This window comes from Nocardia suismassiliense (assembly GCF_900269665.1).
Taxonomy (GTDB): domain Bacteria; phylum Actinomycetota; class Actinomycetes; order Mycobacteriales; family Mycobacteriaceae; genus Nocardia; species Nocardia suismassiliense.
Genome location: NZ_LT985361.1, coordinates 7,444,624 through 7,502,294 on the forward strand (window position 1 = coordinate 7,444,624; position 57,671 = coordinate 7,502,294).

Below are 57,671 nucleotides of genomic sequence, written 5' to 3' on the forward strand. Positions count from 1 at the left end.
GGCAACAACAGCTTCGCTGGTCAGGTCATCGGCGACGCGGGTGTGCAGCGGCCGACCGCGCAGCGCGGCGCCTCGTTCGATGTCACCCCGGACCAGTTCGCCACCAAGGTGGAAGGCGACCTGATCTACGTGCTCCTCGCCGGTGAAGAGGGCAAGAAGCGCGGCGAGACGGTTATGCGCACCGAGGAGTGGAAAGACCTCGGCGCCGCGACCGACAAGCGCGTGTTCGCCGTCGAGGACACCGTCTGGCACGGCAACGGCCTCACCGCCGCCCGCGCCCTGCTCGCCGATCTGAGCGGCACGCTCAACGGCTTCGTCACCGACTGAGCCTGTGTAGCTCCGCAGTACCCCCTGGGGTGAAAATTTCCCCACCCTGGGAGGTACCTCGACCAGCGCTTGGGTTGCTGTCGAAGTGTCGCCTCGTAGACGAGATTTAGAGGTACGCAAGAGAACCTCTTCACCGAGACTTCGAGGAACAAACACCATGCATACGCTGACCGAATCGCTCGACAACATCCGCCTGCTGCCGCTCGCGCGGCCCGTCGCCGAGGTCGATCCGAACGCGGTCGTGGTGTCCACCGGCGACTGCGCGCTCACCTACGCCGAGCTGGACAGCTGGTCGAACCGGCTGGCTCGGCTGCTGCTCGGAATCGGCGCCGCGGCCAACACCCGGATCGCGATCGCGATCACCGATGAGATCGAGTCCGTGGTCGCCGAGCGGGCCATCGTCAAGATCGGCGCCACCCCCGCGCCGATCACCGACGACGGTTCGTTCGCGCTGGGTACCGCCCTCGGTGTGACGACCAAGTCGCAGCGCGGCGAGCTCACCGACGCGATCTCCTGGCTGGTGCTGGACGACCGCTCGACGTTGCAGCGCTACCTCGCGGGCTCCGATGCACCGCTGACCGCGGGCGAGTTCGCACTGCCGAAGTCGGCCTGAATTCCCCAGGCGCGCCCCGACGATGTCCGTTCGGGACGCGCCTGTCGGCATGTTCTGACCTCATGTCGGCAAACGCCATCGGTGCACACGTCATCGGTTCAGAATGAATCTTGTCGCGAGCTGTGCGGCAAGTACTACCACTACCGCGGTGGCTCAGCGGCGGTCACTCCGCGGCAGCTGCGGGCGGTAAAAACGTAGGACTATTCATGCAACAGCCTCTCCCCTCGCCCACCGAATCCGGCAGCGCTCTGCCTATGGACGCCCGCGCTCTGCCTATGGACGCCTTCGAGCTGTCCGCAGCCCAGCGCGGCATCTGGTTCGCCCAGCACATCGCCGGCGACACGCCGATCTCGATCGCCCAGTACGTCGAGTTGAGCGGACCGATCGACCTGGACCTGCTCGCCGATGCGGCGCGCCAGGCGGGCCGCGAATTCGGCACGGGGTATCTGCGGCTCGTCGAGGTCGACGGCCATCCGTACCAGTTCGTGGACACCACCCTCGACGACACCCTGGACACCCTGGATCTGCGCGGTGAGCACGATCCGGTGGCCGCCGCGCACGCGTGGATGCGGGCCGAATACGACGCTCCGCTCGACCTGACCCGCGACCGGCTGGTGCGCGTCGTCATGCTGCGGGTCGCCGACGACCGCTGGTACTGGTACTCCCGGATCCATCACATCGTGCTGGACGGCATGGGCGCGCTGACCATGGTGCAGCGCACCGGGGAGCTCTACAACGCGGCGGTGGCGGGCAAGGAGCCGCCCCCCGCGAAGGCCGAGGATCTGCGCCGGATCGTCGAGGCCGATGCCGCGTACCGCAGTTCTGATCGGTTCGGCACCGACCGCGAGTACTGGCTCGAGCACCTGGGCGGGATGGCCGATCCGGTGAGTCTCGCCGGTCGCACCGCCGCCGTCGACGCGCACCCGAGTCGCGTCGCGGGTGCGCTGCCTGCGGAGACCACCGCGCTGCTCGACGACGTCGCGAAGGCGGCCTCCTCCGGTGTCGCGCCGACGGTGGTCGCGGCGTTCGGGGCTTACCTCGCGGCGATGACCGGTGCGCCCGAAGTTGTGCTGAGCCTTCCTGTTTCGGCGCGTACCACGGCGGTCCTGCGCCGGTCCGGCGGCATGATCGCCAATGTCGTTCCGCTGCGGCTGACCATGACGCCGACCACCACGGTCGGTGACGTCATTCGAGCAGCCCAGGGCGAGCTGACGGGTGCCCTGCGGCGGCAGCGTTACCGCCAAGAGGACATCTTCCGCGATCTGGGCTGGCCGATGGACGAGACCGCGTCGTTCGGGCCCTCGGTGAATTTGATGATGGTGGACACCAGGATTCAGCTCGGCGCGGTCACCGGCCGCCTGCACGTGCTGACCTCCGGGTTGATCGATGATCTGTTCGTCAATGTGTATCCGGGCGTGGGCGGCGAGAGCACCCACATCGATTTCCAGGCCAACGGAAACCTGTACAGCGACGCGGAATTGGCGGCGCACCATCGCCGGTTCCTGCTGTTCCTGCACGAATTCCTCGCTGCGGGTACGGAAGCCGCACTGTCGACGGTGCCGGTGGTGTCCGACGACGAGCGGGCCGAGCTGGCGCCTGCCCGCGGGCCCGCAGGAGTCACGCCTCGCACGCTGCCGGACATCCTCGCGGCCGGTGCGGCACTCGATCCCGATGCGGTGGCGATCCGAGCCGGGGCTACCGCGTTGACCTACCGTCAGGTCGACGAGTACACGAACCAGTTGGCCAGGGTACTCATCGCGAACGGCGCCGGACCGGAACGCGCCGTGGCGATCTCGATCCCCCGCTCGGCCGAGTCGGTGCTGGCGATGATCGCGGTGGCCAAGACCGGCGCGGCGTTCGTGCCGATCGATCCGACCTATCCCGCCGACCGGATCGAGCACATGGTCGGCGACAGCGGTGTGGTCGCCGGGGTGACCGCCGCGGCCGCCCGGAAGTCGTTGCCGGAGCGGGTGACCTGGCTGATCCTCGATGACGAGGCGACCACGCGCAGCGTGCGTGAGCAGGACACGACCGCCGTCACCGCCGCCATGCACCTCGATCAGGTCGCGTACATCATCTACACCTCGGGATCGACCGGTTTGCCCAAGGGCGTGCTGGTTTCGCATCGCGGATTGGCCAACCTCGCGACCGGTTCCGGAGCCGGGTTCGGCGTGACCGCCGATTCCGTGGTGGCGCATGCGGTTTCGCCGAGCTTCGACATTTCGGTCGAGGAGATCCTGGTGACGCTGGCCTGCGGCGCCACCCTGGCCGTCGTGCCGCCCGCCGCGTACGCGGGCGAGGAGATGGCCGAAGTGCTGCGCGCCCATCGCGTCACCCATCTCAATGTCACACCGACGGTCGTGGGCTCGCTCGATCCGGCGACCCTGCCGCAGCTGCGCACCGTGATCGTCGGCGGCGATGCGTGCCCGCCCGAACTGGTGATCAAGTGGTCCGGTCGCACCCTCCTGAACGGGTACGGCCCCACCGAAACCACGGTGACCGCGACGTTGAGCGAGGGACTCGTCCCTGCCGCACCGGTCACCATCGGCAGCCTGGTGCGCGGTGTCGCCGCCGTGGTGCTCGACCCGTGGTTGCGGCCGGTGCCGCCCGGCACCATCGGTGAGCTGTATCTGGCCGGTGCCGGACTCGCGCGGGGCTACCACCGGCGCAATGGGCTCACCGCGGAGCGTTTCGTGGCGAACCCCTACGAACCTGGGGCGCGCATGTACCGCACCGGCGACCTGGTGCGCTGGAGCGACCGCGGCGGCCGGCTCGAGCTGGAGTACCAGGGGCGCAGCGACTTCCAGGTGAAGGTCCGCGGCTTTCGCATCGAGCTCGGGGAGATCGATGCCGCGCTGGAACGGCATCCGGAGGTCGACTTCGCGATCACGGTCGGAGCCGAAACGGGATCCGGTGCCACCGCGCTCGTTTCGTATGTCCTGCCGAAGCCCGGGGCTGAGGTACATCCCGAGGCACTGAAAGCTGCTGCCGGAGAGACACTTCCGGCCTATATGGTGCCTGCGGTGGTGATGGTGCTCGACAGCATCCCGCTCACACCGCTCGGCAAGGTGGACCGCAAGGCGCTGCCCACACCGGATTTCGGGGCGCGGGCGATCGTCAGCCGCGCGCCGTCCACCCCGCGCGAAGCGGCGTTGGCCGCGCTGTTCGCCGAGGTGCTCGGGCTGGAGTCGGTCGGCGTCGACGAGAGCTTCTTCGCGCTCGGTGGGGACAGCATCGTGTCCATCCAGCTGGTGTCGCGGGCCAAAGCCGCGGGTATCGGGCTCAGTGCGCGGGATGTGTTCGAGCGCAAGACCGTTGCCGCGCTGGCCGCCGTCGCCACCGAGGTGAAGGCACAGGTGGTGCACGAGCTGCCCGGTGGCGGGGTCGGCGCGGTCGCGCTCACGCCGATCGTGCACGCCATGCTTGACCAGGGCGACAGCTGGCGGCGATTCGCTCAGGCGGTGCTCGTCGGACTGCCCGCCGGCTTCGAGCGGGCTCGACTCGTCACGGCGGTGCAGGCGCTGCTCGACCAGCACGATCTGCTGCGTTCGTCGCTGCGGCACACCGCGGGGCGCTGGGAATGGGTGGTGGCCGAGCGTGGTTCGGTGGCTGCCGAATCTTTGGTGGATGTCGTCACGGCCGGACCGGAGACCGAGGAAACCTACGAGCGCGAATTGCAGCGCGCCGCCGATCTGCTCGATCCCGCCGCAGGGGTGGTCGCCCGCATCGTGCTGATCGAGCACAACGATGCGGAACCCGTGCTTTGGCTGGTGCTGCACCACCTGGTGACCGATGGTGTCTCCTGGCGCATCCTGCTGCCCGATCTCGCCACCGCCGCGCTGGGTGGCACCCTCGCACCGGTCGGTACCTCGTTCCGCCGCTGGGCGCACGGTCAGGCGGCACAGGCGGGCGAACGGGCCGCCGAATTGCCGCTCTGGCAACGCATCCTGTCGACCCCCGATCCGGCGCTCGGTGCGGACATTTTGGACCCGGCCGTCGATGTCGTCGCGACCATGGCGCACCGGCAGACCGTCATCACGCCCGATATCGCGCACACCGTGCTCAGCACCGCTCCCGATCGATTCCATTGCAGCGCAGACGATGTGCTGCTCGCCGCGCTCGCCATGGCGATCGGGCGGTGGCGCGAGCGGACCGCGACGCTGTTCACCTTGGAAGGGCACGGCCGGACCGAGGCGATCCTGCCCGGTGCCGATGTCGCGCGCACGGTGGGCTGGTTCACCAGCGTGTATCCGGTGGCCGTCGACCTGACCGGGATCGATCTCGCCGACGCGTTCACCGGTGGCGCCGCGGCGGGCACCGCCATCAAGACCACCAAGGAACAGCTGCGGGCGGTGCCGGACAAGGGTGTCGGCTTCGGCATGCTGCGCTACCTCACCGCCGACACCGCCGCGGTCCTCGCCGACGGGTCCACGCCGCAGATCAGCTTCAACTACCTGGGCCGGGCGACCACCGGCGCCGACACCGGACCGTGGCTGCCGCAACGCTTTGCGGCCACCCAGGACGATCGGGCGCCGCTGGCCGCCGTCGTCGATATCAACGCGGTACTCACCGACACCGGCCTGGAAGTGACCTGGGCGTACGCATCTCGGCTGCTCGACGCAGCCGACGTCGACCGGCTCGCCGAGCGCTGGACCGAGGCGCTGCGAGCGCTCGCCGCGCATGCCGTGTCCGCGGGCTCGGGCGGCCGCACACCGTCGGACTTCGAGCTCGTCCCGGTGACGCAGTCGCAGATCGACACCTGGGAACGCGACTACCCGCATCTCACCGACGTGTGGCCGCTCTCGCCGCTGCAATACGGCCTGCTGTTCCACGCGCTCTACGACTCCGATACCGCCGACGGTTACACGGTGCAGTCGCTGCTCACCCTGGCGGGCACCGTCGACGCGGCCCGGTTGCGCACCGCCGCACAGGCTTTGGTGGCCCGGCACGAGAACTTGCGGGTCGCCTACGTGGAAACCGACGACGGTCCACGTCAGCTCGTCCTGTCCGACGCCGAAATACAATGGCAGGAAGTAGATCTGGCCGACATCGACGATGCCGAGCTGCGGCAGCGCGAACTCGACCGGGTGATCGCCCTGGACGCCCGTACCCGCTTCGAGCTGACCCGGCCGCCGCTGGTGCGCTTCACGCTGATCCGCACCGCCGCCGACGCCTACCGGTTCGTGCTCACCAATCACCATCTGGTGCTGGACGGTTGGTCGACGCCGCTGCTGGTGCGCGAGCTGCTCGCGCTGTACGTCACCTCGGGCGACGCGTCGGCGCTGCCACCGGCGCACTCCTATCGCGAATTCCTGTCCTGGCTGGACGAGCGGGACGACGCCGAATCGATTGCGGCGTGGCGGGAATCGCTGGCCGGCATCGATACCCCCACCCGCGCGGTGCCGACCTTGGCGGGCATCGAATCGACCGAGACCGGCATGCTGTCCACCGAGCTGTCGGCCGACACCGTCGCTCGATTGGAGGCGACCGCTCGCGAATCCGGTGCCACGGTCAACACGCTCGTGCAGGCGAGCTGGGCGATGCTGCTCGCCATGCGCACCGGCCGCACCGATGTGGTGTTCGGCGGCACGGTCTCCGGGCGGCCACCGGAGCTCACCGGTGTCGAGGAGATGGTCGGCCTGTTCATCAATACCTTGCCGGTGCGGGTGCGCCTCGATCCGGCGGAGAAGGTGGTCGACCTGCTCGCCCGCCTGCAAGCGGAGCAGGCGCGGCTGATGGATCATCAGCATGTCGGACTGGCCGCCATTCATCAGGCCGTCGGTCTCGCCGAATTGTTCGACACCCTCACCGTTTTCGAGTCCTACCCGATCGACCGGGAGGCGCTCTCGCAGGCGCTGGACATCGCGGGCATGCGGGTGCTCGACGTCGAAGGCACCGACGCGACGCCATACCCGTTGAACCTCATGGTCATCCCGCTGCGCGGCGCGCACGGTCACGACACCTTGCGCGTCAGCCTGAAATTTATGGCCGATCAGCTCGCTGCCGCGGACGCGCAACCGCTGCTGGATCGTTTCGTCCGGTTGCTCACCCAACTCGCCGACAACCCGCGCGCCCTGGTCTCGCAGGTGCAGTACTGCGACGACGCCGAACGTGCCGCGCTGCTGCCGGTGCGGGGACCGGAGTCGCTGCCCGTGCGCACGCTGCCCGACATCCTCGCCGCCGGTGCGGCCATCGACGGCGATGCCATCGCGGTCAGCGCGGGCGAGCTCACCATGTCCTACGGGGAGCTCGATGCCTGGTCGAACCGGTTCGCGCGGTTGCTGCTGAGCCGGGGCGTCGGGCGGGAGGTGTTCGTCGTGCTCGCCCTCACCCGCTCGCTGGAGTCGGTGGTCGCGGTGTGGGCGCTGGCCAAGTCGGGCGCGGCGTTCGCGCCGCTGGACCCGCACTATCCGGTCGAGCGGATCGAGCACATGCTCACCGACTCGAAGGCGCCCATCGGCGTGACGGTCACCGCGACCGGTGAGACGCTGCCGGGCAGCATCGACTGGCTGCTGCTCGATGACCTCAACACCATCCGCCGGGTGATGACGGTGTCCGCCGATCCCATCACCGACGAGGAGCGCGGCGGCCCGATCGATGTCGATCAGACCGCGTATTTGATCTATACCTCCGGTTCCACCGGCAAGCCAAAAGCCGTGCTGCTCAGCCATCGCGGTATCGCGAATCTGGTTGCCACCCAGCGGGACTCGCTGGCGTTGGATCCGACGGCGAGCGCGTTGCAGGTGGCGTCGCCGAGCTTCGACGCCTCAGTGTTCGAACTGCTGACCGCGCACGGCTCGGGTGGCAGGTTGGTCGTCTCCCCGCCGGATGTCTATGGCGGCAGCGAACTCGAACAACTGCTGCGTACCGAACGGGTCACCCACGCGGTGATCACGCCGTCCGCGCTGGCCACCATGGACCCGACCGATCTCGACCACCTGCGAGTGCTCTCGGTCGCCGGAGAGGCGGCCACGCCCGAGCTCATCGAACGCTGGTCCGTCGGGCGGCGAATGGTGAACCTGTACGGTCCGACGGAGTTCAGCATCTGGGCCACCGGACCGGCGGAACTCGTTGCGGGCGAGCCGATCACCATCGGCGGGCCGATCCGCGGCGCGGCGAACATGGTGCTCGACACCTGGTTGCGGCCGGTGCCCGTGGGGGTCGCCGGCGAGCTCTACCTCGCCGGACCGGCCCTTGCTCGCGGCTACTTCAACCGGTTCGAGATGACCGCGAGTCGCTTCGTCGCCGATCCGTTCGGCGAGCCGGGTGAGCGCATGTACCGGACCGGCGACATGGTGCGCTGGGTGATCGGTCGCGACGGCGGCTACGAGCTGGAGTACCTGGGGCGCAGCGACTTCCAGGTCAAGATTCGCGGGTTGCGCATCGAGCTCGGTGAGATCGACGCGGTGCTCTCACGTGACGAGCAGGTCGAGTACGCGGTGACGATCGGCCGGGCCGGGCCTGCGGGGGCGACCGTGCTGGTGTCGTATGTGCTGCCCGCCGAGGGCGTCGAACTGGATACCGAACGACTGCGCGTCCAGGTGGCCGCCGAGCTGCCCGGGTACATGGTGCCCGGCTATCTCGTCGTGCTGGACTCGATTCCGCTGACGCCGGTCGGCAAGCTGGATCGCAAAGCTCTTCCCGTGCCGGACTTCTCGGATACCAACCGGCCCTACCTCGCACCACGCACGCCGGTCGAGCAGGCAGTCGCCGAGGTGTTCGGTGATGTGCTCGGCCGCGAGCAGGTCAGTGTCGACCAATCCTTCTTCGAGCTCGGCGGCAACTCGCTCAGCGCGACCAAGGTTGTCGCCCGGGTCAATTCGGCGCTGGGATCGACGATCGCGCTGCGTGACCTGTTCGACGCGCCCACCGTCGCCCAGCTGTCCGGGCGCGTGGTCCCGGCGACCGATGGCAAGCCCGGCCGCTTCGCGCTCGCGCCGCGGATCCGGCCGGACCGCATCCCGTTGTCCCCTGCGCAGCAGCGCATGTGGGTGCTCAACCGGCTCGATCCGACCTCGTCGGCGTACAACATCGCAGTCGCGCTGCGGCTGACCGGTGCGCTCGACGTGGACGCTATGCGGTTGGCCCTCGCCGACGTCGTCGACCGGCACGAAAGCCTGCGCACGATCTACCCCGCCGACTCCGACGGGCCCCGCCAGGTGGTGATGAGCGCCGAGATGGCCTCGCCTGCAATGGTGTTGGTCGATAGCGAAGACGGTGCGCCACTGCGCGCCCGAATCAACACGTTGGCGGGCAACGGATTCGACATCGCCAAGGAGCCGCCGCTGCGTGTCGGGTTGTTCCGCATCGTCACGGCGGACGCGGGGAGTGCGACTTCCGACCGGATCTCCGCCAGCGCGTTCGCACCGGTGGCGTCGAGTCTTTCCGCAGGCGGCACTCCGGTCACGTCCGGGCCCTCAGCAGACGCCCCACCGGTGACGTCCAGCCCGTCGGCGGGCGCCTCACCCGTGACGTCCAGCCCATCTGCAGGCGTTCCTCCGATGGCGTCCAGCCCTTCCGCGGGCGGGTCACCCGTCACCTCCAGCCCTACCGCGGGCGGCTCCCCCGTGGCATCCAGCCCATCGGCGGGCACCCCGCCGGGATCGTCCGGCCACTCGATGGCCACAGCGCCGGTGGTGGCAGGCGACTCCCCCCGCACGAATACCCCTGACGTGCACATCGTCGTCCTCGTGGTGCACCACATCAGTGCGGATGGCGCGTCCATGGCGCCGCTGGCGGCCGATATGGTTGCCGCGTATTCGGAGCGGGTCAGTGGTGCCGAGACGACCAGGGTTCCGCTGGGCGTGCAGTATGCCGATTTCGCGCTGTGGCATCGCGAGCTGCTCGGTAGCGAGTCGGATCCGGACTCGATGGCGGCGCGGCAGGTTCAGTTCTGGAACGACACGCTCACGGGGGCGCCGGATGTTCTGGAGTTGCCCAGCGATCGGCCGCGACCTGCGGTGCAGACCATGCGCAGCGCCGACGTCGAGTTCACCATCGATGCCGAATTGCACCGTGCCCTGGTCGAATTCGCGGCGGCGCACAATGTCAGCCTGTTCATGGTCGTGCATGCGGCGCTCGCGGTGCTGCTGGCGCGGCTCGGCGGCACCGACGATGTGGTGATCGGCACGCCGGTCGCCGGGCGCGGGGAACAAGCGCTGGACGAGCTGGTCGGGATGTTCGTCAATACCCTGGCGCTGCGCACGCCGGTCGACCCGGGCGCCGGTTTCGGTGACTTCCTGACCGCGGTGCGCGCCGTGGATCTGGATGCGTTCGCCAATGCCGATGTGCCGTTCGAACGGCTTGTGCAGGTGTTGAATCCGACCCGGTCGACGGCGCACCATCCCCTGTTCCAGGTGTCGCTGACGTTGCAGAACTTCATAGAGCCGGTGCTGGAGCTGCCCGGATTGCGGTTCGAGGTAGAGGACTTCGACCGGCGTACTTCACAATTCGATCTGACCCTCGACCTGCGCGAGCGTTTCGGCGAGACGGGCCCGGCCGGACTGTCCGGTGTACTGACCTACGCGACGGACCTGTTCGACGAGGCAACGGTAGCGGCGTTCGCCACTCGATGGCGGCGCGTACTGGCGACTGTGCTGGCCGAGCCGGACACGCGGGTCGCCGATATCGACATCCTCGACGACACCGAACGTGCCACCCTCGTGCCGGTGTGTGGCCCCGAGAGTGCCGGGACGACAACGCTTCCCGAGCTGCTCGCGCGGACAATGGACCAGTACCTGGACCGGCCCGCCGTGGTCGCCGCCGGACACACCACGACCTACCGGGAGCTCGACGCCCACACCAACCGGCTGGCCCGCCTGCTGCTGGACGCCGGCGTCGGCACGGAATCCGTGGTCGCCCTCGGCCTTCCCCGTTCGGCCGAACTGCTGACCGGCATGTGGGCGGCCGCGAAGGTCGGCGCGGCCTTCTTGCCGGTCGACCCGAAGCATCCGGTGGAACGCATCGACCACATGCTCACCGATTCTCAGGCCCGCGTGGGCCTCACGGTAGCCGCCTACCGACCGCTGCTGCCGGACAGCACGCACTGGCTGGTGCTGGACGACGTGGACCTGGTCGGGCGCTGGTGCCGGGCGAGTGCGAGTCCGCTGGGCGACGGCGAACTGCAGAGCCCGATCCGGCCGGACAACCCGGCGTGGATGATCTACACCTCCGGTTCGACGGGAACACCGAAGGGTGTCTCGGTGTCGCACCGCGGCATCGCCGACTTGGTTGTCGCGCAACGCGAGTCGCTCGGACTCGACGAGCACTCCCGGGTATTGCAGGTGGCTTCACCGAGTTTCGACGCCTCGGTATTCGAGGCGCTCATGGCGTTCGGCTCGGGTGGCGCCTCGGTGGTTGCTCCGCCGGAGGTATTCGGTGGCAGCGCGCTCGCCGAACTGATTGCGGCGGAGCAGGTCACTCACATGGTGATCACACCGTCGGCGCTGGCCACCCTCGATCCCGGCGAGGTATCGAGTGTGCGGGTGCTCGCGGTGGCGGGTGAGGCAGTCGGCGCCGAGCTGGTCGAGCGTTGGGCCGCCGATCGCACCATGATCAACCTGTACGGTCCGACCGAATTCACCATCTGGGCAACGGGTTCCGTGCCGCTGATAGTCGGCGAGCCGGTGTCCATCGGCACGCCGGTGCGCGGGGCCGCCGCCCTCGTCCTGGACGACCGGCTGCGTCCGGTGCCGGTCGGTGTCGCGGGTGAGCTGTACCTGGCCGGGCCCGCCCTGGCCCGCGGTTACCACGCTCGACCCGGCTTGACGGCGGGCCGGTTCATCGCCGATCCGTTCGGCGAAGCGGGCGAGCGGATGTACCGCACCGGTGACCTGGTGCGTTGGACGCGGACCACCGCCGGCCTGGCCCTGGAGTACCTCGGCCGCACCGACTTCCAAGTCAAGGTGCGTGGTCAGCGCATCGAACTCGGCGAGATCGACGCCGTGCTCGGCAGGGTCGACGGTGTCGATTTCGCCCTAACCCTCGGTGTTCCCGGCCCGACCGGGGCGACCGCGCTTGCTGCTTATCTGGTGCGGACGCCGGACGTCGAGCTCGATCTCGCGCGGGTCCGTGCGGTCGCCGCCGATACTCTGCCCGCCTACATGGTTCCGTCCGCCTTCGTTGTGCTGGATGCCATTCCGCTCACCGCGGTCGGCAAGCTCGACCGAAAGGCGCTGCCTGCTCCGGAATTCACCGCCGACCGCACCGAGTACCGTGCGCCGTCCACCCCGACCGAGGAGACCCTGTCCGGGATCTTCGCCGAGCTGCTCGGACTCGACAAGGTCGGCGCCGACGACTCGTTCTTCGCGCTCGGTGGCGACAGTATTCTCGCCATCCAACTGGTCTCGCGCGCAAAGCAACACGGCGTGCACTGCACACCGCTGCAGGTGTTCGAGCACCGGACCGTGGCCGCACTGGCCGCGGCCGCCGATGCCGCCGGCGCGGTGGTCGTGCTGGAAGAGCTGCCCAGCGGCGGCGTCGGCGAGCTGCCTTTGACGCCGATCGTGCACTACATGCTCGAACGGGGTGGCGACTACCGTCGCTTCGCGCAGACGGCGGTGCTGGACCTGCCGGTCGGCATCGATCGAGCCCAGATCGTCGCCACGCTGGCGGCCGTGGTCGACCGGCACGACATGCTGCGCGCCCGACTTTCCCCGGACGAGCACGGTGCGCCGTGCCTGCGGGTCGGCGAAGTCGGTTCGGTCGAGGTGGACGCGCTCGTGCACCGCATCGAGTTCGACGCCGCCGCCGACTCGGTCGAGCTGCGTGAATACGCGGTGACCGAGCTGGATGCCGCGATGAACCGGCTCGATCCGGCTGACGGTGTTGTGCTGCAGTTCATTTGGCTCGACCCGGTAGGTGATGGTGGAACCCACACGCGCGCCGGACGTTTGATCGTCGTGGCGCACCATCTCGTCATCGACGGGGTCTCCTGGCGTATCCTGGTGCCGGACCTGGTCGCCGCATGGGCGCAAGTGTCGGTCGGCAACACCCCGGTCCTCGCCGAGACCGGCACGTCGATGCGGCGGTGGGCGCATGCCCTGGTCGTCGAGGCACACACGGACAAGCGGGTTTCGGAGCTCGGTTACTGGCAGGACGTCATCACCGGGTCCGATCCGCTGATCGGTTCCCGTCCACTGGACCCGGCCGTCGACGAGGCGCACACGTTGCGCATGCTCGACCGCGAGGTCTCCCCGGAGGTCACCAACGCACTGCTCACCACACTGCCCGGATTGTTCCAGGGTGGGGTGAACGACGCGTTGCTCGCCACGTTGGCGATTGCGCTGGTGCGCTGGCGGTCTCGTGCCGCCGGAACCGCCGAGGCATTGCTGCGGCTCGAAGGGCACGGCAGGCAAGAGGAGGTGATCCCCGGCGCCGATCTGTCCCGCACGATCGGCTGGTTCACCAGCATCTACCCCGTCCGGTTGAACCTCGACGGCATCGACCTCGATGACGCGCTCGCCGGTGGTGCGGCGATGGGCACGGCTATCCGCGCCGTGAAGCATCAGCTGCTTGCGGTGCCGGACAAGGGCATCGGCTTCGGTCTGCTGCGCTACCTGAATCCGGCGACGGCCGAACAACTTCCGGCCGGACTGCCGGGCCAGGTCAGCTTCAACTACCTCGGCCGGTACTCCACCGGTGACATCCCCGCCGGGCTCGAAGGACTCGGCTGGCTGCCCACCGACGAGCTCGGCGATCTGCATGCCACCGAACACCCCACTGTGCCACTGCAATCGGCGATCGACGTGAACGCCGTAGTGGTCGGTGACCGGTTGCAGGCGAGCTTCGGCTTCCCGGCAGAGCTCTTGTCACAGGACGAGGTCGCGGAGCTGGCCGATTTGTGGGTCGAGACGCTGCGTGCCGCCGCCGAATTCGCGCAGTCCCCGGCCGCACGCACCGCAGCGGACGACGAGACCGCCGCCATTGCCGCGCAAGCTGCCGCGCAGATCGCCACGGCGGCACCCACCGGACTCGGACTGGACGTTGTGCTGCCGATCCGCCCCGACGGCACCGAACCCGCGCTCTTCTGTATCCACCCGTCCTCCGGGATGTCGTGGACTTACCTGGGATTGGCCGAGGCCTTGCGGCCGGGCAGGCCGATCTACGGCCTGCAAGCTCCCGATCTCGGCGGCCACGAACCACCGGCCCGCTCGATCGAGGAGTTTGCCGACCGGTACGTGCGTGAGATCCGCGCCATCCAACCGAGCGGCCCGTACCACCTGCTCGGCTGGTCGTTCGGCGGACTCATCGCACATGCGATCGCCACCAAGCTGCAACAAGCGGGCGAGACCGTCGGCGTCGTCGCCCTGCTGGACGCCGACACCGCCGATATCGACGGCGACAGCATCGAACGGCTCAGCGCGGGCGCGTTCGTCAACTCCTTCGGCTCGGTCTTCGGCATCGACGACGTCCCCGCCGACGCGACGGCACAGGAGGCCGCCGACCTGATTCGGGAACGGCTGGGCGGTGTTTCGCTCATCGACGCGGACACCATCGAACGGATGGCCGCGTCCTACAACGCGTCGGCGCGGACCCGCACCGGCTATCGACGACCGGTATTCGACGGCGACATCGTGTATTTCAGCGCGACCGTCGATACCTCGGACATCTTCGGTCCGGACGGCTGGCGGCCGTACGTGACCGGTGAGATCAGCAACCACGACGTCGAGGTCACCCACGACGAACTGACCGCACCGCACGTGCTGCCGATCATCGCGCGCGTGCTCGACGAACATCTGGGAGGCCGAGGATGAATTCCGAACAAGGAGTCGTCGTCGAAGGAATCGAGAAGTCCTTCGGCGCCGTAAAAGCTTTGCGTGGCGTCGATTTCGTCGCCGAGCCGGGCGAGGTGCTCGGCATCCTCGGCCCGAACGGCGCCGGGAAGACGACGATGGTGAACATCCTGTCGACGCTCATCGCCCCGGATCGGGGACGCGCGGTGGTCGCCGGGCACGACGTGGTCGCCGACCCGGCGGCGGTGCGCCGGTCCATCATGCTGACCGGGCAGTACGCCGCGCTCGACGACATGCTCAGCGGTTACGAGAATCTGGTGATGTTCGGCAGGCTGATGGGTTTGCGCAAGCGCGCCGCCCGGGCCAGGGCGGTCGAGCTGCTCGCCGAGTTCGATCTGGTGGGCGCGGCGGGCCGCCGGGTCGGCACGTACTCGGGCGGCATGCGGCGGCGTATCGACATCGCGTGCGGTCTCGTCGTCCGCCCGGATGTGGTGTTCCTGGACGAGCCGACCACCGGACTGGATCCGCGCAGCAGGCAAGGGGTTTGGGATCTGGTGACCAGTTTCAAGAAAGCGGGCATCACCACGCTGCTCACCACGCAGTACCTGGAGGAAGCGGACGCGCTCAGCGACCGGATCATCGTGATCGACCACGGTGTGGTGATCGCGCAGGGCACCGCCGACGAGCTGAAGTCCAGGACCGGCGGAAGTTACTGCGAGGTGGTGCCGCTGGACCTGAAGGATCTGCCGGTCATCGCCGATGCGCTCGGTTCGCTGCTGCCGGAAGACATTCGGGCGGCGATGACGCCGGACTCGGACCGGATCGCGATCCCGGCACCGGACGGCGCGAAGACTCTCGCTGAAGCCTTGCGCCGCCTCGACGGCGCAGATGTCGAACTGGTCGATATCGCGCTGCGCAGGCCGTCGCTCGATGATGTGTTCCTCCAGCTGACCGGTCATCTGGCCTCCGCTGACGGAGCCGATGCCGACCTGAAAGCTGTTGATGCGGAGCGGGTCTCGTGACCGCGGGCACCTGGCTGACGCAGGCCCGAGCCACGCCGGTGCGGGCACAGCAGTGGTGGGTGCTGACGACGCGACTGATCGTGCCGTCGGTGAAGACCGGTGAGGTGCTCGCCTCGATCCTGGCGCCCGCGGCCTTCACGGCCAGCTTCTACATTCCACTGAAAACCGTGATGACCTTCGCGGGCACCGGATTCAGCAGCTATGCCCAGTTCATGATGCCCATCGTGGTGTTGCAGGCCGCCGCGTTCACCGCCATCTCGGCCGCGTTCCGGGCGGCCACCGACTCGGTCGCGGGGCTCAATCGGCGCTTCGGGTCCATGCCGGTCGGGCCGCTGGTACCCGTCGCCGCGCGCATGTCCGGCAATCTCTTTCGGCTGGCGATCGCGCTGGTCACGGCGGTTATCTGCGGGCATGTGATCGGCTTCCGGTTCCGTCTCGACACCGTGCACACCCTCGGCTTCCTGCTGTTCGCGATGCTCGTCGGGCTCGCACTGATGCTCGGTGCCGATGTGATCGGCACGGTGTCGCGCAGTCCGGAAGCGACAACCCAGGCGTTGGTATTGCCGCCGTTGATCTTCGGCATGCTCTCGACGGGTTTGGCTCCGGCCCACCAGTTTCCGGCGTGGGTGCAGCCGTTCGTACGCAACCAGCCGGTGTCCCAATTCGCGATCGGGTTGCGCGCACTGGCCGGTGACACGGTAGGCAACGCCGGCCAGGTGACCTGGTCGTTGATGGGGCCGCCACTGGCATGGGCGATCGCCATTCTCGCCCTGTGCATTCCGCTGACCATCCGACTGAGTTCGAGGAGGGCGTGATGGCGCTGCTGGCTCAACCCACCGCAGATACCCGCACCGGTTCGGAGGTGTCGGTTGTGTCCTTGGTGCAGCACACCATGATTCAAACCCAGCGGCTGCTGTTGCGCTGGACGCGCAATCCGATCACGCTGCTGGAAACCCTGATCATCCCGTGCCTACTGCTGATCATGCTGGAGACCGTCATCGGCGGCCAGATCCGTAAGTTCACCGGGGAGAGCGCCCTGTTCGGCTCGGTACCGATGGTCACCCTCGTCGGCGCGCTGTCCGGCGCGGTGGCCGGTGGTGTCCTGCTCGGCCGCGAGCGGGACGCGGGTCTGCTCGCCCGGTTCTGGGTACTGCCCGTACACCGCGCGTCCGGGCTCGTCTCCCGCATCCTCGCCGAGGGGTGCCGCATCTTCGCGGGCACCCTCGCCATCGTCCTCGTCGGCTATCTGCTCGGCTTCCGGTTCCACCAGGGCATCCTCGCGACCCTCGTATTCCTGCTCATCCCAGTGCTTTTCGGGTTGGCCTTCGCCACCGTCGTCACCGCCGTGGCCGTCTTCACCGCCAAAGCCACTCTGGTAGAAGCCATCACCATCCTCACCTCCCTGATGATGTTCTTCAGCACCGGCTTCGTCCCCCTCGCCGCCTACCCCCAATGGATCCAGCCCATAGTCCGCAACCAACCCATGTCCGTCGCCGTAGACGCCATGAAAGCCCTGGCCCTAGAAGGCCCCCTCGCCCGCCCCCTCACCCTCACCCTCCTCTGGTCCCTCGGCGCAATCCTCCTCTTCGCCATCCCCGCCACCATCGGCTACCGCCGCGCCAGCAGGCGCTGATCCACCATCATCTGCAGGTAACCGTCCGAGTAGGTCGGCGAGTGGCACATGGCTGTGGCGTTTGCCGAGAAGACCTCTCCATGGTGTGCCACTCAACGAGCAGGCGGGGCGCGAAGCGGCCCCGGCACGCCGAAAGCGGTGCCGGGGCCGAGGGATTGGCGGGGCTACCGGGCGGCGAGTTGGCGGGCGAGGGCCCAGATCACCAGGACATCGATGGCGATGATGACCAGTGCCCAGAAAGGGTAGATGGGGGCGAAGAGGAAGTTGTCCAGGATGCTGACCGACGCCATGACGATGCCGGCGAGGTAGCCCCAGGTTTTGCCGGTGACGATGCCGAAGCCGGCGATCAGCACGAGCACGGCGATCACCAGGTGGATCCATCCCCAGGCGGAGACGTCGACCAGGAACACCTGATCTTCGGTGACCACGAAGATGTCGCGGCCTGCGATGGCGGCGACGGCGGTCAGCAGGTGCAGCACGCCGGCGATGAGGATCAGCACACCGGCGAAGATGGTCATGTCGTTGAGCACCGGGCCGGTCCGGACGGGGCCGGGACTAGTCATAACACACACTCCTTCCGAAACGCGTGATACTTCTATCCGCCCAACGTAGCCCCTGATCAGGCAAAACCAGGGCAGGTGAGCGGGTGGGTCACCGGGCGGCGCCCGCTACCGGGCGGAGCCGGGCAAACGTGCCGCGCCCCGATCACATCGTGGTGCCAGCACGCGCCGAGCCACGGACGGACCACTGGCAAACAATTGGCGATCTCGCGCGGCGCGCCAGCACCGATGTGGCCGTTCGCGCGATCGTGCCGCAGAATAGGGGCCGCACGCGATGGCTCCCGGCGTTTCTCGCCTCGGTGACACGCATCGCTGCGACACAAGGTGTTGTGCTGCACGGACTTGTCACCCACTAGGAGTAGTGTCCGGTGGAGAGAAGATCCGTCACGGCAGCGGGCTCGGGAAAGGTGTGGAGGCAGGATGAAACTGATCGATCGGGTATCGGCCATCAACTGGAATCGGGTGCCCGACGAGAAGGATGCCGAGGTCTGGGACCGGCTGACCGGCAACTTCTGGCTGCCCGAGAAGGTTCCGGTGTCCAACGACATCCCCTCGTGGGGCACGTTGACCACCGATGAGAAGCAGTTGACCATGCGGGTCTTCACCGGCCTCACGCTGCTGGACACGATCCAGGGCACCGTCGGCGCGGTGAGCCTGATCCCGGACGCGCTGACCCCGCACGAGGAGGCGGTGTACACCAACATCGCGTTCATGGAGTCGGTGCACGCCAAGAGCTACAGCTCGATCTTCTCCACGCTGTGCTCCACCAGGGAGATCGACGACGCGTTCCGCTGGTCGGAGGAGAACCGAAACCTGCAGCGCAAGGCCGAGATCGTGCTGGATTACTACAACGGCGACGATCCGCTCAAGCGCAAGGTGGCCTCGACGCTGCTGGAGAGCTTCCTGTTCTACTCCGGCTTCTACCTGCCGATGTACTGGTCCTCGCGGGCCAAGCTCACCAACACCGCCGACCTGATCCGACTGATCATCCGCGACGAGGCCGTGCACGGCTACTACATCGGCTACAAGTACCAGAAGGGCCTGGAGCTGGTCAGCCAGGCCGAGCGCGACGAGCTGAAGAACTACACCTTCGAGCTGCTGTTCGAGCTGTACGACAACGAGGTCGAGTACACCCAGGATCTCTACGACGAGGTCGGCCTCACCGAGGACGTCAAGAAGTTCCTGCGCTACAACGCGAACAAGGCGCTGATGAACCTCGGCTACGAGGGACTGTTCCCGAAGGACGAGACCGAGGTGAACCCGGCCATCCTGTCGGCCCTGTCCCCGAACGCGGACGAGAACCACGACTTCTTCTCGGGTTCGGGTTCGAGCTACGTGATCGGCAAGGCTGTGAACACCCAAGACGAAGACTGGGAGTTCTGAGCCATACCCAAGCTCGACACGGCGGCGGATGCTTTCCGCCGCCGTTTCGCGTTTTCGGGATGGCGGGCGGCGACGCTTGCGTTGACACCGGCGACAACGTTTAGCGTGGCCGGGACGGTCGCTCGGAGGAGGTCGCATGCTGATCGGTGAGCTGGCACAACAGGCCGGCACGAGTACCCGCACCCTGCGGTACTACGAGCAGCACGGGCTGGTGCGGGCGCACCGCTCCACCAACGGGTATCGCGTCTACGACGCGGCGGAGTTGCCGGTGGTGCACCAGATTCGGACGTTGCTGGCGGCCGGTTTCGGGCTGGACGACATCCGCCCGTTCGTCACCTGCCTGCGAGCGGGCCACAGTTCCGGCGACGATTGCCCGGATTCGGTGGCGGTGCTGCGGCGCAAGCTCGCCGAGGTGGACGACGCACTCGCCCGGCTGACCGCGTTGCGGGCGGACCTGCAGCACCGGCTCACCGGTACCGAGCAGCGGCCACCGGCCTGCGAATTCGGGTAACCACCTGTCCGGCAGCCGGTCTCGATGGACCGGTTGTGCGATCGTCGCTGCCCACGGCACCGAGGAACGTCGATGAAGTTCGCCGTCAGTTACAGCACACCGTATTACGGGGCCGACCCCGATCGCCTGATCGCCTTTGCCCAGCACGCCGAAGCCTGCGGATTCGAGGGCATCTATCTCCCCGATCACATCGCGCTGTATCCGGGCGCCAAGGTCGGGGACTTCGAAATGCTCGCCACCACGCCCTATCCCGACCCGCTCGACTGCCTGAGCTTCGTCGCCGCGGCTACCCAGCGCATCCTGCTCGGGACCGGCGTACTGCTGCTGCCGTACCGCCACCCGGTGGTTCTGGCCAAACGTCTCGCGACCATCGACGTGCTGTCGCGCGGACGGATGCGCCTGCTGACCGTGGGGCTCGGCACGCTGCCCGGTGAAGCCACCGCCACCGGCGTGGACTTCGCCAGCCGCGGCCGTCGCGCCGACGAAGCCATCGACGTGCTGCGGCTGCTGTGGTCCGGCGGTGCGGAAGGGGCCAGCTTCGACGGCGAGTTCTTCAGCTTCGACAAGCTGGTCAGCTTCCCGAAACCCCTTGGCGTACCTCAGCTGCCGATCCACATCGGTGGCTCGAGTCGCGCCGCCGCGCGCCGGGCAGGCCGCCGCGGCGACGGCTACTTCCCCGGCGGCATGCTCGGGCCGCACGAACGGGCCCGCCAACTCGACCTTGCCCGGGCGGAAGCCGTTGCCGCAGGCCGTGACCCGGGAGCACTCGAGTACACCCGCTGGGGTTCGATCGACCTGCCTGCCGAACGTGTCGAAGGTCTTGCCGCGGAAGGGGTGACCCGGATCGTCGTCGGCAGCACCGATCCCGGCAACCCGTTCGACGAGATGTCGCGCTTCGCCGAACGATTCGAGCTCGGCGGCTGACCCACCGACCTCCCGGCCGCCGTCATGCACCAGGCGGCCGGGAGTTGGTGTGCATGGCCACGGTTTCGCCCACGCGCACCTATGCCGAGTCGCGTTCCTCGAACCATCCTTCGCCGTAGACACTCCGGAGAATGTGCAGCACGTCCGCGCTGTCCGCGGCGAGGCCGTCGACGGCGAACCGGATAGCGCCGACCGCGACGGTCAGCGAGCGCAGTTGCTCATCCATTCTTCGTGCTCGGTCGGCCAAGGTCGACAGTCCGAACTCCATGTGGGCCTCGCGATTTTCCATGGCTTCCAGTTGCCATTTCAGGTCCGCGTCCATCGTTATACAGCGCCTTTCCTGGAAGGAATTTATATTCTGGATTGTTCCTGTTGTGTTGTCGCACTGAGCAATTCGGCGAATCCGTAAACCTCCATTACAGTCTGCTGGTTGGATGAGCGCGGAAACCGATTCGCCGGGTGTAGGGGCTGGTCGGCTTTCCGAACACATGCAGTGCAACACCGCAGCCACACGGTCGGCACCCTTCCGAGACTGAGCTCTGTCGGTATTTCGGTGAGGTTCCACAGTCGCTGCCGCACTTGGGTTCCAAAATAGACCGCCATTCTTCAGCGACCCCTCGGAGATACAGCTATGACGACTGGCTCGACCCTTCCCCGTAGGCTATTGGCCCGCGAGCTCCGCCGAGCTCGCGCAGCGGCGGAGGTCAGCTCGGAAACCGCGCGGAACGCCATCGGCGTCAGCAAGCAAACATTCTGGCGAATGGAGAGCGGGATCCCGATCCGGTTGAACCCGTTGTTCGTCAAACGGTTATGCGAGCTCTACGACGTTTCGCCCGGGCTGACCCAGGTGCTGCTGGCGCTGACCGAGGAGACGAAGACCAAGGGGTGGTGGCACACCTTCGACGAGTCGATACCCAGGGACTTCGGGCTGTTCGTCGGCCTGGAAGACGCGGCGCATCACATCATTTCGTATCAGACAACGTTTATACCTGGAATGTTGCAGACCGATGAGTATCGGCGCGCAATGATTTGGGTGGAATTTCCCAATATGCCGTCGCCGGAGGTGGAGACGACAATAAGGATCGCGGCATTGCGCCGGGACCGACTCCACAGTGATACCAATCCCGTGACCCTGGATGTGCTGATCGATGAGTCGGCGCTGCGCCGACCTACCGGCGGCACCGCGGTGATGGCCGGTCAATTGCGGCATCTCGCCGATGTCGCACAGCTGCCGAATGTTTCGGTGCGCGTGATGCCCGCGTCGACGGGAACGTATCAGGGTTTAACAGTTGGAACATTCGTATTGCTGGAGTTCCCGCCGCACCCCACCGCGTATTTGACTGAGCCACCGGTGGTTTACGTCCAAGGTTTCACCGGAGATTTGTATTTAGAACGCCCGGAGGAGATTGCGGCGTATCGTGTTGTGTACACAGACCTCAAGCGTCTGGCGTTGGGTGAGACCGAAAGTCGCACTCTCATTCGAGAAATAGCAGAGGAGTTCTCCGCATGTACGATATGACTGACGCACACTGGTTCAAGAGCACCCACAGCAGCGCTGTGAAAGATTGTGTCGAGGTAGCACATCTCGACGGCGGATCGGTCGGCGTTCGCGACTCCAAGAACCCCACCGGCCCCGCCCTCGTCTTCAGCCCCGCGGCATGGGACACCTTCACCTCCAGCCTCGCGCAAGGTGATCTGAACAGTCCGTAAATCCACCGTTCCACGAGACCCCCACTACCCGTGGGGGTCTCGCGCTGTGCGGCGAACCACTATGCCGCGGTCGAACTTTCGCACACTCGATCGGCCACGAGGCCGCAGCGCACATCCGAGCCTCAACCGTCGCGCACGGCGGGGACGTCGAACCAGACGCCGCTGGCCGACACCGCCCCGCCCTGCGACGCCAAGGCGACCATCCGGGATGCGAACGGTGCGAGGTCAGCGCTGAATCAGCCGATGGCGGCGAGGTATTCACCGTAGAACAGCATCAGGCCGACGGCGGCGGCGACGCCGGCCAGCAACCAGAAGCGGATGATCACGGTGGTCTCGGCCCACTTGCTGAGTTCGAAGTGGTGGTGGAACGGTGCCATCTTGAACAGTCGGTTGCGGGTGGTGCGGAACACCACGATCTGAAGCAGCACCGACAGGATCTCGGCGAAGAACAGGGCGCCGACCACCGCCATGAGTAGTTCGGTGCGGGTGGTGATGGCCAGACCGGCGAGCAGGCCGCCCAGCGCCAGCGAACCGGTGTCGCCCATGAAGATCTTGGCCGGAGCGGCGTTCCACCACAGGAATCCGGTGCAGGCGCCGACCCCGGCGGCACAGACCACCGCCAGATCGAGCGGATCGCGCACGTTGTAGCAGCCGGCGCCGGGCGTGACCGCGCACGCGTTGGTGTACTGCCAGAAGGTGATGATCACGTAGGCGCCGAGCGCGAAGCTCATCGATCCGGCGGCCAATCCGTCCAGGCCGTCGGTGATGTTCACCGCGTTGGACCAGGCCACCACCAGGAAACTGACCACAAGCAGAAACCCGATCACGCCGAACGACACGGTGGCCACGTCCCGGACGTAGGACATGTGCCTGCTGCCCGGCGTCAGACCCGAGCTGGCGGGGTACCGCAGCGCCAGCACACCGAAAACCACTGCGGCGGTGAGCTGGCCGATGTACTTGCCGGTCGCGGTCAGGCCGAGATTGCGTTGCCTGCGCAGCTTGATGAAGTCGTCGAGGAAGCCGACCACGCCCAGCGCGGTGGCCAAACCGAGCACAAGCAACCCGGAGGCGGATACCCCCTCCCCGTCGTGCCGGATCCCGATCAGATGCGCCCCCAGGTACCCCGCCCACATGCCGACCAGGATCGCGATGCCACCCATCGTCGGCGTGCCGCGCTTGGCCTGGTGGCTGACCGGTCCGTCGGCCCGGATCTCCTGCCCGACATTTCGCCTGGCAAACAGCATGATCAGCAATGGTGTCAAGGTGATGGAAACCGCCAGCGCGATCATCGCCGAGAACAAGATCTGTCTCATTCGCCCCTCATGCGGCCGTCATCGGACTCTTCGTTCATTGAAACATCAACGCGCGGACTCGTTTTCACTGCCCAGCCGCCCGGCCACCGCTGCGGATCGCACCACACAGCGCCGAGCGTCGAGATCGCCCTCGCGACTGCACGACGTTAGCAAGCGTGCGGGATATGTGCTGTCACGTGAAGTTCCGCTACACGCCGACGCCGCGGCCACCCTGGTGCGGGTGGTCGCGGCGTGCCGGTCAGCGCGAGTCGCACGCGCCGGCCAGTGCTCAGATACCGAGGACCAGCTTGGCGGTGGTGAAGTAGATGATCAGGCCGGTGGCATCGACCAGGGTGGTGACCATCGGCGCGGACACCACCGCGGGGTCGATCCGCAGCTTCTTGGCGAGCAGCGGCATGGTGCCGCCGATGGTGGCGGCCCACCCGCAGATCAGCACCAGGGTGATGCCGACGACCAGCGCGACGCGCAGGTCGACGAACAGTCCGCCGATCACCAATCCCGCCGCGGCGAGCATGGATCCGAGCACCAGCCCGACCCGGCACTCGCGCCAGATCACCTTGAACAGGTCGGTCACCCGCACCTCGCCGACGGCGAGCGCCCGCACACAGGCGGTCGCGGCCTGCGCGCCCGCGTTGCCACCCGCGCCGATGAGCAGCGGAATGAACAGCGCGAGATGCGCGGCCTGCTGCAGCGTGCCCTCGAACATGTCGGTGACGCTGACCGTGAGGGTGGCGGCGAACAGCAGCAGCAACAACCACATCGCGCGGTAGCGGGCCAGCTGGAACACCCCCGCCGCCATGTAGTGGCCCTCCCACGGCGCCGAGCCGGCCTGCCTGGCCACGTCCTCGCTGTCCGCAGCCTCGATGACCTCCACGGCGTCGTCGATGGTGAGCAGGCCGACGAGCCGGTTCTCGCTGTCGACGACGGGCATGTTGATGTCGTTGGTCTCGCGCATCAGCCGGGCCGCCTTCTCCGCGGAGTCGGTGGCGCGGGCGCAGACGGGTTCGGTGACGACCAGCTCGGCGATCATCGTGTCCGGCTTGCTGAGCACCAGCTCACGCAGTTCGACGATGCCGGTGAGCCGCCTGCCCGCGTCCACCACGGGCAGCGTGTAGACGGTTTCGGCGTTGGCGCCCTTGGCGCGCACCATGGTCAGCGCCTCGGCGACGGTCAGGTTCTGCGGCAGCGCGACCACCTCGGGGGTCATGTACTGACCCGCCGAACCCTCCGGGTAGCCGAGCAGCGCGGCGGTCATCCGGCGCTCGCGCGGGCTCAACCCGGCCAGGACCTTCTTGGCCACCTTGGCGGGGGGCTCGCGCAGCATGCGGGCCCGGTCGTCGGGCGCCATGCCCTCGATCAGGTCGCGGAAGCTCTGGTCGCGCAGGCCCTGCAGGATCTGCTGCTGGTCGACCGGTTCGAGTTCTTCGAAGACCGCCAGCGCCAGGTCCTTGTCGAGCAGCCGGAACGCCATGCCCGCCTGGACGGCGTCCATCCGGGCCAACTGGTCGGCGATGACATGCGGCGGGGGGGGGTCGAGCCAGGCCCGCGCGGCGTCGACGCGGGGGGTGGCGGCGATGTCCTGCAGGGATTCGGACAGCGACGGACGTACTTCGATGACATCGGTCTGCGACATGGGGTGTCCTCAGCAATAAGCGTGAGTGAATGGGAGCGCGAGAATTCACACCGCGCGGGCGTCGGCCCCCACCGTCGCTGACTACTCAGGAATACGAAGGGGCGACGCCGCGCGGCCTTCGACTGGGAGGTTCGCTGCGCATGGCAACCCCACCTCCTTCTCGTCGCTGCCGCAGACCTGACGTGTCCGCACCATTACTGAAACCGTGATCGGACGCGAAAGCATCCTTGTGCAGGATACAGCCAATCGGTTGAAGTGCTCACCACGAACGATCGTGCTGGTCAGTTGACCACTCACGGCGTGAGCGTCGCGGTGACGGCGGTCTCCGTGGTGCGCCAGGTGGGCACGTGCTGGACCCAGTCGGGCACCGGACCCGCCTGCGCGCCGAACAGGAAGAGGTGTGGCACCTGATCGCGCAGGTGCTGATGCACCTCGATGCGATCGTCGATCATGTGCGTGATGCCGAGGTCGGCGCAGTGGCCTGCCTTGTCGGCGCGCTTGCGGCAGAAGCGCAGGTTGTCGCGCGGGATTCCGGTGCGGTCGTAGAAGTCGTGGTGGTCGAGCCACTGCCGGGTGCGCTGTTCGATCCGCACCCCGCACTTGGAGATCACCCACGCTCGGCCGCCGAAACGCCGGACCAAGCGGGGCAGCACGTCGAAGGCGTCGGGGCTGGGTGGCGTGCGCAGGGCCTCGTCGAGGCCGCCGGAGAGGAATACCGTGTCGTCATCCCCCGGCCGCAGGGCCGCCCCCTGGATGACTCGGCCGAAATCGACGCCGAGTCGAGGTTGTTTCTCTGTTTTCATGTGCGTTCGAGCATGACTCGGACTGCCCGGCCGACGCCAGTAAATTTCGTCCTGCAGTGGCGGTAGCGGTTTATCGACCGCGGCGGTCCGTCAAAACGGCATGTCCAGCGGTGTCAGCCAGTCAGTTGCTGGAGGCTTGTATTGAGTTCAAGGTTTTTACGGACCGTGCGCCTTCTCCGTCGACAGCCAACAGACTGAACGCTGGCCCAGTGTTCTTGAAACCAGTCCTGTCAAGCGCAAAGTCCTCATAGAACCCCATGCAACGATCCGGCTCTATGGCCGATAACGCATGGCCAGACGGGTGACGAAGCCATTAGCTACAAGTTAGCCTGTCGTATGACCAAAATACTGGCGTTCACGTCACCGGCCAAAGGACACCTGTATCCGGTCGCACCGGTTCTGGCTGAACTGGTCTCGCGCGGCCACGAGGTGACCGTGCTGACACTGCCCGGCAGCCAAGAGGCCTTGGAGCCGTTCGGCATCACGGTGCGCGAACTCCCGCCCACGCTGGCGGCGAACACGCTCGACGACTGGGCAACCACGTCGCGGATCCCGGCCCTGCGCGCCGCCGTCCGCGCGCTGGTCGCCCGGATCCCGGACGAGATCCAGGCCCTGCGCAGCGCGATCATCGCCGAGCGGCCGGACGCGCTGCTGATCGACGTCACCGCGCCCGGCGCGCAGATTCTGGCCTCGGCCAGTGGGCTGCCGTGGGCGTCGTGGGCCGCGATGCTGCTGCCGATCCCCTCGCGCGACTCGCCACCGTTCGGACCTGGCCTAAGACCGCGGTCGGACCTGCTCGGCCGGGTCCGCGACCGCAGTCTGCGCTGGTTTCTCACCCGGCGATGGAATGAAGTGCTGCCGCAGCTCAATCACATGCGCCAGTACTACGGACTGGATCCACTGGACAACACCGAGGATTACCTGCGCCAGCCGACGCTGACGCTCAACTTCACCGCGCCGCCGTTCGACGATGTGCACAGCGACTGGCCGCCGACGGTGCACCAGATCGGGCCCGGCCTGTGGGCGCCGGACGCGGAGCCACCGCGATGGCTCGACGAGATCGACCGGCCGCTGGCAGTGGTCACCTGCTCGACCGAGTTCCAGGACGACGGCAGACTCGCTCAGGTCGCGATGGACGCGCTGGCCGACAGCGGGCTGTACACCGTCGTCACCGCGGGGGCCGTCGACGCCGCGACGTTGACTGTTCCGCCGAACGCGCGGGTCGAACAGTTCTTGCCACACCATCTCCTGCTCGACCGGGCTGCCGTCGTGGTTACGCACGGCGGTATGGGCATCACCCAAAAGGCTTTGGCCGCAGGCGTTCCGGTGTGCGTGGTGCCGTTCGGGCGGAGCCAGTCCGAGGTCGCGCGGCGGGTGGTCACCAACGAGGCGGGCGCCTGGGTGTCGGCCAAGCGACTCACCGTGGCGCACCTGCGTGCCGGGATCGAGAAGGCGATGACCTGCCAGGACGGTGCGGCCCGGGTGGCCGCGGGATTCGCTGCTGCGGGCGGCACATTGCGCGGTGCGGAGCTGCTGGAACGGCACTTCGCCGGGCACGCGATCGAGCACACCACCTGGACCGGAACTACGCCGACGCACAGTTCGCACGCTTATCCGACGAACGAGGTGGCGCCGGAGATCACACCGGGTGAGCCGGACCCGATCGTCTTGCCGCCCAAGGATTCTCCGCCTACCGATGATCAGTACTGGACGACTTGGCAGCGTCGTGATCGCTGATCGGTGGGCCGACGCGTAGTCGCGCACAGCTGACTGTTCGGCGCACAGTATGAACCACTACCCGTTCAGCACACCGTCAACGCGGCCGCTGCACGCAGTCGGCTCACCATGCCGACGACATATCGGGCGGCACACCGACGGAGCGGGCCGCGTGAATGCCTGCGAGCCATGCACCTTCGATACGACCGCGTGAAAAGCACGTGCGCCGTGCGTATTCGGCGCGGTACGTTCCGGCTATGGACGATCACTTCGGCGAGCAGGTAGCGGCACGTTACGACGAGTCGTCCGCAGCGATGTTCGAGCCGGACGTCGTCGGACCGGCGGTCGACCTCCTCGCGGAGCTCGCCGACGACGGCCGAGCTTTGGAGTTCGGCATCGGCACGGGCCGCATCGCGCTACCGCTGGCGCGCCGCGGCGTCCAAGTGCACGGCATCGACCTGTCGCAGGCGATGGTCGACCGGCTGCGCGCCAAACCCGGCGGCGACTCGCTCGATGTCACGATCGGCGACTTCGCGACCGCCCGCGTGGCCGGCCAGTTTTCCGTCGCCTACCTCGTCTTCAACACCATCATGAATCTGACGACCCAAGCCGATCAGGTCGCCTGTTTCGCCAACGCCGCAACCCATCTCGCACCCGGCGGCCGTTTCGTCATCGAGGTCGGCGTGCCCGACCTGCGCAGCCTGCCGCCCGGCCAGACCATGGTCCCGTTCCAGCGCAGCCCCACCCGCTGGGCCTTCGACCACTACGACGTCGCCACTCAGCAGATGAGCTCCAACTACATCGAGGTGATCGACGGCCGCGGCGAATACCGATCCATCCCCTTCCGCTACGTGTGGCCCGCCGAACTGGACCTGATGGCCCAACTCGCCGGCCTCCACCTACGCCACCGCTGGGCAGACTGGACCCGCACCCCCTTCACCCACGAAAGCCGCAAGCACGTCTCCGTCTGGGAGAAGCCAGCAGCTTGATCAACCGGCGGGCCGCTCCCCCAGCCCACCGAGATCCAAGTCTGCTAGCCGCAGTTCGGCATCGGCCGCGTGGAATCGGATTCGAAGGACACCAGACTGCAGCGTGCACTCCGGCGCACCGCCGGCACCCGTCTGCAGCGGCCACCTCGCGCGAAGCGCCATCGCGACGTCGTCCTGGAACTCCGACAGTTGTCGCTCCAGCGTCCCGCAGGAGTCGGGCAACCGCTCGAGCCCTTCTTGTAGCGAGGTCGAAGAGATCAGCCTGGCGCGCCCGTTCACAACCTCGAGAAGCGCGAGATGCTCACCCGCCGGCTCGATGCTGAACGGCGCCGCGATGTGCGAGTCCAGCTCTCGCGCGACGTGATCGAGCACTGCGGCATACAATGCCTTGTCATCCAGGTTCATTACCACTGCCTTATCACGCATTCATTAACCGCGGCCACATAGGTTTGCTTCTCGGCGGGCGCATAATGGATGCCCTGGAACTTGTAGGTGTCACCGAAATTCCAGTTGACCTTCCCGTCCTCCGTCTGACGAAGAACAGTGTGCACCGCGTCATCCTTCACAGCCCACTCCGGACCCCGTACCGAGCGACCGTTGACGAAATGGGTCCAGTCGTATCGTCCCGGACGCGCGCTAGGAGGCTCGACCCGCCACCAAACGGTCAACGTGCCGAAGGCTCCCGACGGAGAGGGACGCAGGTCAACGTTGACTTTTCCCCACTTTTCTTGATGTTCGTAGTTCAGGCACGACGGCAACGCAGCGTTCGCCGGTGCGGCCACGGACAGTGACGCAACGACCAAACCAGCCATCGCGACAAATCGTATGCCAACATAACGAATCATATTTTCCCCCTTGAGAATTGCCGCTACCCCCTCCCTGAGGAGCGACCCTTGAAGACTAGCAGGATGTCGCTTTGTCAGCTAGAGACGCCGAGGTGCTGACACGTCCGCCGAGCTGGCGTTTCGTCTGTCACCGCGCCTCGATCGGCCCATCACGGGATGATTGGTTAGGTTTGGGGTACATACACGAAGGAGAAATCTGTGCGCTTCGGCATCTTCATCCCGCAGGGCTGGCGGCACGACCTGGTTGGTATCGAACCGGCGGACCAGTGGCGGGTGATGCGGGACCTCGCGCAACGCGCGGACGCCGGTGACATCTGGGAGTCGCTGTGGGTGTACGACCACTTCCACACGGTTCCGGTGCCGACCGAGGAGGCGACACACGAGGCGTGGACGCTCATGTCGGCGTTCGCGGCGTCCACCTCACGGATTCGGCTCGGGCAGATGTGCACCGCGATGAGCTACCGCAATCCGGCGTATCTGGCGAAGGTCGCCGCGACCGTCGACCTGATCTCCGGCGGCCGGGTCGAGATGGGCATCGGTGGCGGCTGGTACGAACATGAATGGCGCGCTTACGGTTACGGGTTCCCGACGGCGGGCGAGCGGCTCGCCCGGCTCGACGAGGGCGTGCAGATCTTCCGGCAGGCATGGACCGAGGGCAAGGCCACGTTGAACGGCGTCCACTACCAGGTCGACGGTGCGATCGTGCGGCCACTTCCGTTGCAGGAGGGTGGGATTCCGCTGTGGATCGCGGGCGGCGGTGAGAAGAAGACGCTGCGGATCGCGGCGAAGTACGCCCAGTACACCAACTTCAGCAATGTGCCGGAGGAGTTCACGCAGAAGTCCGAGATCCTGCGCGCCCACTGTGCCGACGTCGGTACCGATTTCGACGCTATCGTGCGTTCCTCGAACTTCAATGCGGTGATCGCTGCCACGGAAGCCGAAGTCGAAGAACGCCTTTCGGCGATCCAGGCGAAGTTGGCCCCGGCGATCGGCGACGATCAGGCGAAGGGTTACGTCGACGGGATGTTCCGCACCTCCGCCGCCACCGGTACGCCGGAGCAGGTAGTCGAAAAGCTCTCCGCGATAGGTGAGCTCGGCCTCGGCTACGCCATCTTCAACTTCCCCGAGTCGGCCTACGACACCTCGGGTATCGAGCTGTTCGAGCGCGAGGTCGCGCCCGCTCTGCGCTGAGTGTGTGCGTTAGGCGGTCGCCCCGGAGGTGACCGCCTAACGCGTTCGCGCGTCGACGCTAGAGCAGACCGTCAGGAATGTGACGCCGGACACATTACCCATCGCCATGGAACCGTCTTGGATGCTGCACGTCTAAAGCCATGAAAGACAACAGCATTCGAGACAGGATTCCCGATGAAACTCCGCACGGCCATCGTCGTTGCGTCCGCCGCGATCATGGGCTCCGGCCTGATCGCCGCCGGATCGGCTGCCGCCGCCCCCGCCGCACCAAGCCTGCACGTACAACTGGACCAGCAGGCCGCCCCGTCGAACAACGGATGCGTGCCCCCGCCATTGGGCGCCGACGGCAAGCCACTGCCTCCGCCGCTCGGTCCGGACGGCCGCCCGCTGCCGCCCCCGTCCGACCTCGACGGCAAGCCCTGCCCGCCTCCTCCGGCCTGAATTCCTGACCACAACCGCTAGCGGGGAAACAGGCGTGCCCCGGCCGTCGGCTCACGGCCGGGCCGCACAATTTCTCCGCTCAGGTAGGTTGTCCCACTCGTACGCGGGAACGCTGCGGGTGGAGGTGATCACCGTGCAGGCCCCATCGGTGTGTCGATAAATGTCGCCGGACCTGCGTGTTGTCACGTTGAACCTGTGGGGACGACGTGGTGATTGGCCGCAGCGTCGGGCGTTGTTGCGAGCCGGATTCGCCGAGCTGAAGCCCGATGTGGTCGCGTTCCAGGAGGCGATCTACCGCGCGGACGACGATCAGGTCGCCGAGGTGCTCGACACCGGATGGCATATCGCGCACCAGACGAACCGCGGCACCGAAGGCTCCGGGGTGTCCATCGCGAGCCGCTGGCCGATCCGCGATGTCCGAGAAATCGACCTCCGGGTATCCGACCGCACGGCCGACACGCCGTTGACCACCCTGCTGGCCGAGATCGAGACGCCCGACCTCGGGCCCGTGGTGCTGGCGAACCACAAGCCGTCCTGGCAATTGAATTACGAGCTCGAACGCCAACGGCAAGCAGTGCTCGTCGCGCGCACACTGGAGTCCGCACCCTCCCACGTCGTAATCGCCGGAGACTTCGACGCAGTACCAGACTCTGCCTCCCTGCGTTTCTGGACCGGCCGACAATCACTACAGGAAACCAGCGTCTGCTACTGGGACGCGTGGTCGACCGTGCACCCCGAACTTGTCGGACATACCTTCTCCCCAACCAACGCACTCGTATCCGACGGCACCGAAATGCCCCTGGAACGCGGCCGCCGCACCGACTACATCCTGGTCCGCAGCGGAGACCGCGGCCCCACCCTCGACATCACCGACTGCCGCCTGATCTTCGACCAACCCCACGACGGCGTATGGGCCAGTGACCATTTCGGTGTCCTGGCGGATCTGACCGACAGCGGAGTGCCGATCAACGACCAGTGAACCAGTGATATCCGGACAGCGCTGCCGTCGAACGGAGCGCGTCGGTATCGCTATGCGGGCGCTGCTTTGCGATCGGTTGACGGACCCGGATCAGCATCCGGGTCCGTCAGTTGTGTGGACGCCGAGCTTCAGAGTGCGACGTGCTGCGGCAGTGCCGCGGAGGAAGGGGTGGGGTTGGTCTTCTTGCTGTCACCGAGGACGAGGAAGGCTCCGCAGAGCAGGAGGGCCCAGGCCGGGGAGACGGGGACTGCGGTGGTCAGGAGTAGGGACCAGGTGAGGATGAGCCAACCGATCCATCCTGGTACGCGGTGGTTTTGGTGGGTTGACCAGAGGATGTAGCAGCCGAGGACGAAGACGGGGACGCCGAAGCTGGCTAGGGAGATCCAGAGTGCTTCGGAGCGCTCGTATTGGGCGAGGGTTGTCGACTGATCGAGGGTGAAGGTGTTCCACCAGCCGTCCGACACGGCCTGCGACCACGTGTCGCGGACGCCCACCGGGGAGAGAACGATGTGCACGGCGCCGAAGGCGGTGGCTATCCAGCCGGCGACCTTGGTCGATCGCATGCCTCGCCAGCCGGCCGAGGTGCGCTGTTCGGTGAGTTCCATGTGTCCTCCATCTGCCTGACCAGGCCAAAGCCGTGGCCAGATACGATACCGTCAGTATCGATACTGACAGTCTCGTATGATGCCAGCATGTCGAAACCGAAACAAGCGGGAGGGCGCCCTCGGGATAGTCGGGTAGATCACGCCATCGCCGCCGCGGTCCGATCGCTGCTGGCCGAGCAGAGTTACGGGACGCTCACCGTCGATGCCGTGGCCGCGCGCGCCGAGATCAGCAAGGCGGCGATCTACCGGAGGTATGCGACCAAGCAGGAGATGATCTTCGCCGTGCTGCTGCACGACCTGGACGAGGCCCCGCCGGCCGATACCGGCTCGCTGCGCGGCGACATCACCGAACTGGTCACCCGAATCAGCGACCAGCTCGCCCAGTCCGCCGCCGGTGTGATGGCCGGGCTGCTCGCCGACGTCCACGCCGATTCGACGCTGGCGGTCCGCTTCTCCGATTCCTATCTGGCAGTGGAACGTTCGGTCATCACCACACTGCTGGACCGCGCGGTAGCGCGCGGCGAACTACCGCACCGCCCCGACCCCGCCCTCGTGCACGCCCTGCTCCTGGGCCCGCTCTTCGCCTGGCAGATCATGCTGGTCGAAGATCCCACCCGCACAACAGTTCTCGCCAACGCCGTCGCACAATCCGCCGCCGCAGCCTTGACCTCAGGCGCCTTACCGCCCAGCTCTACCTAGCGCCGGGCACCGGCACACCGTCCGATCCACTGGCCGGTCATGCGAGATGCGCTTTCGGACAGGCGATCACGTGGAAATGGTGATGGTTGGTTCTCGACCGATGCCACCATAGTTCCGCATGACCAGCCGACCAACTGTCGATCACGACGGGAGGTGCGAAACTGTCGCCGAGTGCGCTGACAGAATGGCGTAGCGGGTTGTTTTCGCGCCCGGCGTGGGCCTGGTGGCAGTTCCATGGAAAGAGTGTCGGCTGCTGGGGACTTCGAGGTCGGCCCGTCCGAATCGTTACCCATCTTTTGGGCATGTGGCTCCGAATCTTCAACGGTGGCCGACTTATTTATCCCGCTTGAACAATGTGAGAGGGGAACCATTTGTCTACTGAGACCGCCGAAGCCACGGTAGGGATGTCGGCGGACGCGGTATGCCATGTGCCGGTGCCGGTGTGCCGGATCGAGGGATTCCTCGGCGCGACCCGAGCCGATGCATTACTCGAGCGCGCGTTGCGCGAACCTGATTGCTTCACCGAGTCGAAGGTGATTCACGACGACGGATTCATCGAGACGGACCGATCAACTCGCCGATCCACCAGTCACATCGAGTTCGCCGCGCCTGAGTTGATGTGTGCGATCGATGATGTCCGACCCACCGTGGAGAGCATTCTCGGTGTGTCCTGCTCTCTCGGCACCTTCGAGTATGAGCTGGCCACACACGGTGACGGTGACTTCTTCGCAGCGCATCACGATGTCGGCGCCCCCGGAACAAACAGTCGAGTATTGACCTTCGTCTATTACCTCCACCGCACACCGAAAGAATTCACCGGTGGGCAGCTCCGCGTCTACGACGTCGCCGTCAGCGCGGGTCAGCCGTCCAACCCGACGTCCTACCGCGATTTCGAACCAGACCACGACAGCATCGTGTTCTTCCGCCCCACCGCATTCCATGAAGTCCGTCCCATCGCCTGTCCGACCGGGCAGGTCGGTGACGGCCGATTCGCCATCAACGGATGGCTGTGCCGCACCGAAATCTGACGATCAGAAATGGAGCACATTGATGGAGAACCATTCCCGCCGCATGCTCGCGACAGCAACCGGCGCCGCCATGATGCTGGCCGGCCTGGGCGCGGGAACCGCTTCCGCGGCGACTTACACCGACGTCACCAACACTCGGGCAATTACCGGCGATACGGAAGCGGCAGCTACGAACAACGCGGACTCGACCCCGGCGAAGCCGGGCGTCATACCGGCGGCGAAACCCGTGCCGGTGCCGAAGCCCGTGCCGGTACAGAAGGCCAAACCGGTGCCGGTGCCGAAGCCCGTGCCGGTACAGAAAGATTCGAAGCCGAAGCCAAAAGCAAAGCCGAAGTCGGACTCCAAGCCGAAGCCCAAGCCTTCGTAAGAGCCGGGCACCGAAATGATCCACCGCTTCAACTGAAGCGTGTCTAACGCGAAAGCCTCAGCGCGGCAATGGCGCTGAGGCTTTCGCGAGTTACGGAGCAGGTGTCTCCTACAGCATGCAGGACACGCAGCCCTCGACTTCGGTTCCCTCCAAAGCCATTTGGCGCAGGCGGATGTAGTAGAGGGTCTTGATTCCCTTGCGCCACGCGTAGATCTGGGCGCGGTTGAGGTCGCGGGTGGTGGCGGTGTCCTTGAAGAAGAGGGTCAGCGACAGGCCCTGGTCCACGTGCTGGGTGGCGGCGGCGTAGGTGTCGATGATCTTCTCGTAGCCGATTTCGTAGGCGTCGTCGTAGTACTCGAGGTTGTCGTTGTCGAGGTAGGGCGCCGGGTAGTAGACGCGGCCGATCTTGCCTTCCTTGCGGATCTCGATCTTCGACGCCACCGGGTGGATGGAGCTGGTGGAGTGGTTGATGTAGGAGATCGACCCGGTCGGCGGGACGGCCTGCAGGTTCTGGTTGTAGATGCCGTGCTCCATGACCGACGCCTTGAGCTCGTGCCAGTCGGCCTGCGTCGGGATCTGCACCCCGGCGTCGGCGAAGAGCTGGGCCACCCGTTCGGTCTTCGGCTCCCACACCTGCTCGGTGTACTTGTCGAAGTACTCACCGCTGGCGTACTTGGACTCGGGGAAACCACCGAAGTAGGTGCCGCGCTCCTTCGCGATCAGGTTCGACGCCCGAATCGCGTGGTAGACCACGGTGTAGAAGTAGATGTTGGTGAAGTCGATGCCTTCTTCGGACCCGTAGTGCACCCGCTCGCGAGCCAGGTACCCGTGCAGGTTCATCTGGCCGAGGCCGATGGCGTGCGACTCGTTGTTGCCCTGCTCGATCGAGGGCACCGAGTAGATGTGCGTCTGGTCCGACACCGCGGTGAGCGCCCGGATCGAGGTCTCGATGGTCTGCGCGAAGTCGGGTGAGTCCATCGTCTTGGCGATGTTCAGCGACCCGAGGTTGCACGAGATGTCCTTACCCACCTTGGCGTAGGACAGGTCGTCGTTGAACACCGACGGCGTCGACACCTGCAGGATCTCCGAGCACAGGTTCGAGTGGGTGATCTTGCCCGCGATCGGGTTGGCCCGGTTCACCGTGTCCTCGAACATGATGTACGGGTAGCCGGATTCGAACTGCAGCTCGGCGATGGTCTGGAAGAACTCGCGCGCCTTGATCTTCGACTTGCGGATCCGCTTGTCGTCGACCATCTCGTAGTACTTCTCGGTGACGTCGATGTCGGCGAACGGCTTGCCGTAGATGCGTTCCACGTCGTACGGCGAGAACAGGTACATGTCCTCGTTCTTCTTCGCCAGCTCGAAGGTGATGTCGGGGATCACCACGCCGAGCGAGAGGGTCTTGATGCGGATCTTCTCGTCCGCGTTCTCCCGCTTGGTGTCCAGGAACCGGTAGATGTCGGGGTGGTGCGCGTGCAGGTACACCGCGCCGGCGCCTTGGCGCGCGCCGAGCTGGTTGGCGTAGGAGAACGAGTCCTCCAGCAGCTTCATGATCGGGATGACACCCGAGCTCTGGTTCTCGATCTTCTTGATCGGCGCGCCGTGCTCGCGAATGTTGCTGAGCAGCAGCGCGACACCGCCGCCACGCTTGGACAGCTGCAGCGCGGAGTTGATGGAGCGCCCGATGGACTCCATGTTGTCCTCGATGCGCAGCAGGAAGCAGGACACGGGCTCGCCGCGCTGCTTCTTGCCCGAGTTGAGGAAGGTCGGGGTGGCGGGCTGGAAGCGGCCGTCGATGATCTCGTCGACCAGCTTGCCCGCGAGCACCTCGTCACCGGCGGCGAGGGTGAGCGCGACCATGCAGACGCGGTCCTCGAACCGCTCCAGGTAGCGCTTGCCGTCGAAGGTCTTCAGCGTGTACGAGGTGTAGTACTTGAACGCGCCGAGGAAGGTGGGGAACCGGAACTTCTTGGCGTACGCCTGCTTGAACAGCTGCTTGATGAACGGGCGGCTGTACTGGTCCAGTACCTCCGGCTCGTAGTAGTTCTCCTTCAGCAGGTAGTCCAGCTTCTCCTCCAGGTTGTGGAAGAAGACGGTGTTCTGGTTGACGTGCTGCAGGAAGTACTGATGCGCGGCCTCGCGGTCCTTGTCGAACTGGATCTCGCCGTTCGGGCCGTACAGGTTCAGCATGGCGTTGAGGGCGTGGTAGTCCATGACCTCGGCGGTGTCCGCACTGCGGGCGGCAGACTGCTCTAAGCGAGCCGTTTTTCCGGCCGGTGCTGTCGTTGTTGTTGCCAAAACAATCCCAATCCTTCTCGGACGCGCTCGACGTCCTCGGCGGTTCCCATGAGTTCGAAGCGATACAGGTACGGCACGCCGCATTTGCGGGAGATCACGTCTCCCGCGTAGCAGTAGGGATCGCCGAAGTTCGTGTTTCCCGCCGCGACCACGCCGCGCAGCAGGGCGCGGTTGTGCGGGTCGTTGAGGAACTTGGCGACCTGCCGCGGCACGAAATCCTTGTCGGATCTGTTCCCACCCAGAACGTGCCGACCGCCCCCGTAGGTGGGGACGATCAGCACGAAGGGTTCGTCGACGCGCAGCGAATCGGCGGTGTGCAGTGGAATGCGAGTTGCTGGGAGACCCAGCTTCTCGACGAAGCGATGCGTGTTCTCCGAGGCGCTGGAGAAGTAGACCAGCGCCGGAGCGGTGGGACCGTAAGCATTGTCGTCGGACACGGTCACCTCTCCTCTCGGAGGACGGAGTGCGCGAGCGGTCAGGCCGCCACGGTGGCGAGCGACTTGATGCGATCGGGCCGGAAACCGGACCAGTGATCCTCGCCGGCCACGACGACCGGGGCCTGCAGGTAGCCGAGGGCCATGACGTAGTCACGCGCCTCGTCGTTCTCGGAGATGTCGATCACCTCGTAGTCCACCCCGGCCTTGTCGAGCGCCTTGTAGGTGGCATTGCACTGGACGCAAGCGGGCTTGGTGTACACGGTGACGGTCATTGGTATCCCTCTTCTCCTTGTGCCTGATCCACAGCCTGTGATCCGTATGCAGTGCACGATCCGACTTGCTGCGCAAACTCCTGGATCTGGCCGCGAATCCCCTGCTCAGCCCCTTCGGGCCGAAGCTCGCAGAGCGGGGTGTCATGCCGTCTTCCAGTACCGAAGACACTACACCTAGTGGCCGACAGATTCATCCGACACGACATGTTGCGAGTCACATTGGTGAAATTCGAACGCGGTAAGTACCTGGATGCTCGATTCGCAACCCGACACGACCGTGGTGCAGATCACAATTTCGTACCGTAGCTGATTTCCAGCAAACTCCCTGCGCAGACGAAGAGGGCCACCTCCACCGCGTGGAGATGACCCTCGAGAAGACCGGAGCGGAAGCTTACACGGCGGCCAATTCACCGCGAGTGGCCTGGACCAGCTCGTGCACGGTGGCGGCCAATTCGGTGAGCGCTTCGGCATCCTCGCGCGGGTGTGTCGCGCCGAATCGCTCGCCGATCGTGGCGAAGTGCAGGTGCGCGGACTCCACCACGCGGGCACCCGCGACGCCGAGCACCTTGACCGTGTCGCCGTGCGCCCACTGCGCGGCGTTCGGGCTGATCGACGCGCTCACCACGGCGGCAGGCTTGTCCTTGATCGCGCCGACGCCGTACGGACGGGAGACCCAGTCGATGGCGTTCTTCAACGCGCCCGGCAGGCTGCCGTTGTATTCGGGAGTCACGACGAGCAGACCGTCCGCGGCGGCGACGGCGTCACGCAGCACCTGGGCCGCGGCAGGCACGGAACCTTCGACATCGATGTCCTCGTTGTAGAAAGGAATATCGGCGAGACCTTCGAAGAGGGTGATCTCGACACCCTCCGGGGAGGTCTGCACAGCGGTCTCGGCGAGCTGGCGATTGATCGAAGCCGCACGAAGGCTTCCGACGAGAGCGAGGATGCGGGTCTGGCTCATGACGACTCCTGGTGTACTGAATGAGTAGGTGTCCGAACTTTCACTGACAGATAACCGGACCACGGTCCGATTACTTCCCGCGGAGAATGCGTGAGCGCTGTGAGCTACCCCACATCGGACCTCCCCGCGCCAGGGGAGCGTCCGCTGCTCGGCATCGGCGCGCCCCTTCCCGGCACGTCCGAACCCACCGAACGCGCCGACGCGGCACGCAACCGGCAGTTGCTGCTCGACGCCGCGCAACAACTGGTGCGCGAGCAAGGGGTCGACGGTCTCACGATGGATGCGCTGGCCAAGCGGGCCGGGGTCGGCAAGGGCACCGTCTTCCGCCGGTTTGGTAGCCGGTCCGGACTGCTGATGGCGCTGCTGGATCATTCCGAGCGCAAAGCCCAGCAGGCGTTCATGTTCGGGCCGCCGCCGCTGGGGCCCGGTGCGGCGCCGGTGGATCGGCTCGTCGCGTTCGGCCGCGCCCGCCTGCTCGACATCGATGTGGAGGGCGAGCTGTATCGCGCCGCGGAGGTCGGCGAGGCGGGCGACCGCTACTCGGGCGCGCCCTACATGTTGCTCAAGGCGCACGTCTCGATGCTGCTGCGCGAGGCGAAAGTGCCCGGCGAGCCCGCGCTGGTCGCCGACAGCTTGCTCAGCACGCTCAGTGCGGCGCTCGTCATGCATCAGATGCGCGCGCAGGGGTATAGCCGCGATCAGATCGGCGACAACTGGGAAGCAATCGTTCGTCGCGTTGTCTCGCGGTGAATCGACAGTAAAGTGGGCTGCCATGCGGAACCTGCGCGAACAGATCATCACCGAGTTGGGCGTTCAACCGAGCATCGAGCCGAAGGACGAGGTACGGCGCCGGGTCGATTTCCTCAAGGACTATCTGAACGCCACTCCCGCAAAGGGTTTCGTGCTCGGCATCAGCGGCGGGCAGGACAGCTCGCTGGCGGGCCGGTTGTGCCAGCTCGCGGTGGCGGAGCTGCGCGCCGACGGTGCGGACGCGACGTTCGTCGCCGTGCGCCTACCTTATGGCGTGCAGTCCGATGAGGCCGACGCGCGCGCCGCGCTGCGCTTCATCCAGCCGGACAAGACGGTGTCAGTGAACGTGCGGCCGAGTGCGAACGCGACCGCGGGCGAGGTGGCCTCGGCCCTCAAGATCGACAAGCTCCGGGATTTCGTGCGCGGCAACATCAAGGCGCGCGAGCGCATGGTGATCCAGTATGCGATCGCCGGGCAGGAGAATCTGCTCGTGGTCGGCACCGACCACGCCGCGGAGGCGGTCACCGGTTTCTTCACCAAGTACGGCGACGGCGGCGTCGACCTCACCCCGCTGACCGGTCTCACCAAGCACCAGGGTGCGGCGCTGCTGCAGGAGCTGGGCGCTCCGGAAAGCATCTGGTCGAAGGTGCCCACCGCCGACCTGGAGGACGACCGACCCTCGCTGCCCGACGAGGAGGCCCTCGGCCTCACCTACCGTGAGATCGACGACTACCTGGAGGGCAAGGACGTCACCGCCGAGGTCGCCGAGCGGATCGAGTCCATCTACCTCAACACCCGGCACAAGCGGACCGTCCCGGTCACCCCGCTCGACACCTGGTGGCGCGACTAGCCGACGCCCGCACCACTTCTGATGTCCCGCACCGGGAATCGCATGCGATTTCGGTGCGGGGCATCGAAAGCGGCTGGTCCTATCGCCTGCCGACGGCGGGTAGGAAGCGGCCGACCTCGGCCACGTAGGAGCGGTAGTGGTCGCCGTGCACCTTGTGCAGGTACGGCTCCTCCACCACTCTTACCTGTAGTTCGATCGCGCCGACGAGTAGCAGGAAGCCTGCCACCGCAACAGGATTGGGCACCATCAGCGTGACGCCTACCGCGAACGTGAACATGCCGGTGAAGATCGGGTTGCGCACCAGGCCGAAGACGCCGGATAGCACCAGGGTCGTGCGCTCTGTGGCGTCGACGCCGATTCGCCAGGACTCCCCCATGTCTCGCTGCGCGTACAGCGTGCCCAGGATGCCGGTTACCGCGACGACGACCCCGATCCAGGACACCAACTCGTTGTCCAGCAACGGAATCGGATCCAGCACACCCGTGAGCTGAAGTAGCGGCGCGGCCAGCCCCACGGCGAAGGCCACGAGGACCCCCACTCCGGCCAGCCATTCCAGTGAACCCGTGCGGCCGCCGATGCCACGGAACCCGGTCGACCCCGTGCGGCGCCACTGCCACCAGCTCCGCCAGCCGAAGGCCGCCGCGGCGAAGACCACATACAAAACCAGTGCGCCTACTGCCATCGCACTCTCCCTCCTTGTGTCGCCACCAGGATATATAAATGAATGCGCATGTGTCTATGGTTTTGTAAGATCCTGTCCCGCAGCCGTTTCTACTTGGGCGAGGCGCCGAGACAGGAAGCGGCGGACTTGCTCGTTGGCCGTGCGCTCCAGCGCGACGCGATAGTGCGCCACGGACTCCGCATGGCGCCCGGCGCGGCGAAGCAGGTCGGCGCGGGTCGCGGCGACGAGATGCGAGTCGGCCAGGCGCGGGTGGTCCGCGATCTCGTCGAGTGCGGCGAGGCCGCTGTCGAACCCGCGCAGGAAGCCGACGGCGATCGCCCGATTCACCGCGACCATCGGCGAGTCCGAGTATCCGAGTAGCTCGTCGTAGCCGGAAACTATTGCGGCCCAATCAGTTTGCTTCCATGTCGGCGCGGTGGCGTGTGCGGCGGCAATCCTCGCTTGGGCAAGGTAGGGACCGGTGCCGTCCGCGGCGGCGGAGACCAGGCAGCGCAACCCCGCCGCGATCTGGGCTCGATTCCACGCGGACCGGTCCTGGTCCTCGATCGGCACCAATTCGACTCCGGCACTGCGGCGTTGGCCTCTGCGGCTGTCATTGAGCAGCATCAGCGCGAGCAGCGCCCGCGCCTCCGGCTCGTCCGGCAGCAGCCCGCACAACAGTTTGCCGAGCCGAATCGCCTCGTCGCACAGTTCATCTCGGACAGCGGTCGGGCCCGAGGTGGCGAAGTAGCCTTCGGTGAAGACCAGATAGACGCACGCCAGCACCACCGGCGTGCGCTCCGCCAGCAGGTGCGCGGGCGGCACCCGCAGCGGAATACCGGCCGACCTGATCTTCGCCTTCGCGCGGGTGAGGCGTTGGGCCACGGTATGTTCCGGCTGCAGGAAGGCCCTGGCGATCTCCGCCGTCCGCAGCCCGCACACCAGCCGCAGCGTCAGCGCGACCTGCGACTCCGGCGACAGCGCCGGATGACAGCAGGTGAAGATCATGCGCAGCTGATCGTCGGCCACCGGCGACACGTCCACCTCCTCGTTCGGCGCGCCGAACGGACTCGGCGCGGTCCGCAGCACGGCGTCCTGCTCCTTGCCGCCACGCAGCGATTCACGGCGCAGTCGGTCCAGCGCCCGATTGCGCGCCGCGGTGGTGATCCAAGCGCCCGGATTGGTCGGCAAACCCTGACTCGGCCAGCTGCGCAGTGCGTCGGCGAACGCCTCGTGCACCGCGTCCTCGGCCAGCCCGATATCGCCGACCAGCCGGGCGACCGTGGCCAGGGCCCGGCCGAATTCGGCGCGGTAGACGCCGTCGATTGATGCGGCCGGGCCCGGCACGGTCAGAAGCCGACGTCGACGATGCGGCGAACTTCGGTGCGTCCCTTCGCCCCGCGCGGAATCTTGGTCGCGATCTCCGCGGCCTGGGCGGGCCCGGCCGCGGTGAAGACATAGACGCCGTCGACCACTTCCGCGCCCTCGGTGTACGGCCCGTCGGTACGCAACAGTTGCCCGTCGCGCATTCGCACGGTGACCGCGGTCGCCGGCGGCCGCAAGGCTCCGCCGCCGCGGATCACGTCACCGACCTGTTCGCCGAACCGCTCGTGTTCGACCACCGCCGCGGCCCATTCGGGGGTGTCCGGCTCGATCACGTCGCTCTCCCACAGCAGCGCGGTCCACCAATCGGCGCCCGGCTGCTCGTGCGGCGTCCACATCACCATCGGACGCACCTCGACCGAACCCCGCGCGGCCGTCGGAATTCGACCGGCGAGTTCGACGGCCGTGTCCAGATCCGGGCAGTCGAAGACGTAGAAGCCGCCGACCACCTCGGCCTGCTCGGTGAACGGACCGTCGGTGACCAACAGTTGGTCGCCGTCGCGCCGGACATTGATCGCCGTGTCCGCCGGGAACAGCGCCGCACCGCCCGCGATCGCCGCCGCGGCCTGCTCCTGGAATGCCGCGTACTTCTCGACCCCTGCGGCGAACTCGGGTGTTCCCGGCTTGTTGGCGGGGTCCGCCTCGCTGCTCACGATCGTCGCGAAGTAGTGCATGGTCGCCCAACCTTCCTCGAATGGAGGGGTCCGATACCCTTCCCTACCCAGACGACGAACGGCGCGTGCATTTCTCTACGAACGAGGTCGGTCACTCTTCGAGGTCGACGAGCTGACGCAGTTCCACCCGCCCGGTCTCACCACACGGAATCCGGGTGGCGATCTCGGTTGCCTCGGCTCGGTCCTTCGCCACGAACATATACAGCCCGTCGATCACCTCCGACTCGGCGAAGGGCCCATCGGTGAGCAGCAATCGGCCGTCCCGGACGCGCACCGTGGTCGCGGTCGTCGGCGGCTGCACCGCGCCGTTGCCGCGCAACGCCGCCGCAGCGGCCGTACCGAACTCCTGATGCAGGGCCACTGCCGGATCCCATTCGGGTGTGCCCGGCGCGATCACGTTCTCCGGTCGCTCCCACAACAGCGCGAGCCACCAGTCCGCGCCCGGCAAGCCTTGCGACTGCCACTGGATCATCGGTCGCAGTTCGACCGCACCCTGTTCAGCCGCAGGCGCCTGACGCGCGAGCTGGATGGCGTCGTCGAGATCCTTGCAGTCGAACACGATGAAGCCGCCGACCACCTCGGCCTGCTCGGTGAACGGACCGTCGGTGATGAGCGTGCGGCCGCCGACGTGCCGGATGTTGACCGCGGTCTCCACCGGATATAGCGGAGCGCCGCCGGCGATCGCCGCACCCGCGTTCGCCTCGAACACCTCGTACTTCTCGACCTCGGCCGCGAACTCCGCCGAGCCGGGCTCCACGTCCGGCCCGTCACCGCGTCCTACCAATGTCGCCAGGTAGTGCATGTCGTCATCCTTCCCGGAATCCGAGGAGTCCGATACCCCTCGCTACCTGGACGACGAACGCGACAGCGGTTTCTCTACATGCGGTACCCGGTCACCCGCCCGCGAACGGCGGCAGCACGTCCACCTGCGGCGTCAACGCCATCTTCGGATCGCGGGTCAGCTCGTCGCCGACCAGATAGGCGCACACGGACAGCATCTTGTCCAGGTCCGGCCCGTATGAGGCGGACAGCATCGAGCGCAGGTCGGCGACGGTGGCGCCGGCCGGGAACTCGAGCGTCTCGCGGTCCTTGCCGACGGCGTCGGCGATGGCGGCGAAATAGCGGATCTCAACCACCGATAGCTCCCATCGTGCGTTCCGGCGGGACGAAGCCCGCGGCGTCGATGCCGTGACCCGCCCACTTGTTCCACATCGCGCCGCGCCACAGCGTGGCGAGTTCGGCGTCGTCGGCGCCGGCGCGCAGGGCCTGGCGCAGGTCGTATTCCTGGTCGCTGAACAGGCAGGAGCGCAGCATGCCGTCGGCGGTGAGGCGGGTGCGGGCGCAGGGGTCGCCGAACTTGCGGGGGGCCGAGGCGGTGATCCCGACGGGTCCGGGGGCGCCGTCGACCAGCCACGTCTCGGCGGGGGCCGAGGGGTCGGCGCGGCCTGCCGCGGTCAACTCGAAGCGGGTGCCGAGCACGTCGAGCAGTTCGGCGGCGGTGACCATGTTGGCGCGCGCCCATTCGTGGTCGGCGTCGAGCGGCATCTCCTCGATGAACCGCAGCGCGCACTGCTCGTCCAGGCACCACTGGAGCAGATCCGCTGCGCCGGACAGTGTTTCGCGCATGAGCACGGCGTTCACCTTGACCGGGGCCAGGCCGGCGTCGCGGGCGGCCCGAATGCCTGCCAGCGCGGAGTCGAGCCGGTCGCGGCGGGTCAGCTTGGCGAACCCGGCCCGGTCGACCGTGTCCAGCGAGACGTTCACCCGATGCAGCCCGGCGGCGGCGAGCGCACGGGCGCGGTGCTCGAGGCCGACACCGTTGGTGGTCATCGCCAGCGGCGTGTCCGGCACCTGTTCGTGACAGCCCGCGATGATCTGTTCGAGATCGCGCCGCATCAACGGCTCGCCGCCGGTGAACCGGACTTCCTGCACCCCGAGCTCGCGGACCGCCAGGCTCACCAGGCGCACGATCTCCGCGACGGTCAGCAGCTCGTCCTTCGGTATCGCGGGCAGCCCTTCCTCGGGCATGCAGTAGGTACAGCGCAGCGAACACTTCTCGGTGATGGACACGCGCAGATCGCGGGCCACCCGGCCGAATCGGTCCAGCAGGAAGGGCGTATCGGGGCGCCCATCGAGCGAGGGACGCCCGGACCGCACGGCAGGTATCCCCATCTCGACCAGAGTCACGTGTCCATTATGACCTTTGCTCGCCGTTGGTCAGTCGCGGAAGGTACGGAATCGCGCACCGCGCGCACCTTGCGATTGTGAGGTTCGCACAAGCCGGACAGCCTATTGGCACCGTTGCACGGACGTTACGCTTGCCGACATGAACCCTCGGCCTGCCAGCGTCCCGGCCCGGCCCGTCGACGAGTACCGGGACAGCATCGAACAGCTGCTGCGGCCACTGGCCGCGCGCTCGGTCGAAGCCGCCTCGGTGCCCGCGGCACTGGGCAGGCAGCTCGCCGACGATGTGCGTTCGCCGGTCGACCTGCCGGTGTTCCGTAATTCGGCGATGGACGGCTACGCGGTGCGCGCCGAGTCGGTGGCGACCACGCCGGTCACGCTGCGGCTGGCCGGGATCGTCGCGGCGGGCAATGCCGGGCAGACACCGCTGCCGCCCGGCGCCGCGATCAAGGTGATGACGGGCGCGCCGATCCCGCCCGGCGCGGACTGTGTGGTCCCGGTGGAGGACACCCACGCCGACGACGGCACCGTCACCATCGAACGTGGGCGCGGCACCGGCGATTTCGTGCGCGAGGCGGGCACCGATGTGCGCGCCGGGGACCTGCTGATCGACGCGGGCACCATGCTGGAGCCGCGGCACATCGCGGCGCTCGCGGCGGTCGGCTTGCCCACCGTGTCGGTGTTCAGCGCGGTGCGGGCGGCGGTCATCACCACCGGCGACGAGCTGGTCCCGGCGGGCAGTACGCTGCGCCCCGGGCAGATCTACAACTCCAACGGCATCGCGCTGGCCGCCGCGCTCACCGCGAACGGGGTCGACGTCGTCTCGGTCGAGCACAGCACCGACGATCCCGATCAGTTTCGCAAGCTGCTGGGGGCCGCGACCGACTCCGCCGATGTCGTGTTCACCTCCGGCGGCGTCTCCAAGGGCGACTTCGAGGTGGTCAAGGATGTGCTGGCGCCGCTCGGCGGACTGTTCGGCTCGGTGGCCATGCAGCCGGGCGGGCCGCAGGGGCTGACCGTCGTCGACGGTGTTCCGGTGCTGAGCTTTCCCGGCAATCCGGTGAGCACCATGGTGTCGTTCGAGGTCTTCGCCCGGCCGATCCTGCGTCGTCTCGCGGGGCTGGCGCCGGTCGACAGCTACGAGCTGCCGCTGCGCAACGAGGTGGCCCGCTCGCCGGAGGGCAAGCGACAGTTCCTGCGCGGCAAGCTGATTCGGGCGAAGTCCGACCACCTGTGCACGCCGGAGGCGGTGGAGTTGGTGTCCGGGCCCGGGTCGCATCTCGTCGCGGGGATGGCCTGGGCGGACGTGCTGATCGACGTTCCGGCCGAGGTCACCGCGCTGCCCGCGGGCACCGCTGTGCGAGTGTGGTCGCTGTGATCCGCCGCGTCCCAGGAGTATTCGATGAGTGAGTTGTCCCATGTGGACGGCGAAGGCCGGGCCCGCATGGTCGATGTGAGTGCCAAGTCCGACACCACCCGGATCGCGGTGGCCGCCGGGGAGCTGCTGACCACCGCCGAGGTGGTCGCGCTGGTGCGCGCCGACGACATGCCCAAGGCCGACGTGCTGTCCACCGCGCGAATCGCGGGCATCGCCGGTGCGAAGAAGACCTCGGAGCTGATCCCGCTGTGCCATCAGCTGGCGCTGTCCTCGGTGAAGGTCGAGTTCGGTTTCACCGACACCTCGATCACCATCGAGGCGACCGCGAAGACCAAGGGGCCCACCGGCGTCGAGATGGAAGCATTGACCGCCGTTGCGGTGGCCGGGCTGACACTGCACGACATGGTGAAGGCGGTCGATCCGGCGGCGACGCTGAACGGCGTGCGGCTGCTCACCAAAGAGGGTGGCAAGCACGGGCATTGGGTGCGGCCGGAGTCCGATGCCGGGCAGGCCGACTCCAGCGGGCATGCCGACAAAGCCCATGAGTCCGGTTCCGCATCGGGGCACGCAGCAAGCGATGCGAAACACCAACCCTCGCAAAGCTTTACCGAAGCCAACTCACCCTCGGCCGTTGTCCTCGTCGCCTCGACCGGCGCCGCCGCAGGCACCCGCATCGACACCACCGGTCCGGTGCTCGCGGAATGGCTTGCCGGACTCGGCTTTTCGGTACGCGGACCGCTGGTCTACGCGGACGCCGACATCGCCGTCGGCTTGGCCGACGCACTGCGCCTCGAACCGGCGCTGGTAATCAGCACCGGCGGCACCGGCGCCTCCCCCACCGATGCCACCCCCGAGGCCACCCTCGCCGTGCTGACCCGCGAACTGCCCGGCGTCGCCGAGGCGATCCGCCAGCGCGGCACCGCGAAGTTCCCCCTGGCCGCGCTCAGCCGCGGCGTGGCCGGACTGGCCGGTCGATCTGTGGTCGTCAACCTGCCGGGCTCCCCCGGCGGCGTCAAGGACGGCATCGCGGTGCTCGAACCGCTGCTCGATCATCTGCTCGCGCAAGTCGCCGGAGGCGGAAACCATGACAACAACTGAGCCCACCGTCCGGCTGGCCCGGATCAGCGACCAGCCGCTGGACCCCGCCGCGGTCGAGGCGGCGGTGACCGGCCCGCACTACGGCGCCGTCGTGGTGTTCACCGGCAAGGTGCGCGACCACGATGGCGGACAAGCCGTTTCGGCGTTGGAGTATTCCGCGCATCCCGACGCCGAGCGCTTCCTGCACAAAATCTGCGCCGAGCTGGCCGAGTCCTCGAGTGTGCCGGTGGCCGCCGTGCACCGGGTCGGCGCGTTGACCATCGGTGACGCGGCGATCGTCGTCGCGGTCGCCGCCGCACACCGCGCCGAGGCCTTCACCGCCTGCGCCGAGCTGGTGGACCGGATCAAGCACGATGTGCCGATCTGGAAAAGGCAGTTGTTCGCCGACGGGCTATCCGAATGGGTCAACGCGTGCGGTTAACCAAGCCGTGACATGAACCCCATGACGATTCAACACGCCGGCGATAGCGTGGCCGCACACACAGTTCGGCGGCGGCGCGGGAGGACGCGATGGGCACCGATCAGGTTTTGCTGCACCGGTTCGTCATCTCTCAGCTCAGCGCGGCCGGTCTCGATCGAGATCGGCTGATCCGCGAGACCGGGCTGCCCGAGTGGACGATGGCCGGGGCCGACGTGCACCTGCCGAGCCACACCTTTTCCCGGCTGTGGGAACTCGGCGAGCACGGCCTCGGCGATCCGGACGTCGCGCTGAACGTGGCCCGGCGTTATCAATTGCCGACCCTCGGCCTGTACGACTACCTGTTCTCCACCGCCCCGACCCTCGGCGCGGGCCTGGCGACCTGCGGGCCGTACGTCACCGCGGTCACCACCAACCACCGCTTCGACCTGATCGCCGAGAACGACGGCGAAGTGACGCTCTATCTCGACATGATCCGAGGTGAGGGCCGCGGCCGCGACCTCACCCAGCTGTGGGGCCTGACCGCCGTGCTCAGCCGGGCCCGGCGGGTGGTCCGCGAGCCGGTTGTTCCGCTGCGTGTTTCACTGCGCCAGTCGGCACCCGCCAGAGTGGACACATTCGTAGAGGTGTTCGGCACCACCGCAATCGATTTCGACGCACCGGTGGACGCGATCGTCTTCCGCGCATCGGACATGGACCTGCCGCTGACCACCAGCGATCCGGTGCTCGCCGCGATTCTGCAGCCGCTGGCCGAGGCCTTGCCGCCACCGCCGCCGCTGGCCACCGCCTGGCCGGAGCGGGTCGCGGCGGCACTGGCCGACGCGCTGGAAACCGGTGACGTCTCGCTCGATCAGGTGGCGCGCAGGCTGGCCACCAGTCCGCGCACCCTGCAACGCAGGCTGATGGAGGCGGGCACGACGTGGCGGCGGGAACTGGATCGGGCGCGGACGGCCCGGCTCAACGAAGCGACGTCCGGCGGACCGCTCAGCCGATCACGTCAGGCCGAGTTGCTCGGCTACTCCGACGCGGGCTCGATGCGGCGCGCGGCGCGGCGGTGGTCCCTGACGCCGCGCGGGCGGCAGGTCGCCACCTTCGACTAGGGCCTTGCGCTCTCACGACTTCAGGAAACGCGCCACGATCCCCCAGAACGTGGCGTTCTCGATCGCGCGGAAATTCCAGCTGTTGGCGATGGCATGTGACTCGGCCACGATCCCCGGAACGTCGAAGTCGTCGCGCGTGGCAGTGCCTTTGGCCTCCAGCACTTCGATCACGTACGCGGTGGCGCTCTCCAACGAATCTGACACGGAAAACTCCCATCGGTCGCAAAACGAAACGTCTCGATCATGATTCGGTGCGCCGACCCGACACCACGCGCAGCAAGTTCGCACCATTGCGCACGTGCCGACGCGGCGGGCACCAGGACAGTCTCGTGTCCGCCCGGCGCCGCCGCCAGCACCGAACGCGCCAGTTTCGGGCCGAACGCGCCAACCTCGTCGATCAGTGCGGCGTATAACGCCACACACCGAGCAGGGTCTGCGGATCGAGCGGGTCGTCGTCGAGGTGCACGGTGTCCTGCAACCGCTTCAGCGCCAGGTCGGTGTCCAGGCCGGCCCCGATCAGCACCAGCTGGGTCGTGCGGGATTCACCGCGCGCCCAGTTCTCCGGCTCGAACACCAGGTGGCGGCCGACCAGGTGGAATACGAACTTGCGGCGTTCCTCCGCGATCGGGAAGGCGACGAAGCCCTTGGCGCGGAACAGGCCTGGCGGCGGGTCCTCCAGGAAACCGATCAGGCCGCGCGGGTCCAGCGGGCGCTCGCTGGTGAAGGAGGCGGTGACGTAGTCGTCGTGCAGATGGTGATGCTCGGTGTGGTCGTGATCGTGGTCGTCGAGCAGCTCGTCGAAGCTCAATTGCTCGGCGACCCGTGCGGTTTCGCGCATCGGCTCGTCGAACAGCAGGCCGGGCTCGAGGCGACCGTGCGTGGTCGCGTACACCGGCACCTGCCCGATCAGCTCCGCGATGTCCTGCCGCAAGGTGTGCACCTGCGCGGCGGGCACCCGGTCGGCCTTGTTGACCACCACCAGATCGGCCAGCCGCAGATGCGTGGTCAGCTCCGGATGGCGCGCGCTGCTCGCCGGGAACTGCTCGGCATCGACCACCTCCACCAACCCGCCGTACCGGATGCGCGGATTCTCGCTGCCCACCACCATCCGGATGAGATTGCGTGGCTCGGCCAGGCCGCTGGCCTCCACCACGATCACGTCGATCTTGGCGCGCGGCTGCGCGAGCCGAGTGAACAGGTCGTCCAGCTCGCCGACGTCGACCGCGCAGCAGACACAGCCGTTGCCGAGCGAGACCATGGCGTCGACCTGGCCGGCGACCAGCATCGAGTCGATATTGATCGCGCCGAAGTCGTTCACCACCACGCCGATTCGGGTGCCGCGGCTGTTGCGCAGCAGGTGGTTGAGCAGCGTTGTTTTCCCGGAACCGAGAAACCCCGCGACGATGACAACAGGAATCCGGTCAGCCACGCCGACCACCATACTGCGCGGCGCGATGGTCCCTGGAAAGCCGAACGTCACCCTCGGCGAGGGTGACGTCCGGTCGTTGCTCGGTGTTACTTGGCGGGAGCGATGAACTTCGCCGCCAAGGCGTAGGCGAGGTTGATCAGTTCGGCGGTGACCATGTTGTTGTCCACGCCGAGCGCCTTCGCCAGCGGCATCAGCATGGTCAGCACCATGTCCATGATCGCGCGGACGGCGGACATGTCGGTCGACTCGTCCACTGGTGGTTTGGTCCCCGGCAGGCTCGGGTTCTGTTGGGTGCCCGGTGCGGTCGGGGACTGCTGGGTGCCCGGGGCGGTCGGGGACTGCTGGGTGCCCGGACCCGGGGTGAACGGCGAGGACTGGCCTTGCGGTGCGGTCTGCGCCTGCGGCGCGGGTGCGGACTGTGCGGGCGGATCAATCGACGCGGGAGACGGTTGCCACTGCGGCGAGTTCGGTTGCGGAGCGGCCTGCGGTCCCGGCGCTGATTGCGCGGGCGGCTCAGTTGATGCCGGGTACGGCTGGAGCTGCGTCGAGTTCGGTTGCGGAGCGGCCTGCGGTCCCGGCGCTGATTGCGCGGGCGGCTCGGTTGACGCGGGATGCGGTTGGAGCTGCGGCGAGTTCGGTTGCGCCTGCGGTACCGGCGCCGATTGCGCGGGCGGCTCGGTCGATGCCGGATGTGGTTGGAGCTGCGGCGGATTCGATGCCAACTGCGGTTCGATCGATGCCGGAGACGGCTCCAACGGCGAGTCCGCCGGTGGCAGCGCCAGTTCCTGCGGTGCCGTCTGCATCGGTGGTACCGCCTGGGCCTGCGGGTCCGGTACGGCATGCGGTACAGCTTGCGCCTGCGGGTCCAGCGCGACCTGCGGTACTGCGTGGGCCTGCAGGTTCGGCGCGGCCTCCGGTGCCGCTTGCGCCTGCGGATCCAGCGCGGCCTGCGGTACAGCTTGCGCCTGCGGATCCAGCGCAACCTGCGGTACGGCTTGGGCCTGCAGGTTCGGCGCGGCCTGCGGTACCGCTCGAGCCTGCGGGTCCGGCACGGCCTGCGGTACCGCTCGAGCCTGCGGATCCAGCGCAACCTGCGGTACGGCCTGGGCCTGCAGGTCCGACGCAGTCTGCGGTACAGCTTCGACCTGCGAGTCCGGCGCGGTATGCGGTGCGGGTTCGGCCGAGGCGGGTTGTGGTGCCGGCACTCCGACCGCCGGCTGCGGTACGGGTGCCGCGGCGGGCTGCTCGCCCACCACATTCGGCGTCACCGATTGCGGGCCGAGCAGATAACTCACCAGCCCGGTGGTGATGGCGACAGCGTGCCTGAGCTGCCCTTCCTGGCTCTCCAGCAGTGCGGCGTCCTCGGCGTTGGCCCCGTTGCCCATTTCGATGAACACATCGGGCACCGCGGTGAGCGCCGGACCGGCGATATCCCTGCGCGACTGCAAACCATGCGGGCTCGCGTACGTCGCGGGCACGAACCCGGCTTGCAGGTAGGCGTCGCGCATCGCGGTCGAGGCGGCCAGCCCGGCGCTGGACTGGATGTGGTTGATCGTCGGATCGGGAATGGGCAGCTCGGGCACGATCAGATGGAAGCCGCGCTGGTCGGCGGGCGCGCTGTCGGCGTGAATGCTCACCGCGACGGCGGCACCGGACTCGTTGGCGGCCCTGGCGCGGTCGTCGATGCAGCCGCCCCAGCCCACATCGTCCTGGCGGCTCAGCACCACCTGCGCGCCGAGCTGCTCCAGCGAGGTCTTCACCAGCTGCGCGACATTCCAGTTGATGGTGTGCTCGGGCACGCCGTGCACCGTGGTCATGCCGGTCGTCTGGCAGTCCTTCATGCCGCCGCGTCCGTCGCTGACCTGCCTGGCGACGTTCTCGCCATGCCCGGATCCCTGATGGCCGGGATCGACGAACACGGTCTTGCCCACAAGTTTGGTCGCCGCCTCCGACTGCGCCGGAGTGGCCGTAGCGGTGCCCGGAACCACACCGGACAGCGTCACCGTGACCGCGGCCGTGACGGCGGAACCGAGTCCGGCACGGACGATGCCTGATTTCGCGAAGAACGCCTGGTAGATAGACAAAGCAGCTCCCTAGTCCCGTGATGGTCCCGTGAGCCGTTCCAGCCCGTCGAGCTAAGCGGAATCGCTCTCGGTGTTACTGCTGGTGCTGTTGTTACAGGAGAGCATAGCGGCTACCGGCTTGTGCGTCCGCGACTCGTGACCTCGAAGAGATGCGCATGCGCCTCCCCGGGCAAGTGACGAGCAAGACGCTTCCGCACGGTCTTCGCAGCGGTGCCCGGTATCAGCGCGGACAGGTACTGCCGGCGAACGTCGTGTCCGCGAACGAGTCGAACATGCCGACGAGATGTTTTTTCATCAATACACACGCCGATACGGAATAAGTTTGCGAACTAGATCGAACTATCGGTCAACCCCCGGAAAGTGTTGTCTATAAAGGCTCTTCGAATGCTGCTAGCGTTTCGAGCTAGCCTGGTCGCCAGCCACCCCAGCGGATGGCAGTGGCGCACTTCGGCGCAGGTCGGCGGAAGAAGATATACATGCATTACCATGCTTCCAGCAGTCTATCTCGCCAGGAATTCGAGATGCTGCGCGCGCTATCGACCGGCAGCCGGGACGAAGTCGTCGCACGGACCATGAATGTGAGCGTGCGAACGATGCGGCGGCGGTTCGCCGAAATCATGGACGATCTGCAAGCGCATACACGCTTCCAAGCGGGATTCATGGTCGCCCGATCAGGGTGGTTGCCCAGCTACGGAGTCGAATGCTCCTTTACGTTGCAAGATTCGCGCCTCGATCTGCGCTTCCACGAGTTCTAGCTATTGCTGAGAGAAGTCATGAAACCATCCGGCTACCCGGGATGAAGCGTACCGGTAGTTCAGCGAGACTTCGCACGGTAGCCGTACGCTTACGGATTGGATCGCCGGCCAGTTGCAACTTCAAAGGATGGCGCAACAAAGTACGTATCAGCACCTGAAGTACTATTTTGGTGAACAAGTTTCCGATACATGAGTGCGGACCACGGCCGAACGAAAGATGCTTGTTCGGCGACCTGTCCAGGAGTAGCGTGTCCGGATCCTGGAACTCGGCTGGATCTCGATTCGCCGATCCGAACAGCATGAGTACGATCTGACCGGCCTCTACCACGGTATCGCGAATCAATGTTGTTTCCGTAGCTGCCCTGCTGGTGCCCTGTACCGAGGAATCGTATCGCATCAGCTCTTCGAACCCGGTGGACATGATTTTGGGATCACGCATACGTTCGATAGATCCGGGGTGCTCCAAGAGGGTGAGCATCATGTTGCCCGCGCCGGCCACGATCGAGCTGTACCCGGACTGGAAAACTATTCTCGTCGTATTCCTGATATAGGGGTCCGGCAGGTCTGTGAAAACCTTTGTTCTGGTTACTTCCGACAGCAATCCAGGTCTGGGATCGGCCGCGAACCACGCATCGACCAGTTCGTTCAACCGGGCACGCGCCGCGACACCGGCCGACTTGACCGAGGGATCCAGCCCGGCGTCCATGCTGCGCACAATGGCGTCGGAGATGGAGTCGTACAGATCCAGGGCCGGGCACGGGATCCCTACCAGGTCGGACACCGTGCTCAACGCCAAGGGGGCGATAATGCGGTGGATCATGTCGAACTCCTCGCCCGCCGTCACGGAGTTCAGTAAGGATTCCGCGGTCTTCTCCGCTCGGCGCGTAATGCCTGCGAGATCCTGCGCCCGCAGCGCATTGGTGAACAGACTTCGCAGTGGGCCGTGGTCCGGTGGATCGAGCAGTTGCAGGCCGAGTTGCGGGTCCGGCACGTCCTTTCCTATTCGTCGCCAGTCGGAAGCGAAAACGCCGTTGTTTCGCAGAACATCCTGGCAGTCACGGTAGTGGGTGAGGACCCAGCAGTGCATCCGTTCATGCCAGAATATCGGGCCGGCGGACCGGAGTGCCGCGTACACGGGATAGGGGTTGTCCAGCACAGCAGGATCCAGTGGATCGTACGCGAGTATTTTCGTCACACCAGCTCCTGAGGTGGCGGGAATAATCTTTTACATATTGCGACGTGAATAAAGCCGGACCCGAGGTGATCGGACCCGGCTGCGCTCATTCTCACTCGCTGTACAGCATGCCGCCACCCCCTCGAATGGTGCTGGTACCCGATTCGTTGCCTCATCGAGTCTGCCAGCGCTACAGAGCAGGGATCAACCACATCGCGGATGCTGGCATAAAGTTGCCAGAGTGGTCTAGGCCCATTGCCCGCTGTTCCCGGAACGCGACGCAGCACAGTATGATCGAAAATCGCATAGGCAATCGTCGGACCTACGGATATCGAATATGGTGAAGAGTAAAGCTCCGGCTACCGGGCACGACGACGATTCCCGGTTACGATATCGCGACGCGTTTGCGGTGCCCGAGTTCCGCGTCCTTTTCGCTTCGCACGTAATTTCCATGCTTGGCACGGTGATAGCCGAATTTTCGCTGAGCGTTCTGGTTTATCGGCGCACCGGCTCTCCGCTGCTTACCGCGCTGGTCTTCGCGCTGGCATTCACTCCGCACCTGTTCGCCGGAGCATTGTTCTCCTCGCTCGTGGACCGGGTTCCGGCGCGGCGGCTACTGGTGTCCTGCAACTTGGCCACAACGCTGCTGGCGGCCGCGATGGCGATGCCGGGAATGCCGGTCTTCGTTTTGCTGTGCCTGGTGTTCGTCATGGGCTCGATAAGTCCGATATTCGCAGGGACCCGAGCAGCCACGCTCGCGGAGATTCTCCCGGATGCCGCGTATGTACCGGGCAGAAGCCTGTTTCGCCTGGTAGCCCAAGGGTCCCAGATCGTCGGTTTCGCGGGCGGCGGCCTCCTGCTCGTTGTCATGTCGCCGTCGAGCGCACTCTGGATCCAGTCAGCCATGTTTCTCATCTCGGCGGTGCTGTTAAGGCTGGGCACAGCGAGACGTCCGGTCGGCGGCCACACCGACAGCTCCCTGCTGCGGGACTCGATCACCGGTCTCCGCGGGATTCTGGCCATCGGGCCGTTACGGCGGATCTTGTTTCTGGGCTGGGCGGTCCCGGCCCTGTCGGTCTTCGCCGAAGCGTTGGCCAATCCGTATGCCCACGCGCGCGGTTTCACGAGCGTCGAGCTCGGCATCATGATGGCCATGCTGCCCTTGGGGACCGTCCTAGGGGAGTTTCTGGCCATGTGGCAGCTCACCGCCAGCCGGCAACGCGGGCTGGTGCCCTATCTCGCGGCATCGGTCTTCGTTCCGGTGCTGTGCTTCTGGTTCCAGCCGAGCTTCGCCATCGTTGTGCCGATCCTGCTGTTGTCCGGGATGGGCTTCGCCTACCACCTCGGGCTCGACCGACTGTTGATCGAAGTGACCCCGGAACAACTGCGTTCTCGTGCCCTTGCCGTGCAAACCGCCGGCCTGATGTTCTGGCAGGGGCTGGGATTCGTGTCTGCGGGAGCCCTTGCGCAATTCGCTCCCGCCAGCGCGGTTGTCGCGGTCAGCGCAGCAGTCGGCCTGCTCGCCACCGTCTGCCTGCGTCCCCGAACCAAGGACCTTCAGCCATCGGCCTCTGGTGCCCCTCGGATTCAAGCGCCGCGCGGGAGGCTGCGCAGCGACCGCAGGGCGTAATGCACCCGCGTCTTCACCGTGCCGACCGGGACCCCGAAGTCGTCGGCCACCTCTTGATAGGCGCGATCGCGCAGGATCACCTCGACCACGGCCTCGCGCTGCGGGGCGGGCAGCCGGGACAGCAGGTCCGCGACCAGCAGCCCGTCGACCAGGCCATCCGTGAAATCGGGGTGGGCGTAGCGGATGTCGCTGAGCTCGCCCACTTCGTCCCAGCCGGTGTCGCCCGGCCGCGCAGCCCGCGCGCGGATCATGTCGATGAGGACGTTGCGCAGAATCGTCAGCAGCCAGGATCGGACGCTGCCCTTGGTCTTGTCGAAGAACGCGCACGAACGCCACGCCCGCAGCAGTGACTCCTGCACCGCTTGCTCGGCCAACCCGCTGTCGTTCAGCGCACGCATCGCTCGCCAGTGCAGCAGGGCCCGGTCGGTCGCCAGTAACGCGGCCAGTCCCGAGTCGGTGCACAAACCCGCGCACTGCGCGTCGCAGGACCTCGGCCGTCGAATGTTGCGGACGGACCCGAGTTGAGCACATGTCATACCTCGGATATCGCGGCGGCCCAGGTCGATGACAACATCGCGGGCGATTTGGCTATGCACCGACACAAGAAAAGTGAATACGCCCACATTCACCCGAGGTGTCTGGTAGATCTTGGCCCCGGAGATCCGGGGATCCCCAGGTCAGCCGCTGCGTGGCGGTTGCAGCACGATTCGAGGAGAACGTCGCCATGCGTGCACATGCATTCCTGATCGCCGGCGCCATGACGTCCGCGATGACCCTGCTCGGCGCCGCCACGGCGGCCGCCGAACCGGCGAACACCATGCCCGAGGACGGCCTCTATCTGGTCGGGATCGACATCTTCCCGGGCATCTGGGAGGCGCCGGGCACGTCCGACCCGGCCTACGCCTGCGATTGGCGCAGGCTCTGGAAGGTCGAGGGCGACAACACCAATATGCAGTACATCATCGGCAACAACTTCACCCGGCTCGGTCCGATCCGCGCCGAGATCAAGGCGACCGACGTGGCCTTCAAGACCGTGAATTGCGGCCCGTGGCGCCTGCTGCCCCCGCAGCCGAGCACCGGATCGGCAGGCGGCTGAGCGGGGCTTAGAGT

At 66.8% G+C, this 57,671-nt stretch carries 51 protein-coding genes (1 of these 51 running past the window's edge); 28 read left to right on the plus strand and 23 right to left on the minus strand.

The annotated features are described in order from the left end of the window. From DBO33_RS33195 to DBO33_RS33225, 6 genes are all read left to right on the plus strand, one after another. Nucleotides 1-327, plus strand: partial view of an ABC transporter substrate-binding protein gene (locus tag DBO33_RS33195; protein WP_107658564.1) — the final stretch only. The gene continues 771 nt to the left of window position 1, outside the view; only the last 327 of its 1,098 coding nucleotides appear in the window; its start codon lies beyond the left edge, outside the window; the stop codon is at nt 325-327. A 157-nt stretch (nt 328-484) separates the two neighbouring features. Next, on the plus strand, nt 485-940 hold the full coding sequence (locus DBO33_RS33200) for an AMP-binding protein (protein WP_107658565.1): 456 nt from the start codon (nt 485-487) through the stop codon (nt 938-940). 206 nt (nt 941-1,146) lie between these two features. Continuing rightward, nucleotides 1,147-14,694: a non-ribosomal peptide synthetase gene (locus tag DBO33_RS44240; RefSeq protein WP_234391173.1), complete on the plus strand. Its 13,548-nt coding sequence runs from the start codon at nt 1,147-1,149 to the stop codon at nt 14,692-14,694. Then, a complete protein-coding gene (locus DBO33_RS33215) occupies nt 14,691-15,695 on the plus strand; it encodes an ATP-binding cassette domain-containing protein (protein WP_107658566.1) in 1,005 nt (334 codons plus the stop codon). Before DBO33_RS44240 ends, DBO33_RS33215 begins: the two co-directional genes overlap by 4 nt. Then, entirely contained in the window at nt 15,692-16,510 is an 819-nt protein-coding gene (locus DBO33_RS33220) for an ABC-2 transporter permease (RefSeq protein ID WP_107658567.1), read from the plus strand. Before DBO33_RS33215 ends, DBO33_RS33220 begins: the two co-directional genes overlap by 4 nt. Then, nucleotides 16,510-17,328, plus strand: coding sequence for an ABC transporter permease (locus DBO33_RS33225; RefSeq protein ID WP_107658568.1), 819 nt, complete (start codon nt 16,510-16,512; stop codon nt 17,326-17,328). The genes DBO33_RS33220 and DBO33_RS33225 overlap by 1 nt, the downstream gene beginning before the upstream one ends. Nucleotides 17,329-17,492: 164 nt before the next feature. Here the strand turns inward: DBO33_RS33225 and DBO33_RS33230 are convergent, their stop codons facing one another. Continuing rightward, nucleotides 17,493-17,891: a DUF7144 family membrane protein gene (locus tag DBO33_RS33230; protein WP_107658569.1), complete on the minus strand. Its 399-nt coding sequence runs from the start codon at nt 17,889-17,891 to the stop codon at nt 17,493-17,495. Between the two features lie 417 nt (nt 17,892-18,308). Between DBO33_RS33230 and nrdF the strand changes: the two genes are divergently transcribed. The 3 genes from nrdF (at nt 18,309) to DBO33_RS33245 (ending at nt 20,706) form a co-directional block, all read left to right on the plus strand. Next, on the plus strand, nt 18,309-19,271 hold the full coding sequence (gene nrdF / locus DBO33_RS33235) for a class 1b ribonucleoside-diphosphate reductase subunit beta (protein ID WP_107658570.1): 963 nt from the start codon (nt 18,309-18,311) through the stop codon (nt 19,269-19,271). A gap of 136 nt (nt 19,272-19,407) precedes the next feature. After that, the gene (locus tag DBO33_RS33240; RefSeq protein ID WP_107658571.1) at nt 19,408-19,782 is read left to right on the plus strand and encodes a MerR family transcriptional regulator; all 375 of its coding nucleotides are present in this window, start codon (nt 19,408-19,410) and stop codon (nt 19,780-19,782) included. A 72-nt stretch (nt 19,783-19,854) separates the two neighbouring features. Next, the gene (locus DBO33_RS33245) at nt 19,855-20,706 is read left to right on the plus strand and encodes a TIGR03619 family F420-dependent LLM class oxidoreductase (RefSeq protein WP_107658572.1); all 852 of its coding nucleotides are present in this window, start codon (nt 19,855-19,857) and stop codon (nt 20,704-20,706) included. Nucleotides 20,707-20,785: 79 nt separating this feature from the next. Here DBO33_RS33245 and DBO33_RS33250 read toward each other — a convergent pair whose 3' ends face one another. After that, on the minus strand, nt 20,786-21,028 hold the full coding sequence (locus tag DBO33_RS33250) for a hypothetical protein (protein ID WP_107658573.1): 243 nt from the start codon (nt 21,026-21,028) through the stop codon (nt 20,786-20,788). A 309-nt stretch (nt 21,029-21,337) separates the two neighbouring features. Here DBO33_RS33250 and DBO33_RS33255 point away from each other — a divergent pair, with 309 nt between their 5' ends. Next, a complete protein-coding gene (locus DBO33_RS33255; protein WP_107658574.1) occupies nt 21,338-22,225 on the plus strand; it encodes a DUF5753 domain-containing protein in 888 nt (295 codons plus the stop codon). Beyond that, on the plus strand, nt 22,213-22,416 hold the full coding sequence (locus tag DBO33_RS33260) for a DUF397 domain-containing protein (RefSeq protein ID WP_234391174.1): 204 nt from the start codon (nt 22,213-22,215) through the stop codon (nt 22,414-22,416). Before DBO33_RS33255 ends, DBO33_RS33260 begins: the two co-directional genes overlap by 13 nt. Before the next feature lie 236 nt (nt 22,417-22,652). Here the strand turns inward: DBO33_RS33260 and mraY are convergent, their stop codons facing one another. From mraY to DBO33_RS33275, 3 genes are all read right to left on the minus strand, one after another. Continuing rightward, nucleotides 22,653-23,729: a phospho-N-acetylmuramoyl-pentapeptide-transferase gene (gene mraY, locus DBO33_RS33265; protein ID WP_107658576.1), complete on the minus strand. Its 1,077-nt coding sequence runs from the start codon at nt 23,727-23,729 to the stop codon at nt 22,653-22,655. A 268-nt stretch (nt 23,730-23,997) separates the two neighbouring features. Next, on the minus strand, nt 23,998-25,362 hold the full coding sequence (gene mgtE, locus DBO33_RS33270; protein ID WP_107658577.1) for a magnesium transporter: 1,365 nt from the start codon (nt 25,360-25,362) through the stop codon (nt 23,998-24,000). 293 nt (nt 25,363-25,655) lie between these two features. Then, complete coding sequence (locus tag DBO33_RS33275) at nt 25,656-26,165, minus strand: hypothetical protein (RefSeq protein ID WP_107658578.1); 510 nt, start codon at nt 26,163-26,165, stop codon at nt 25,656-25,658. Nucleotides 26,166-26,501: 336 nt separating this feature from the next. Here DBO33_RS33275 and DBO33_RS33280 point away from each other — a divergent pair, with 336 nt between their 5' ends. Both DBO33_RS33280 and DBO33_RS33285 read left to right on the plus strand, forming a co-directional pair. Further along, nucleotides 26,502-27,902, plus strand: a complete 1,401-nt coding sequence (locus DBO33_RS33280; protein ID WP_107658579.1) for a glycosyltransferase — start codon at nt 26,502-26,504, stop codon at nt 27,900-27,902. 236 nt (nt 27,903-28,138) lie between these two features. Further along, a complete protein-coding gene (locus DBO33_RS33285) occupies nt 28,139-28,870 on the plus strand; it encodes a class I SAM-dependent DNA methyltransferase (protein ID WP_107658580.1) in 732 nt (243 codons plus the stop codon). Here DBO33_RS33285 and DBO33_RS33290 read toward each other — a convergent pair whose 3' ends face one another. Next, a complete protein-coding gene (locus DBO33_RS33290; RefSeq protein ID WP_107658581.1) occupies nt 28,871-29,275 on the minus strand; it encodes a hypothetical protein in 405 nt (134 codons plus the stop codon). Next, entirely contained in the window at nt 29,275-29,715 is a 441-nt protein-coding gene (locus tag DBO33_RS43220; protein WP_159080650.1) for a hypothetical protein, read from the minus strand. Before DBO33_RS43220 ends, DBO33_RS33290 begins: the two co-directional genes overlap by 1 nt. 198 nt (nt 29,716-29,913) lie before the next feature. On the opposite strand from DBO33_RS43220, the gene DBO33_RS33295 reads away from it, so the two are divergent. From DBO33_RS33295 to DBO33_RS33305, 3 genes are all read left to right on the plus strand, one after another. Then, nucleotides 29,914-30,906: an LLM class F420-dependent oxidoreductase gene (locus tag DBO33_RS33295; protein WP_107658582.1), complete on the plus strand. Its 993-nt coding sequence runs from the start codon at nt 29,914-29,916 to the stop codon at nt 30,904-30,906. A 174-nt stretch (nt 30,907-31,080) separates the two neighbouring features. Further along, nucleotides 31,081-31,347, plus strand: a complete 267-nt coding sequence (locus tag DBO33_RS33300; protein WP_107658583.1) for a hypothetical protein — start codon at nt 31,081-31,083, stop codon at nt 31,345-31,347. 160 nt (nt 31,348-31,507) lie between these two features. After that, nucleotides 31,508-32,326, plus strand: coding sequence for an endonuclease/exonuclease/phosphatase family protein (locus DBO33_RS33305; RefSeq protein WP_107658584.1), 819 nt, complete (start codon nt 31,508-31,510; stop codon nt 32,324-32,326). Nucleotides 32,327-32,454: 128 nt separating this feature from the next. Here DBO33_RS33305 and DBO33_RS33310 read toward each other — a convergent pair whose 3' ends face one another. Further along, nucleotides 32,455-32,931 (minus strand): DUF6463 family protein, encoded by a 477-nt coding sequence (locus DBO33_RS33310; protein WP_107658585.1) that lies wholly within the window; start codon nt 32,929-32,931, stop codon nt 32,455-32,457. 87 nt (nt 32,932-33,018) lie between these two features. Here DBO33_RS33310 and DBO33_RS33315 point away from each other — a divergent pair, with 87 nt between their 5' ends. From DBO33_RS33315 to DBO33_RS43225, 3 genes are all read left to right on the plus strand, one after another. Further along, nucleotides 33,019-33,630, plus strand: a complete 612-nt coding sequence (locus DBO33_RS33315; protein ID WP_107658586.1) for a TetR-like C-terminal domain-containing protein — start codon at nt 33,019-33,021, stop codon at nt 33,628-33,630. 371 nt (nt 33,631-34,001) lie between these two features. Next, a complete protein-coding gene (locus tag DBO33_RS33320; protein ID WP_199856829.1) occupies nt 34,002-34,658 on the plus strand; it encodes a 2OG-Fe(II) oxygenase in 657 nt (218 codons plus the stop codon). 22 nt (nt 34,659-34,680) lie between these two features. Next, a complete protein-coding gene (locus DBO33_RS43225; protein WP_159080651.1) occupies nt 34,681-35,025 on the plus strand; it encodes a hypothetical protein in 345 nt (114 codons plus the stop codon). A 108-nt stretch (nt 35,026-35,133) separates the two neighbouring features. On the opposite strand, the gene nrdE is transcribed toward DBO33_RS43225, so the two are convergent. The 4 genes from nrdE to DBO33_RS33345 form a co-directional block, all read right to left on the minus strand. Beyond that, nucleotides 35,134-37,239, minus strand: coding sequence for a class 1b ribonucleoside-diphosphate reductase subunit alpha (gene nrdE / locus DBO33_RS33330; protein WP_228541262.1), 2,106 nt, complete (start codon nt 37,237-37,239; stop codon nt 35,134-35,136). Nucleotides 37,240-37,277: 38 nt separating this feature from the next. Next, entirely contained in the window at nt 37,278-37,760 is a 483-nt protein-coding gene (gene nrdI / locus DBO33_RS33335) for a class Ib ribonucleoside-diphosphate reductase assembly flavoprotein NrdI (protein ID WP_107660807.1), read from the minus strand. Between the two features lie 38 nt (nt 37,761-37,798). Then, complete coding sequence (locus tag DBO33_RS33340; protein ID WP_069163300.1) at nt 37,799-38,032, minus strand: redoxin NrdH; 234 nt, start codon at nt 38,030-38,032, stop codon at nt 37,799-37,801. Nucleotides 38,033-38,423: 391 nt separating this feature from the next. Continuing rightward, entirely contained in the window at nt 38,424-38,993 is a 570-nt protein-coding gene (locus tag DBO33_RS33345; RefSeq protein ID WP_107658589.1) for an NAD(P)H-dependent oxidoreductase, read from the minus strand. A gap of 144 nt (nt 38,994-39,137) precedes the next feature. On the opposite strand from DBO33_RS33345, the gene DBO33_RS33350 reads away from it, so the two are divergent. Next, nucleotides 39,138-39,743, plus strand: a complete 606-nt coding sequence (locus DBO33_RS33350; RefSeq protein WP_234391438.1) for a TetR/AcrR family transcriptional regulator — start codon at nt 39,138-39,140, stop codon at nt 39,741-39,743. A 22-nt stretch (nt 39,744-39,765) separates the two neighbouring features. Then, nucleotides 39,766-40,593 (plus strand): ammonia-dependent NAD(+) synthetase, encoded by an 828-nt coding sequence (gene nadE, locus DBO33_RS33355; protein ID WP_107658590.1) that lies wholly within the window; start codon nt 39,766-39,768, stop codon nt 40,591-40,593. Between the two features lie 79 nt (nt 40,594-40,672). Here the strand turns inward: nadE and DBO33_RS33360 are convergent, their stop codons facing one another. From DBO33_RS33360 to moaA, 6 genes are all read right to left on the minus strand, one after another. Further along, nucleotides 40,673-41,275, minus strand: a complete 603-nt coding sequence (locus tag DBO33_RS33360; protein WP_107658591.1) for a methyltransferase family protein — start codon at nt 41,273-41,275, stop codon at nt 40,673-40,675. Nucleotides 41,276-41,329: 54 nt separating this feature from the next. Then, a complete protein-coding gene (locus DBO33_RS33365) occupies nt 41,330-42,601 on the minus strand; it encodes an RNA polymerase sigma factor (RefSeq protein WP_107658592.1) in 1,272 nt (423 codons plus the stop codon). A 2-nt stretch (nt 42,602-42,603) separates the two neighbouring features. After that, nucleotides 42,604-43,311: a YciI family protein gene (locus tag DBO33_RS33370; RefSeq protein WP_107658593.1), complete on the minus strand. Its 708-nt coding sequence runs from the start codon at nt 43,309-43,311 to the stop codon at nt 42,604-42,606. A gap of 91 nt (nt 43,312-43,402) precedes the next feature. After that, nucleotides 43,403-44,113, minus strand: a complete 711-nt coding sequence (locus tag DBO33_RS33375) for a YciI family protein (RefSeq protein WP_107658594.1) — start codon at nt 44,111-44,113, stop codon at nt 43,403-43,405. Between the two features lie 91 nt (nt 44,114-44,204). Then, entirely contained in the window at nt 44,205-44,447 is a 243-nt protein-coding gene (locus DBO33_RS33380; protein ID WP_107658595.1) for a MoaD/ThiS family protein, read from the minus strand. Next, nucleotides 44,440-45,498, minus strand: coding sequence for a GTP 3',8-cyclase MoaA (moaA, locus tag DBO33_RS33385; RefSeq protein WP_199856830.1), 1,059 nt, complete (start codon nt 45,496-45,498; stop codon nt 44,440-44,442). Before moaA ends, DBO33_RS33380 begins: the two co-directional genes overlap by 8 nt. A gap of 139 nt (nt 45,499-45,637) precedes the next feature. Here moaA and DBO33_RS33390 point away from each other — a divergent pair, with 139 nt between their 5' ends. The 4 genes from DBO33_RS33390 to DBO33_RS33405 all read left to right on the plus strand — a co-directional run bounded on the left by DBO33_RS33390 (nt 45,638) and on the right by DBO33_RS33405 (nt 49,489). After that, nucleotides 45,638-46,873, plus strand: coding sequence for a molybdopterin molybdotransferase MoeA (locus tag DBO33_RS33390; protein WP_107658597.1), 1,236 nt, complete (start codon nt 45,638-45,640; stop codon nt 46,871-46,873). Nucleotides 46,874-46,897: 24 nt separating this feature from the next. Further along, nucleotides 46,898-47,971 (plus strand): bifunctional molybdenum cofactor biosynthesis protein MoaC/MoaB, encoded by a 1,074-nt coding sequence (gene moaCB, locus DBO33_RS33395; protein ID WP_107658598.1) that lies wholly within the window; start codon nt 46,898-46,900, stop codon nt 47,969-47,971. Further along, a complete protein-coding gene (locus tag DBO33_RS33400) occupies nt 47,958-48,392 on the plus strand; it encodes a molybdenum cofactor biosynthesis protein MoaE (protein ID WP_107658599.1) in 435 nt (144 codons plus the stop codon). The genes moaCB and DBO33_RS33400 overlap by 14 nt, the downstream gene beginning before the upstream one ends. 89 nt (nt 48,393-48,481) lie before the next feature. Next, complete coding sequence (locus DBO33_RS33405; protein WP_107658600.1) at nt 48,482-49,489, plus strand: AraC family transcriptional regulator; 1,008 nt, start codon at nt 48,482-48,484, stop codon at nt 49,487-49,489. 12 nt (nt 49,490-49,501) lie between these two features. On the opposite strand, the gene DBO33_RS33410 is transcribed toward DBO33_RS33405, so the two are convergent. The 3 genes from DBO33_RS33410 to DBO33_RS44820 form a co-directional block, all read right to left on the minus strand. Next, nucleotides 49,502-49,693: a hypothetical protein gene (locus DBO33_RS33410; protein ID WP_107658601.1), complete on the minus strand. Its 192-nt coding sequence runs from the start codon at nt 49,691-49,693 to the stop codon at nt 49,502-49,504. Nucleotides 49,694-49,886: 193 nt separating this feature from the next. Continuing rightward, the gene (locus tag DBO33_RS33415; RefSeq protein WP_107658602.1) at nt 49,887-50,930 is read right to left on the minus strand and encodes a CobW family GTP-binding protein; all 1,044 of its coding nucleotides are present in this window, start codon (nt 50,928-50,930) and stop codon (nt 49,887-49,889) included. A 74-nt stretch (nt 50,931-51,004) separates the two neighbouring features. Further along, nucleotides 51,005-53,002, minus strand: a complete 1,998-nt coding sequence (locus tag DBO33_RS44820; protein WP_407670564.1) for an N-acetylmuramoyl-L-alanine amidase — start codon at nt 53,000-53,002, stop codon at nt 51,005-51,007. A 476-nt stretch (nt 53,003-53,478) separates the two neighbouring features. Between DBO33_RS44820 and DBO33_RS33430 the strand changes: the two genes are divergently transcribed. Then, on the plus strand, nt 53,479-53,757 hold the full coding sequence (locus DBO33_RS33430; RefSeq protein ID WP_159080652.1) for a LuxR C-terminal-related transcriptional regulator: 279 nt from the start codon (nt 53,479-53,481) through the stop codon (nt 53,755-53,757). A gap of 16 nt (nt 53,758-53,773) precedes the next feature. On the opposite strand, the gene DBO33_RS33435 is transcribed toward DBO33_RS33430, so the two are convergent. After that, nucleotides 53,774-54,952, minus strand: coding sequence for a cytochrome P450 (locus tag DBO33_RS33435; RefSeq protein ID WP_159080653.1), 1,179 nt, complete (start codon nt 54,950-54,952; stop codon nt 53,774-53,776). A gap of 316 nt (nt 54,953-55,268) precedes the next feature. Between DBO33_RS33435 and DBO33_RS33440 the strand changes: the two genes are divergently transcribed. After that, nucleotides 55,269-56,561, plus strand: a complete 1,293-nt coding sequence (locus tag DBO33_RS33440) for an MFS transporter (RefSeq protein ID WP_107658605.1) — start codon at nt 55,269-55,271, stop codon at nt 56,559-56,561. Here DBO33_RS33440 and DBO33_RS33445 read toward each other — a convergent pair. After that, a complete protein-coding gene (locus DBO33_RS33445; protein WP_107658606.1) occupies nt 56,519-57,025 on the minus strand; it encodes a sigma-70 family RNA polymerase sigma factor in 507 nt (168 codons plus the stop codon). The two genes, DBO33_RS33440 and DBO33_RS33445, sit on opposite strands and share 43 nt — an antisense overlap. A 260-nt stretch (nt 57,026-57,285) precedes the next feature. Between DBO33_RS33445 and DBO33_RS33450 the strand changes: the two genes are divergently transcribed. Next, nucleotides 57,286-57,657, plus strand: a complete 372-nt coding sequence (locus DBO33_RS33450) for a hypothetical protein (protein ID WP_234391175.1) — start codon at nt 57,286-57,288, stop codon at nt 57,655-57,657. Nucleotides 57,658-57,671: the final 14 nt, after the last annotated feature.

Bases quoted from the DNA above. Each gene is read 5' to 3' on its own strand.
- DBO33_RS33415 (WP_107658602.1), bottom strand. From the start codon at position 50,930: ATGGTGGTCGGCGTGGCTGACCGGATTCCTGTTGTCATCGTCGCGGGG.
- nrdE (WP_228541262.1), bottom strand. From the start codon at position 37,239: ATGGACTACCACGCCCTCAACGCCATGCTGAACCTGTACGGCCCGAAC.
- DBO33_RS33370 (WP_107658593.1), bottom strand. From the start codon at position 43,311: ATGCACTACTTCGCGACGATCGTGAGCAGCGAGGCGGACCCCGCCAAC.
- DBO33_RS33200 (WP_107658565.1), top strand. From the start codon at position 485: ATGCATACGCTGACCGAATCGCTCGACAACATCCGCCTGCTGCCGCTC.
- DBO33_RS33240 (WP_107658571.1), top strand. From the start codon at position 19,408: ATGCTGATCGGTGAGCTGGCACAACAGGCCGGCACGAGTACCCGCACC.
- DBO33_RS33375 (WP_107658594.1), bottom strand. From the start codon at position 44,113: ATGCACTACCTGGCGACATTGGTAGGACGCGGTGACGGGCCGGACGTG.
- DBO33_RS33305 (WP_107658584.1), top strand. From the start codon at position 31,508: ATGTCGCCGGACCTGCGTGTTGTCACGTTGAACCTGTGGGGACGACGT.
- nadE (WP_107658590.1), top strand. From the start codon at position 39,766: ATGCGGAACCTGCGCGAACAGATCATCACCGAGTTGGGCGTTCAACCG.
- DBO33_RS33300 (WP_107658583.1), top strand. From the start codon at position 31,081: ATGAAACTCCGCACGGCCATCGTCGTTGCGTCCGCCGCGATCATGGGC.
- DBO33_RS33285 (WP_107658580.1), top strand. From the start codon at position 28,139: ATGGACGATCACTTCGGCGAGCAGGTAGCGGCACGTTACGACGAGTCG.
- DBO33_RS43220 (WP_159080650.1), bottom strand. From the start codon at position 29,715: ATGATTCGTTATGTTGGCATACGATTTGTCGCGATGGCTGGTTTGGTC.
- DBO33_RS33440 (WP_107658605.1), top strand. From the start codon at position 55,269: ATGGTGAAGAGTAAAGCTCCGGCTACCGGGCACGACGACGATTCCCGG.
- DBO33_RS33225 (WP_107658568.1), top strand. From the start codon at position 16,510: ATGGCGCTGCTGGCTCAACCCACCGCAGATACCCGCACCGGTTCGGAG.
- DBO33_RS44240 (WP_234391173.1), top strand. From the start codon at position 1,147: ATGCAACAGCCTCTCCCCTCGCCCACCGAATCCGGCAGCGCTCTGCCT.
- DBO33_RS33315 (WP_107658586.1), top strand. From the start codon at position 33,019: ATGTCGAAACCGAAACAAGCGGGAGGGCGCCCTCGGGATAGTCGGGTA.
- mraY (WP_107658576.1), bottom strand. From the start codon at position 23,729: ATGAGACAGATCTTGTTCTCGGCGATGATCGCGCTGGCGGTTTCCATC.
- mgtE (WP_107658577.1), bottom strand. From the start codon at position 25,362: ATGTCGCAGACCGATGTCATCGAAGTACGTCCGTCGCTGTCCGAATCC.
- DBO33_RS33280 (WP_107658579.1), top strand. From the start codon at position 26,502: ATGACCAAAATACTGGCGTTCACGTCACCGGCCAAAGGACACCTGTAT.
- DBO33_RS33260 (WP_234391174.1), top strand. From the start codon at position 22,213: ATGTACGATATGACTGACGCACACTGGTTCAAGAGCACCCACAGCAGC.
- DBO33_RS33250 (WP_107658573.1), bottom strand. From the start codon at position 21,028: ATGGACGCGGACCTGAAATGGCAACTGGAAGCCATGGAAAATCGCGAG.
- DBO33_RS33230 (WP_107658569.1), bottom strand. From the start codon at position 17,891: ATGACTAGTCCCGGCCCCGTCCGGACCGGCCCGGTGCTCAACGACATG.
- DBO33_RS33360 (WP_107658591.1), bottom strand. From the start codon at position 41,275: ATGGCAGTAGGCGCACTGGTTTTGTATGTGGTCTTCGCCGCGGCGGCC.
- DBO33_RS33400 (WP_107658599.1), top strand. From the start codon at position 47,958: ATGACAACAACTGAGCCCACCGTCCGGCTGGCCCGGATCAGCGACCAG.
- DBO33_RS33310 (WP_107658585.1), bottom strand. From the start codon at position 32,931: ATGGAACTCACCGAACAGCGCACCTCGGCCGGCTGGCGAGGCATGCGA.
- nrdF (WP_107658570.1), top strand. From the start codon at position 18,309: ATGAAACTGATCGATCGGGTATCGGCCATCAACTGGAATCGGGTGCCC.
- DBO33_RS33345 (WP_107658589.1), bottom strand. From the start codon at position 38,993: ATGAGCCAGACCCGCATCCTCGCTCTCGTCGGAAGCCTTCGTGCGGCT.
- DBO33_RS33245 (WP_107658572.1), top strand. From the start codon at position 19,855: ATGAAGTTCGCCGTCAGTTACAGCACACCGTATTACGGGGCCGACCCC.
- DBO33_RS33405 (WP_107658600.1), top strand. From the start codon at position 48,482: ATGGGCACCGATCAGGTTTTGCTGCACCGGTTCGTCATCTCTCAGCTC.
- moaCB (WP_107658598.1), top strand. From the start codon at position 46,898: ATGAGTGAGTTGTCCCATGTGGACGGCGAAGGCCGGGCCCGCATGGTC.
- DBO33_RS33255 (WP_107658574.1), top strand. From the start codon at position 21,338: ATGACGACTGGCTCGACCCTTCCCCGTAGGCTATTGGCCCGCGAGCTC.
- DBO33_RS43225 (WP_159080651.1), top strand. From the start codon at position 34,681: ATGGAGAACCATTCCCGCCGCATGCTCGCGACAGCAACCGGCGCCGCC.
- DBO33_RS33390 (WP_107658597.1), top strand. From the start codon at position 45,638: ATGAACCCTCGGCCTGCCAGCGTCCCGGCCCGGCCCGTCGACGAGTAC.
- DBO33_RS33275 (WP_107658578.1), bottom strand. From the start codon at position 26,165: ATGAAAACAGAGAAACAACCTCGACTCGGCGTCGATTTCGGCCGAGTC.
- DBO33_RS33450 (WP_234391175.1), top strand. From the start codon at position 57,286: ATGCGTGCACATGCATTCCTGATCGCCGGCGCCATGACGTCCGCGATG.
- DBO33_RS33340 (WP_069163300.1), bottom strand. From the start codon at position 38,032: ATGACCGTCACCGTGTACACCAAGCCCGCTTGCGTCCAGTGCAATGCC.
- DBO33_RS33430 (WP_159080652.1), top strand. From the start codon at position 53,479: ATGCATTACCATGCTTCCAGCAGTCTATCTCGCCAGGAATTCGAGATG.
- DBO33_RS33215 (WP_107658566.1), top strand. From the start codon at position 14,691: ATGAATTCCGAACAAGGAGTCGTCGTCGAAGGAATCGAGAAGTCCTTC.
- DBO33_RS33290 (WP_107658581.1), bottom strand. From the start codon at position 29,275: ATGAACCTGGATGACAAGGCATTGTATGCCGCAGTGCTCGATCACGTC.